Here is a 53,708-nt window from a genome sequence, read left to right as displayed (position 1 = left end):
GTGGAGGTCGGTGGCCCCTCCGGCCGGGGCCCGCCGCTGCTCGGGCGCCCGATATCCGGCGGGCCCCTCCCCGGCCTCGACCGCCGTCGTCGCCAGCCCCGCATCGCGCAGCCACATCCGGTCCCGCGACGCGAGCATCACTTCCGGCCGCAACGCGCGGTGCGCTCTGCCCGCTTCATGAAGACCCTCGAGGGTACGCCCGACAAGCGCCATTCCACGCAGGACGTCTGCGAGGACCGGCCCAGGCCACGGTGGGCGCCCGTGGAGTTCGGGCAGCGCCACTCCCGGAGGCATCCCGGTGGCGAAGGTGAACGCCTCCCGCTCGTCCACCCGGAAGACGACGCGGGGAAGCCCGGTGACGGCATCGTGCAGCCGCGCCTCGGCTTTCAGCTCGCTACGCCGCCGCTCGGCACAGTCCCCGGCCCGAACCACTTCGAGCCGGTTGAGCCGAACCTCCCGCGACCGCACACTCCCCTGCCGGGCATCGGCCCGCACCACCCGGAACGACCCGTCCGGCGCAACGGTCCCCTCAAGCCCCCGAACACGGAAGATCTCATTCCCGGCCCGGATCTCCCGCCGCCCCGAATACATATCGACACCAGTCGACAACACCCGGTCACCATAGGTTCCCGAATCCCATTCGGCAACACCCGGTAATGGCGCGATCACGATCCTGTCGCGAGAATCCAGGGACACCCATCGAGGCTCCGCTTACGGATAGTGAACAGGGAGGGCGTTCACCGAACCGATCAGACGTCCGACGGCGTACACGATGGACAGGAGCCACCGTCAACGGGGAGTGATCATCGTGGCCGAGCAGAGTCTCAACCTCACCGCCGACCTCGCCAATCTGCACGAAGCCGGCGCGATCTATCTGCCGCTGGTCGCCGACCAGTTCGCCGGCGCCCGGCAGCAGCTGGGAGTCAACGAGGCGCAGGACGACCGTTTCTGGCGGCCCGCGGAATTCATGGGTGGCGGCAACGGCCCGGTTCAGAAGGCCCTCGCGAACATGCGGGACACGATGGCCGCGGTCCTGCTGGACAGCGAGACGAACATGCGGGACACCGGCCGTGCGCTCGTCACGGCGGCGCAGATCTACGGGGACGAGGACGCACTGAACGCCGAACTGATCAGGCGTGGGCTCGAACCTCCCGCCGGCACACCGGGGCAGGGCTGACGATGGGCGCGTCCTTCACCTACGAGACGGTCTTCTACGCGGGGCTGGTGACACTGCAACAGAAGGCACGGGTGCTGAGCTATCGCGAGCTCGCCCTTCCCGACACCCTGGAGAACGCGACCCTCACGCCGCAGCAGCAGGAATGGGTCGCGATCGTCGAGGACCAGGTCTCGATCGTGCCGCGGGTGTTCGCCGCGTTCCGCGACATCCCCCGGCCCGAAGACTTCCAGGCTTCCGTGGACAGCCTGATGAACTGCGCCGACAAGGTCATGACGATCCAGAACGCGCCGAATCCCACCGAGGTCCCGCAGCCCAACCGTGGGCAGAACTTCTCGCTCGCCCAGACCGTCGGCGACTTCCTGTCCGAGTGGACCGGTGACGCGGCCCGCGAGTTCAAGCGTGATTACACCGATCGCCTGCCGTTCCAGCTGGCGGCACAGTTCAACATGTTGGTGCTGTGCGCCAAGCTGATCGAGCAGGAGCAGGTGATCTGGCGCGAGGCGGCCGGGAACGTGGCCGACATGATCAACACGGCCATCGACATGCTCGACTACCTCCTGGACAACTGTGACAAGGCGACGGCGACGGTCCTGCTGACAGCCGTCGCCGGGATCGCGACGATTGCGGCGGCGCCCGTCACCGGCCCCTCGCTGGCGATTCTGCTCGGCACCATCGACGCGGGAGCCTCGGTCGGCGCCACGCTGCTGAAGGACGATCCCCCGAAACCGGTCGGATTCGACGCCGCGACCGCGACGCAGGTGATCCTCGAGGTGACGCAGTGCGCGACCGACCTGATCACCCAGATCTACGAGCAGGAGTCGAAGATCGCGCAGGTCCTGTACCAGGCCGCGTCCCACGTGCTGTCGGACCGCACATCGTTCGTGCCGAAGAGCCCACAACTGGTGACCGGCCAGGGGCTGCCCGTCAACGACCCGGGTTACCTGGGTGCCAACGATTGAGGAGCGCGCGATGGGCCCCACGGAGGAGATCCACGTGTACGCGACCGCACCGGGCGGCGGCGTGCACGGCGAGATCCGGGGCCGGGACAGGGTGGACGTCTACTTCTCGACCGGCACCTACGACCGCTCGTCGGAGACCGAACTGGAACGCCGGCTCGAAGGCCTGGCCCGGCTCCTGTGGGCGGCTTCCGAACGGGCCCGGCGCAGCCGGCACCCGGAGGTCGCCGGTGGCGGCCGGGAAACCGACCGGGATCGCCTGTTCTTCGAGCAACGCGATGCCCTGACAGCCGAGGGCCGCTCCGACGACGACCGGATCACCATCACCGTCCAGGGTATGCGGCGGTGGCGGGTCCGGATCGCCGACGACACCCTTCGCGCCGTGCGTGAACGCGACTTCTGTGCCGCTGTCCAGGTCGCCGCGTCGCGGCTGATCGCGGACCAGTTGGCGCAGGTCATCCAATTAAGGGGACGGATCTACCGATGAGACGCTGGTATCTGGTGGCCGCGGCACTGCTCGCGGTGGTGGTGGCGGCCACGGGCACGTGGTTCGCGCTGCGCCCGGAGGACGCGAAGCCGGGCGCCGCATCCTGCGCGAACCCTGCCGCTCCGGGAACGGAGAAGAGCCCGGCGACCGGCGGCGGTATCCCGGCCCCCGGCGGCGGCGGGCTCACGATCGTCGAGGGCGGCTTCGCCCAGGTCCAGGACGGCGGCCAGGTCAGTGTGGGCGCGGTCATCGAGAACAACAGCCGGCAGGTCGCCTACCACACCCGCTTCACGCTGCGGGCGACGGCGGCCGGTGGGGCCACCGCACTCCGGCCGGGTCAGCAGCTACTCATCGAGATTCCCTTCATCCGGCCCGGTCAGCGGGCGATCGCCGGCAACGTCGCCGCGGTGAACGGCGCCCAGAAGGTGGCCGACGCACGCATCGATCTCGTCGAGACGCGGTGGGCGCCCGAGTCGGACACGGAGTCGTTCCCGAGCATCGTCACCGTGCTGGACACCGCGGAACCGCCCGCTCGTGACGCCCCGAACGTCCCGCTCCAGGTCACCTCGAACTCCTGCGGTGAACTCGCGCAGCGCGGCGCGATGCTGATCTACCGGAACGGGGGTGGGCGGCTCGTCGGCGGCGTCTACAACCGGGACAGGTACCCCGGCGAGCGGTGCTCGCCCGGCACCCAGGCCACCCGGATCCGGACGTTCTGGGAGGCGCCACCGGATGCGGATCCGAGCCGGAGCGAGGCGGCCGTCCTCTGCGATGTGGCGGGCTTCGTCCCGGATCCGCGGGAGAGTGACCAGCCCGTCAACTGAAGCGGCTGCCGCAGAATCTGACCAGCTCGTCGGAGGCGTTGGGGTCTATCCACTCGAAGGTGCCGCGTAACAGGTCGGCCCTCTGGTCGACGGTGTTCACGGCGGCTGTCAGTTCGCCCCAGGGCATCGTCACGTGGAGCAGGGTTCGCTCTATGCCGTACGGCAGGGAGGGGAGGTTGTCGTCGGTTGTCGCCCTCAGCAGCAGGCCCGTGGTGGAGATGTCCTCGACGCGGCCGGTGAGCGGGACCAGGCGGCGGCCGTCGACGTTCTCGATCTGGGCTGTTCCGACGGCGGGGTAGGTGCCCGGCCGGCGGGTGGAGGAACGCCTCTGGACCACGTCGGTGGGGGCGTCGCCGATGACGGTCAGCTGGTCGTTGCGGAGTTCGGCCTCCACCCAGGTGACGCCGGCGGAGGTGACCAGTTCGAGGATGCCGATCCGGCGGACACCGGGGCCGTCGAGGCTGAGTACCGGGATCGCGGGCAGGTCGGTGAGGAACGGTGCGGACACGTCGGCGAGGGAGACGAGGACGATGCCCTGCGTACCCGGGCAGCGCAGCGTGAGGCTGCTCCCCGCCGGCACGGTGATCATCATTCCCCCCGGTGAGACACCGCCGACGAGACCCCGCCGACAGACCGCACGTTACCGGCGCCGCGACACCACTTCCGGGAATATCCGAAATGTCGGATATGCGCCAAGGGTGGGCCTGGGCGGGGAGGCGACGCCGCAAGGACGCTGAATCCGACGCCGCGGCGTCAGTGCTCCGACAGCTGGATGTCGTCGACCTTGACGGTGCACTCGCTGACGTGGAGGCCGTATCGCTCGACGGCCTCGATCACCACGGTCCGGACCGCGGCGGTCACGTCGGCCACCACCTCGCCCGCGGAGATCACCAGGATGACGGTGATCTCGACGTCGGTGCCGTCCACCTTGGCCCACACGCCGCGCGTGGCGTCGCCGACCTTGTCCAGGCCGATCTTGTCGAGGACCGAGTTGAAGAACCGGGCCACGTCACCGCCGAGCTCGACGACGCCGGGCACCGACCGGGCCGCCGACGACGCAATCTTCTCGATCACCTCGCGCTCGAACTTGGTCTCGCCACGGTAGGCCGGGATCTCGATCACCTCGGCGCCGCCGTGCTGCGGCGGCACGGCCGGGACCACGGCCGACACGTAGAACTCCTGCGTCCGGTCAGCGTGGAACTCGGCCTCGTCACTCATATCCGTCCCTCTACCCAGCTCGATGCAGAACGGCCCCGAGCCTACTAGTGAAAGTTCCTCGATCCGATGCACACCACGGGCCGGATTCGGTACGGCACAAACGCGGCAACAATGACGTGCACGTTGCGATAGTGTGCGTCACACACTATGGTGAGTGACATGACAATGGATGCGACGCTCTCCAGTCACCTGCAGGAGCTGCGCCGCGGCACGGTCGTCGTCGCGAGTCTCACCGTGCTCCGCCAGCCGGGGTATGGGTATTCGCTGCTCGAAACGCTGAGCGCGGCCGGATTCGAGGTGGAGGCGAACACGCTCTACCCCCTGCTGCGGCGCCTGGAGTCCCAGGGCCTGCTGACCAGTGAGTGGAACACCGACGAGGCCCGGCCGCGGAAGTTCTACCGCACCACCGAGCAGGGCGACGCCATCACGGCGGCGCTGCGCGACGAGTGGGTGCGGCTGGACAAGGCGATCGGCGACCTGGACACCCCCGCCGGCACCGATTCAGGGAGCGACCTGTGACCACCCTCATCGACCGCTACGTCTTCACCGTGCTGCGCCGGGTCCCGGAGCAGCAGCGTTCCGACATCGAGCGCGAGCTGCGCACCTCCATCGACGACGCCGTCGACGCCCGGGTCGGTGGTGGCGAGTCCCCCGAGACCGCCGTCGAGCTGACCCTGCTGGAGCTCGGCGATCCGGACCGGCTGGCCGACGGCTACGCCGACCGGCCCCGTTACCTGATCGGCCCGGCCGTCTACCCGGCCTGGCGGCGGCTGCTGACGATGCTGCTGTCGGTGGTGCTCCCGGCCGTGGTGACGCTCGCCGTGGCGTTGCGGGCGCTGGGCGGCGCCACGTTCGGCGAGGTCGTCGGCACCGGGATCAGCACGCTGCTGAGCGTCGGCGCGCACATGACGTTCTGGTCGACGCTGACGTTCGCGCTGCTGGAGCGGGCCGGGGTGACCCGCGCCGGGCTGCCGCGCAAACCGTGGACGGTGGACGACCTGCCGCGGTACGAGCCGGGGTTCCTGACGCCGGCCCAGCTGTGGTCGGCGATCACCTGGCCGGTGCTGATGATCGCCGCCCTGATCCTGCAGCAGTTCGCGTTCACCGAGGAGCCCGTGCTGGATCCGGCGAATTGGGCTTTCTGGTGGCCGTACCTCATCGTGATCTTGATCTTGGAAGGTCTCTATGCGGTGTGGCTCTTCCGGCGCGGCGCCTGGTCGCACGCGGTGACCCTGGTCAACGCGGTCCTGGCGGTGCTCTTCACCGGCCCGATCGTGTGGCTGGCCGCGACCGGGCGATTCTTCAACCCGGCGTGGACCGCCACCCTGGACTGGACCGGCTCCGACCCGCTGACCTGGCTGACCGGCATCGTCATCGTCACGTTCGTGGCCGGTTCGGTCTACGACGTCGCCGAGACCGCCGTCCGCGCCGAGCGGGCCCGCCGCGGCCTGGCCACCGCGGTCCCCGGCACCGGCCGGGAGTATTCGAGCCCGCTCTCCTGACCGTTCCCGCAAAGCCTCATGTCGGAGGCCGGGGTGCCGATTCTCGCGGCACTACCGGAGAAGAACGGCCACGGACGGCCGGTCCTCGTAGTCCGGAAACCGCACACGGACGAGCGGGAAGGACTCGAATCCCCCATGACCCAGTTACCCGAACGCGCCTTTCCGGTGCGGGGCGACCGGTGGAAACCGTCGAACCCCCTACTGGAGAACGTGATCCGGAAGTACATCGACGAGGCCACACGTGAGGCGTGTGACACGACCGGCAACACCGGGACGATCACCGGCGGCGGCCTGGTTCTCGTCGGTTTCGGCATCATCCTGGCGATCGGCACCGGCAACCCGCTGGCGGCGATCTTCGCGATGATCGTGCTGGCCCTGGCCGGTCTCGCCTGGATGGGCGTCAAGGCGCCACCGCTCAATCTCGATCCCCTGCAGATCCTCGCGCCGATGGGTGGCCCCGGCAACCTGCCGGCCGGCTACCTGGTGCATCCGCTCGCCTGGAAGGCCGGCATGCCGGAGTACCTGAAGGGTGTCCCGGAGCGCCGCATGCGGATCGCCGTCGGCCTGTGCCGGGAGCACCCCGGCGCCGTCACCGACCTGCTGCGGATGGTGGAGCGGTCGGAGAGGTGGGTCGCCGAGTTCCAGCCCGGCAAGGACTTCAGCCCGCAGGGCCGCGACGCCGAGGTCGTGAAGTTCGCGAACCGCCTGATCGAGCACCAGAAGTTGAACGTCCCGGTGGCCGCCCGCTGACCACCGCGTACGCCCCCGGCATCACGCCGGGGGCGTTTCACGTTTCCCGCCCCGGCGGGCCCGGACGCGTTCGGTGGCCGCGCGCGCCTCGTTGCGGGCGTGCTCGGCCCGGCGCTGCAGGGCCGCCGCCAGGTTCGCGCGGCGGCCGGCACTTCGGCCCGCCTCGTCGGCGTACGCGGTGATCTCCGCGAGTCGCTCCTGCGAGTACATGGCTTCCATCGGGATGCCCCGAGGGGCCAGACTCAAGCAGGATGTGGCGGTCCGTGCGTTCGGCGCACCTCTGATGCGCGGCGGGCACTGTGCGGGAGGGGCTAGGCATGAGCGGCGCCACCGGGGGCGGGCCGGTCGCCCGGTCGGATGTGAGCACGACCGACATCGCCGCGGCTCACGAGTTCATGAGCAGTGTGTACGTAGATCACCTACCACGGCTGGCACTGCCCGGCGCGGATTTCGTGTTCCGGTCGCGGACCGTGGCGGCCGGCGAGGTGGCGATGAACCGGCTGAGTTACCGGGGCGCCGCCGAGACGGTGGCCGAGCCGTTCGACGCGGTGACGACGGCGGTGCTGTTCGACGGGTGGTACAGCGTCGGCACCGGCGGAGCGGTGCGCCGGTTCACGGCCGGTGACGCGCTGCTGGTGCCGCTGGGCGTGGAACTGGACGTGTCGTGGGCCGGTCTCGACCTGCAGACGGTCCGCCTCCCGCTGTCGGTGGTGGCCCGGGCGGCGCAGCGCCTGGGGGTGGAGCCGGTGGATTTCCGGTTCGACGGGCCGGCGCCGGTGTCGGAACGAATGAACCGGCACTGGATCGCGACGGTCGGTTTCGTCACGCGCGCGTTCGCCGGGCCGGACCCGGCGGTCACCCATCCGCTGGTGTACGCGGCCGCCCTGGACACGCTGGCCGCGGCGGCGGTGGCGGCGTTCCCGAACACCACCATGACGGCCGGTTACACGCCCGGGCCGGGCCGGGTCCCGCCGGCCGTGGTGCGGCGGGCGCTGGCGTACATCGACGCGCACGCCGCCGAGCCGATCACGGTGGAGGACATCGCCGAGGCGTCCGGGATCGGGGTCCGCGGGCTCCAGGCGGCGTTCGCGCGGCACGGCGACCGGACGCCGATGCAGTGCCTGCGGCAGGCCCGGATGGCCGGGGCCCACCGGGAGCTGCGGGCCGGCGACCCGTCCCGCGGTGACACGGTGGCCGTTATCGCACGACGGTGGGGGTTCGCCACGCCGGGCCGGTTCGCCGCCGGATATCGCGAGATCTACGGCCGGCTGCCGGGCCACACGCTGCGGACCTGACCCGCAAAGCATTCACAGTCGTCGATCCTCCTGTTAGCGTCACGGGACGTGGTTGCATGACCACCCACCGTCGGGAGGTTCTCTTGCACACAGCCGTACGCCGTAGCGCCGCCACCGCGGCCGCCGTCATCCTGTCCGTCCTCGGGCTGTCCACCGGCGCCCAGGCCGCCCCGCCGGAGGCCGACGTCCTCGCGGTTCCGGGCGCCGAAGTCGTCGAGGACAGCTACATCGTCGTCCTCAAGCAGGGCCGGACCGCCCGTGCCGTCGCCGCCGGCCACGAGGCGACGGTGCTGCACACGTACACCCGCGCCTTCAACGGTTTCGCCGCGACCATGACGTCGCGCACCGCGCGGCAGGTCGCCGCCGACCCGGATGTCGCGTTCGTGCAGCCCAACGTGATCCACCGGATCTCGGACACGCAGAACAACCCGCCGTCCTGGGGCCTGGACCGCATCGACCAGCGCAACCGCCCGGTCAACGCCGCCTACACCTACTCGACGACCGCGTCCAACGTGCACGCCTACGTCATCGACACCGGCATCCGCACCACCCACCAGGACTTCGGCGGCCGCGCCACCAGCGGGTTCGACGCCGTCGACGGCGGCACCGCCGACGACTGCAACGGTCACGGCACGCACGTCGCCGGAACCGTCGGCGGCACCTCCTACGGCGTCGCCAAGGGCGTGCGACTCGTCGCGGTCCGGGTCCTCAACTGCGAGGGCAGCGGCACGACCGCGCAGGTCGCGGCCGGCATCGAATGGGTCACCGCGAACGCCGTCAAACCGGCCGTGGCCAACATGAGCCTCGGCGGCAGCGCCGACACCGTCCTCGACAACGCCGTCAGCGCGTCGATCAACTCGGGTGTCAGCTACGCCATCGCCGCCGGCAACGGCTTCCTCGGCCTGTTCGCGCTGGACGCCTGCACCCAGTCACCGGCCCGGGTGCCAGCCGCCATCACCGTGTCGGCCACCAACAGCAGCGACGCGAAACCCTCCTGGGCCAACCGCGGCACCTGCGTCGACGTCTTCGCGCCCGGCATCAGCATCCCGTCGACGTGGAACACCAACGACACCGCCACCAACACCATCAGCGGTACGTCGATGGCCGCACCCCACGTGGCCGGGGCGGCCGCCCTGTATCTGGCCGGTCACCCCTCCGACACCCCGGCGCAGGTGCACGCGGCGATCGTCGGCAACGCCACCACCGGGGTCGTGACCAGCCCCGGAACCGGATCACCGAACCGGCTGCTCTACACCGCGGCCTTCTGAGCGATCTCCCGCTCCAGCAGCCAGGCCGTGGTCGTGGCGGCGTCCTGCGGGCGAGCGATCCCGTAACCCTGCGCCAGATCGCACCCGTACCCGCGGAGCCGCTCGAAGATGTCCGCGTCCTCCACTCCCTCGGCGACGATCCGCATGCCGAGGGAGTGGGCCAGCTGCACCGTGCTGTGCACGATCGCCGCGCTGCGCGGGTCGGTGCCGCAGCGGCTCACGAACGCCCGGTCCAGTTTCAGGTCGTCGACCGGCAGCACCTGCAGATAGCTGAGGCTGGAGTAGCCGGTGCCGTAGTCGTCGACGGCCAACCGGATACCCATCTCCCGCAACCGGCCGAGCAGCAGCAACGCGTTGTCGGCGTCGGTCATCAGCACACTCTCGGTGACCTCCAGCTCCAGCGCCTCCGGCGGCAGGCCGTACCGGCGCAGCAGCGCACCCACCCGGTCGGGGAAGGCCGGATCGCGCAGGTCGGAGACGGACAGATTCACCGCGACCGGCACAGCCAGACCCTGGTCGTACCAGGCACGGCTCTGCCGGCACGCCAGGTCGAGGACCACCGTGGTGATCCGGCCCATCAGGTCGGCGCTCTCCGCCGTGTAGAGGAACGCGTCCGGATAGACCGTCCCCCGCACCGGATGCTCCCAGCGGACCAGCGCCTCCACCCCGGCCACCCGGGCGCCCGCGTCGACGGTCACCTTCGGCTGGTAGTGCAGGACCAGCTCACCGCGGTCCAGCCCGGCCCGCAACTCCTCCAGCATGGTGAGCCGGGCCCGGGCGTGGTCGTCGAGACCGGTCGCGAACACCGGGCCGGCGCCGTGGCCGGTCTTCGCCGCATACATCGCCACGTCGGCCCGCCGCAGCAGCGTCGACCGGTCGGTGCCGTCGTCGGGACAGATGGCGATCCCGATGCTCGCGTCGACGTGCAGGTCCACCTCCGGCAGCACGAACGACTCCCGCAACGCCGACAGCACCCCGGCGACGATCCCGGCCGCCTCCGCCCGGCCGGTCCCCGGCATGATCATCCCGAACTCGTCACCGCCGAGCCGGGCCAGCAGCACATCGGTGCCCAGCGACTCCCGCATCCGGGTGCCCACCAGCCGCAGCAGCGTGTCGCCGACGTCGTGCCCGAAACTGTCGTTGACCTCCTTGAACCGGTCCAGGTCGAGGTAGGCGACGGCCAGCCGCGGATCGGGCCGCTCCAGCTCCCGCTCCAGCCGCTCGACGAAGAACCGACGGTTCGCCAGCCCGGTCAGCTCGTCGGTGCGGGCCAGGCGGCGGGCCGCACCGAGCGCCTCCGCGGTACGGACACTCGCCATCATCCGCACCAGGGCCGCCGTCACCGCGACCGCGGCGAGCAGGCTGCTGATCGGCTCGGAATGCTGCCCGGACAGCGCCGCCCACAGCAGCAGGCCCATGCAGCAGACCGCCAGACCGGCCGGAACCGCGGTGCTCAGCAGCACACTCGGCTGGGCCGCGCGTGACCGGCTGTCCGGCTGCCGGGCCGCCACCGCCAGCAGGACCATGCCCGCGATCCACATCATGTCGAAGGCCGCCGGGATCTCGACGCCCTCCCAGAGCAGCACCATGCTGACCGTGTCGGCCACCGCGAACAGGCCCATCCCGGCGATCAGCAGTCCCAGCACCCGGTCGGCGCGCCAGCCGCACAGCGCCCACGCGCCGAGCAGACAGCCGGTGACGGCGATGTCGGAGATCGGGTAGGCGGCGTTCACCAGCACGCCGACCACCGTCGAATGCGGGGCCGGCTCGACCGCCGCGAGCACCGGCACCGACACCAGCGACGCGACGGCGGTCGACGCGATCACCCCGTCCAGCCAGGCCGGGGCGCTGATCCGGGGCAGCCGGTGGCGCAGCATCAGCACCAGCGCGATCCCGAAACACGGGTAGAAGGCCAGCCACAGCGGGTCGGCCGGGCTGGCCAGCGGGTCCGGGTCGAGATCCCGGACGAACAGCCACCAGTAGAGGTTGCCGGAGGCGTAGGCGGTCAGGCCCGCCGCCAGGAAACCCCAGGCCCGCCGCAACGGGCCGGGGGTACGCCAGGCCACGACCGCGACCATCAGGCCGGGCATCAGGTAGAGGACGTTGTGCAGCAGGCCGGCGGCGGTTCCGTCAGAGACACCCAGGAGGTAGACCACCACCTGGGCCGTCACGAGGACGCCGAGACCCCACCACGCCAGCCGCTCCCTCCACACGCCGGCTCCTATCGGAACCCGGCGGGCGATCTTGAGGGTTAGCCGTGTCTCCCCGAGGCGCGGCAGGGCCGTCGCGCCACCCGCTGACGGGCGACGTCGAGCTGCTGGTGCTCGGGCAGACGGGTGCCGTGCGCCGCCAGGTGCACCGTGGTCACCACCTCGACGGTGTCACCGGCCGGCAGGGTGATCCGCGACCCGGGCGGCGCCACCGTGTCCGGCGGGCAGAGCACCGTGAACCCGTCCGGCCGGCGGGCGATCACACACGGCCCGACGGGCACCGAACGCCGTCCCGGTGCCTCGACCCGGACGGTGCAGGCCTTGTCGACGTGCAGCAGAGCGAATTCGAGCCAGTTCACCCTTCCAAGATTGCCCGACGCGGCCGGATTCAACCCATGCCCCCTCCCCCGACTTCCCCTGCTTCAGCGCCTTCAGCGGTACGCCGGACGCGTGGCAGGATCACCGGGTGCCGTACTACCGCTCCCACGACGGCCTGCGCCTCTTCTACGACGTGGCCGGTGACGGGCCGCCGCTGGTGGCGCTCCCCGGTGGTCCCGGCATGGACGTGCGCTACCTCGGCGACCTCGGCGGCCTGTCGGCGACCCGCCGGCTGGTGCTGGCCGACGCGCGGGGCGGCGGCCGTTCGGAGGTGCCCGAGGACCGTTCTACGGTGTCGTTCACAGCACAGGCGCACGACCTGGAGGCGCTGCGCGAGCACCTGGGCCTGGACCGGCTGGACGTGCTGGCCCACTCGGCGGGGACACTCACCGCCCAGGAGTACGCCGTCACCCACCCGCACCGGGTCCGCCGCCTGATCCTGGTCACCCCGATCGGCCGGGCCGGCCGTGACATCGACCCGGCCGAGGTGGCCACGATCCGGGCCTCCCGATCGGCGGAACCCTGGTACCCGCAGGCGGCGGCCGCCCGCGGCCCGTTCGCGCAGGCGTTCATGGTCCCGTTCCACTGGCACCGCTGGACCCCGGAGCGCCGCACCGAATACGTGGCCGGCCACGCCAACCGCCACCCGTGGCTACGCGACGAGTTCTACGCCGGCGACGCCCACCCGGGGCCGGTGCTCGCCCCGGTACTGGTCCTGGCCGGCGCCTCGGACGGCATGATCGGCACCGCCCCGGCCCGGGTGGTGGCGGCCGCCCATCCGGACAGCCGATTCGAGCTGATGACCGAATCCGGTCACCGCCCCTGGGTCGAGCAGCCCGACCTGTTCCGCAAACTGGTCGACGACTTCCTGTCCGCCTGAACCCGGCGCCCGGCCCGCTCTCAGCCCGGCCAGGTCAGGGTCGGAACCGCGAGGCGTCGTCCAGCACCGGAACGCGGCCCGTTCCGCGGGGCCTACCCCCTACGGCGTCCTAGGAGGCTGGCCTGATTGCCGGAGTCAGACCGTAGCGGCGAGTTCGCGGCGGGAGGTGACGCCGAGCTTGGCGAAGATCTTGCGCAGGTGCCACTCGACGGTGCGCGGGCTGAGGAACAGGATCGCCCCGATCTCCGGGTTGGTCCGGCCCGCCGCGGCCAGCCGGACGATCTGGCCTTCCTGGGCGGTGAGCTCCTCCCGTACCCCCGGAGCTCTTTTGCGCACCGTCTCCCCGGTGGCGAGAAGCTCCCGCGAGGCCCGCCCCGCGAAGCCCTCCGCACCCATCGCCGCGAAGGCCTCGTGCGCGGGCCGCAACTGGAGCCGGGCGTCGGCCCGGCGGTTCTCCCGGCGCAGCCATTCGCCGTAGAGCAGCCGGGCGCGGGCCGTCAGCAGGTCGAGCGGGGTCGCCGCGAGCCGCGCGATCGCCTCCTGATACGACGCTTCAACGCCCGCCCCGGCACGATCGCCGCCTCGGGCAGGACCGTCGCCTCCGGAGACGGAGGACGTACCGGACTCGGCCGGGTGATCGCTTTCGGACTTGGCGTGGGTTGCGGTGAGTGCGTCGGCCAGCGCCCGCGTCCCCCGCGCCCATCCGCTTCCGGCTGCGTCGGCGCGGTCGGCGAGGCGGTCCCGCGCCGCCTTCGCAAGATCATCCTCATGGGTACGCGCAGCCGCTTCCACCAGCTCGCCGAGCCCCCACTGGAGGACGGCCAGATCGTCGTGCCCGGTGGCCTGCCGGGCGGCCGCCAGCGCGGCCGGATAGTCGCCGTGCCCGTTGTGCAGCACCGCCCGCGCGTACTCGGCGACGCCGATCAGCCAGCCGGCCCCACCGGCCGTGGCTTCGGTCCGTAGCGACGCGATCGCCTCCAGGGCGGGCCCGGTCTGCCCGCGGTAGGCGGCGAGGATCGCGGCAGTGGCCGGATGCGGTGCGGGCCCGAGGGCACCGGCCTCGCCGATCAGGTCGGACGCCTCCGCGAACCGTCCGCAATAGATCAGCGCGGTGGCCCGGAAGGTGAGCGCGCCCGGCAGGACTGCGAGCATCCCCTCGCGGCGGGCGAACGTGACCGCCTGCCCGGTGCGGGCCAGGAACGACACGTCGTCGAAGATCTCGTGCTCGGCCATCCCGGCGAGCCAGTGCAGGTCGAGGTCGTTCTCCGGGGTGACCGACGCCAGTGCCCGGCGGAACAGGGGCACGGCCGTCGCGTGCCCGTGCAGGACCCACGTGGTGAAGGCGGTGAGCAGCCGGCCGGCCGCTTCGTCACCGGGTGTCACCGTGCGGGCGGCGAGGGCGGCGCGGCGCAGGTCGTCGCCTCCGAGCCGGCCGGCGTTCACCGCCGCGCCGATCGCCGACAGGTAGGTGGCCCGTGCCGCCGGCGGGTCCAGCGTCTCCAGGCGGACAGCGGCCTCCAGCAGCGGGGTGACGGCGGCACGGCCGGAGATGACGGCGAACGCGACGCGGGCCCGGAGCCGTTCGATCCCGGCCTGCCGCACCGGGTCGTAGGGCCCGATCTCGGCCGCGGCGAGCAGTTCGGGGACGACGGCGAGCGAGCCGGACGCGAAACGGGCGCGGGCGGCGGCGAGGGTACGCCCAGCGCGCGCCTCCGCGTCGAGGGTGAGCTCGGCCGCCCGTTCCAGGAACGACGCCGCCGCGGCCCGCCCGCCCCGGGCCAGGGCACGGCCGGCGGACTGTTCGAGTTCGGCGGCGACCTCCTCGTCCGGCCCGATCGCGGCGTGCGCCCGGTGCCAGGCCCGCCGGTCGGGGTCACGCTCACCGTCGGTGACCTCGGCGAGGGCGTGATGCACGGCGCGCAGGTCGGCGGGCCCGGCCGACCGGTGGCCGGCGGACCGGACCAGCGGGTGGCGGAACCGGACCCGGGCGCCGAACTCGACGAGGCCGGCCTCCTGCAGCGGGGCCGCCGCCTCGGGGCCGATGCCGAGCCGGGCGGCGGCCCGCCAGAGCAGCGGCACGTCACCGACCGGTTCGACGGCGGCGGCCAGCAGCAGGGTGCGCGAGCCGGCGGGCAGCGCGGCGATGCGGCGGGCGAAATTGTCCTCGACCCGGCCGGCGACCGTGGTGCTCTGCCCGCCGAACCCGAAGGCGATCTCGGCCGGGGTCAGGTCGCGGGGCAGTTCGAGGAGGGCGAGCGGGTTGCCGCGGGTCTCGGCGACGATCCGGTCGCGGATGCGGGCGTCGACCAGGCCGGGCAGCACGGTGTCGAGCAGGGCCCGGGCTTCGGGGTCCGGCAGTCCCTCCACGTTCAGGCCGGGCAGTCCGGGGAGCAGGTCGCCGCGTACCGCGAAGATCAGGGCGACCGACTCGGAGTCCAGACGGCGGGCCACGAACGTGAGGATGACCTCGGACATCCGGTCCAGCCACTGGGCGTCGTCGACCACGCAGATCAGCGGTTGCCCGGCGGCCGCCTCGGCGAGCAGGCCGAGCACCGCCAGCCCGATCACCAGGCCCTCCGGCGGGCGGCCGCTGCTCAGGCCGAACGCGGTGGACAGCGCGTCCCGCTGCGGTTCGGGAAGCCGGTCGAGGTGTTCCAGCAGCGGGGCGCACAGTTGCTGGAGGGCCGAGTAGGCGAGCTCGGTCTCCGGCTCCACCCCGGCCGAGCGGATCACGCGGCCGGCCGGGGCGTGCCCGGTCAGGTAGTCGATCAGCGCGGTCTTGCCGACGCCGGCCTCGCCACGCAGCACCAGGACACGGCTGTGACCGGCCCGGACGTCACGGAGCAGCCGGTCGAGCATCTCCCGCTCGCGGTGCCGGCCCCGCAGTTCGAGTCCCACGTCGTACCTCTCCCCGGCGTTGTCCGCCCGGCGTCGGACACTACCGGGCCAGGGTGTCGGCCAGGGTTCCACCCGGGTTCGACGGGGCCCGGATCCGGCGAGGCTCGTCACATGGCAACGATCCACTTCCACAAGACCATGTCGGTGACGCCGGAGCAGTTCGTCGCCGCGATCACCGACTTCGGCCCGGGCCGGTCGAAGATCTTCGGCAACAGCGCCGACGAGTTCCTGAAGGTGCACGACCTGGGCCCGGCGCACGCCGACGTGACCGAGGGGTCGGGCGGCGTCTGGGAGCGGCTGAGCTACGACTGGTCGGACCCGTACCGCGTGGTGATGCGGACCACCGACTCCAACGTGTGGGGCGGGGCGTCGGGACACACGTACCACCTGACCCGGCGACCGGACGGCACGACGGCGCTGGAGGCCGTCGTGGTGCGGGAGGGCCGGAATCTCAAGGGCCGGATCGTCGGGCTCCTGCTCGGCACGGTGGCGAAGCCGTTCCTCGGCAAGGCCCTCGACCAGACCATCAGGGCCGTCGAGGCCCGGTACTGACGTGGTGGTCCCACGGCCCGGATGATCCGGGCCGTGGGACCGGGTGCGGTCAGAACACGGCCGCGGCCAGGTGCCCGACCTGCTGCGGGAAGTCGCCCCAGCAGTAGAGGACCAGTTCGTCGGCGCCGAACTCGCGGTGGGCGGCGACCGTGTCGGCGATCTCCGCCGGGTCGCTGATCGGTGTGCCCCAGCCGGGCCGGCCGGTGAAGGCGTAGTAGCCGGCCACGTCGCTGCGGGCCTGTTCGATCGACGCGGCGCTGCCGGCGGCGACGTTGATCTGGGTCACCAGCCGGGGCCGCCCGGGACGTCCGGCCTCGGTCCACTGCTCGCGGACCGTGTCGACGAGCGGACCGGCCCAGTTCAGTGGGGCCGCGCAGAGGAATCCGTCGGCGTACCGGGCGACCCGGCGCAGCGCGGCCGGGGCGAAACCGCCGATGAGGATCGGCGGGCCGCCCGGGGTGGCCGGCCGGGGACCGATGATCGTCTCCCGGTACGGCTCCCCGTCCCAGATCCGCCGCAGCGCGGTCAGCCGCTCGTCGAGCAGGCGACCGCGCTGTCCGATCGGTGTCCCGGCGGCCCGGTGGTCGTCCTCCCGGCCGCCGACGCCGACGCCGAGCACGAACCGGCCACCGGACATCCGGTCGAGGGTGGCGACCTGTTTGGCCAGCAGAGCCGTCTCCCGCAGCGGCGCCAGCAGCACCTCCGTCTGGAGACGGATGGTGCGGGTGGCGCCGGCGAGGACGGCGAGCGCGGTCAGCGGCTCGGGGTTGTGATAGGTGAGACGGTCCAGCAGAGCGAGAGTGCTGAAGCCGTGCGCCTCGGCGGCGCGAGCCCAGTCGGGCAGTAGCTCGGGGGCGCCGACGGGCAGACCGAGACCGATTTCCATGACGAACCTTTCGAGAAGGTGGGCAGCAACAAGTGCGCCGCCGGCTCCTCCTCGGTTCGTCGAGGTCGCCGGTCCATCTGCGACATGTTTCTCGGACCGGCGATTCGGGCTCAGGCCATCCTAGCGAACCCGGCGGACCGGGCCATGTGCGCGGCGTACCAGGACGGCCAGTCCTCGTCGTGCCGGCCGTCGAGGACGGTGGCCTCGTACTGGCCGTGTGCGGTGGCCGCGTCCCGCAGGGCAGCCTCGACGGCGGCGACCGAGTCGTAGACGACGTGGCTGATCCGGCCGGGACGGCGTTCGGTGACCTCCTGGAGGAAGAACTCGTTGCCGTCCGGGTCGGTGAAGGACAGGAACGAGCCGTACGACTGGCGCCCGGGGTGCGGGCCGCCGACCCGGCCGGTGGTCCCGGCGTGGTGGAAGACCCCGCCGGCGTCGTGGAAGACCTCACTCACCGGTACGCCGTGGGCGGCCAGGTGATCGTGTGCGGCGACGATGTCGTCGACGATCAGGTGGACGCCCCGGGACGAGCCGGGTGCGGCCTCGGTCACGCCGGTGCCGATGATGATCGACGCGGCCGAGCCGGGCGGGGTGAGGTGCACGACCCGGAATCCGTCCGGGCCGGTGAAGTCGACGTCCTCGCGGAAGCCGATGCCCTTGTAGAAGTCACGGGACCGGTCCACGTCGGCGACCGGCAGCACCACGACCTCGATCTTGAAGTCCACCATCGTCAGCTCCCTCGGCTGGTTTGCCTACGGGAACGACTGTCACTCGCACACCCCCGGGTTCGCCCCAGGGTGAGTCCCTGGCCGATACCCGGGCCAGGGCAGGGGGATGAGGCGCGGAACCTCCATGGTCACGGATCCCCGGGCGGAAAGTTCGCTCTTCTACAAAAACCGCCAAAGCCGCCGTGAGCTGGGATAAAACGGGCTAGACGTAAGCCTTATTCTGGGATGAAACGGGGCGTTGATCATCGTGACGAGTTCAGTGAAGCCTGCGAAGACCCGTGAAGAGCAGGATCAGGAGTACCAGCAGAGCCTCAGCACCATCGCTGCGCGGAACCTGACCCACACCACCAAGTCCGTCCCGCAGATGCAGGAGATCACCTCCCGATGGCTGCAGCGCAAACTGCCCTGGGTCGAGGTGAAGGGCGGCGCCTACCGGGTCAACCGGCGGATGACCTACCGCCTCGGCGACGGCCGGCTGACCTTCACCAACACCGGGTCCTCGGTGCAGGTGGTGCCGGCCGAACTGCGCGAGATCGCCATCCTGGCCGGGATCGAGGACGAGGAACTGCTGCGCGCCATAGCCGATCGATTCGTCCAGCAGGAGTACCAGCCGGGCCAGGTGATCGTCGAGTTCGGCTCGGTCGCCGACAACCTCTACCTGATCGCGCACGGCAAGGTGGACAAGGTCGGCGTCGGGGCGTACGGCGACCCGGTCAGCCTGGGTGTGCTCGCCGACGGGGAGAAGTTCGGCGAGCAGGTCCTGGTCGCCGACGACCCGATCTGGGCGTACACCGCCAAGGCGATGACCGCGGTCACCATCCTGGCACTGCCCCGGTCGGCGTTCGCCGAGCTGACGTCACGCAGCGAATCCCTGCGCGCCATCGTCGACGGGTTCCGGGACAAGAGCCGCCGCCCGCAGAACAAACACGGGGAGGCGGAGATCGCCGTCGCGTCCGGCCACTCCGGCGAACCCACCCTGGCCGGTACGTACGTCGACTACGAGACGAACCCGCGCGAGTACGAACTGAGCGTCGCGCAGACCGTGCTCAAGATCCACACCCGGGTCGCGGACCTCTACAACGAGCCGATGAACCAGGTGGAGCAGCAGCTGCGGCTCACCGTCGAGGCACTGCGCGAGCGCCAGGAGTACGAACTGGTCAACAACCGCGAGTTCGGCCTGCTGCACAACGCCGACCTGCGGCAGCGCATCCACACCCGCAGCGGCCCGCCCACCCCGGACGACCTCGACGAACTGCTCAGCATGCGGCGCAGCACCCGGTTCTTCCTGGCACACCCGCAGGCGATCGCCGCGTTCGGGCGCGAATGCACGAAGCGGGGCATCTACCCGCCGCCGGTGGACATGGACGGGCACACCGTACCGTCGTGGCGGGGTGTCCCGATCCTGCCGTGCGGCAAGATCCCGATCAGTCACACGCACACGACGTCGATCATGGCGATGCGGGTCGGGGAGTCCGACCAGGGCGTGATCGGCCTGCACCAGACCGGGCTGCCGGACGAGTACCAGCCGGGGCTCAACGTGCGGTTCATGGGCATCAACGATCAGGCGATCATGTCGTACCTGGTCAGTGCCTATTACTCGGCGGCGGTGCTGGTGCCGGACGCGCTCGGCATCCTCGACCACGTCGAGCTCTCACACTGACATGTCTGTCATTTCCGACATGCGCGGCGCGCCGCCGCGCGATCTGCGCGCTCTCCTGTCCGGCCTGGGCTCGTCCAGCCTGGGGACGTCCGGGCTGGGGACGTCCGGGCTGGGGACGTCCGGGCTGGGGACGTCCGGGCTGGGGACGTCCGGGCTGGGGACGTCCGGGCTGGGGACGTCCGGGCTGGGGACGTCCAGGCCGGGACCGGGTTCCGCCGGGCTGGGGATGTCCGCCGCCCGGGCCTTTCTCGGTCCGCTGATCGAGCCTCCCCGCGACGACCAGCTGTTCTGCCCCGACGCGATCAGGGACGACCCGGTCCTGGGCGATCGGGTCGACGACCAGCTGGTCGCCTGGGCCAAAAAAGTCGGGATTTATCCGGGACGGCACGACAAACTGCGATCCTATGGATTCGGCAGGTTCATGATGCTCGCCCATCCCGCAGTCAACGATCCCGACCGCCTGCTCATGGCCACGAAATGCCTGGTCGCCGAGTGGGCGGCGGACGACTACTACGTCGACGAGGTCGAACTGGGCGCCGACCCGGCGGTCGTCGGCTCCCGGCTGGCCCGCCTGATCTCGGTCGTCGACCCCGCCCAGATGGTCCCGCGATACGCCACCGACATGGACGAATACCACCGCCTCCAACCGATCTCGGAGGCGTTCCGCACCGCCATGGAGCACTTGGCCGCCTACGCCTCGACGGCACAGCTGGGCCGTTTCCAGCACCAGATGGCGATCCTCTTCCTGGCCTGGACACAGGAGGCGGACTGGCACGTCAACCGGCGCACCCCGCCGGTCTGGGAGTACCTCGTCCAGCGACACCTCAACAGCTACCTGCCACCGATGATCCTCGTCGACGTGCTGGCCGGCTACGAACTGTCGGCCCACGAGTTCTACCACCCGGACGTACGGCGCGCGCTCACCACTGCCGGCAACGCCGCGGTGCTGGTCAACGACCTGCACTCCGGCCCCGCCGAATCGGACACCGACTTCAACCTGCCACGAGTCCTGGCAGTCAACGAGAACCTGAGCCACCGGGAGGCGATGGCCCGCACCGTAGAGATCCACAACGAGCTGATGCACACCTTCGTCGGGCTGGCCACCCAGCTCAGCACCGCCGGATCGCCGAACATGCGGCGGTTCCTCGCGGACATCTGGGCCTGGCTCGGCGGCAGCCGCCGGTGGCACGCCACCACCGGCCGATACAACCACAGGAGCTGACGTTGACATCTCCCCGCCCTGAAAGGGGCGGGGACTCCACCGGGTCGCCCCAGAGTGTTTCCTGTTTCATCGCCGACTGCCCGCTCGGGAGGAGGTTCCCCGTTGAGGTCTGACATCAGCTCCACAGGCCGTCACCGCCAGCCCGGCGGCCAGAATGTTACGGGCCGCGTTCACGTCCCGGTCGTGCCTCGTCCCACAGCCGGTGCAGGTCCACTCCCGCACCGACAGCGACATCTTCTCCGCCCGGATCCCGCATACCGAACACAGGCGGGTCGACGGATACCACCGCGGCACCGGAATCAGCGTCCGCCCGGCTTCCTCGGCCTTGTATTCCAGCAGGGTGCGGAACATACGCCAGGACGCGTCGCTGATCGCCCGCGCCAGACGATGATTGCGGACCCGCGCCTTCTCCCGATTCCGGGAACCCTTCTCCTTCCGCGCCAACTCCCGCTGCGCCCGCGCCAGAGCGGCACGTTCGCGGCGTTCCTGCCGCGGGTTGCCGACCGGCTCGCCGTCCGACAGCGTCAACAGCCGGTTCAACCCGGCATCGATCCCGACCATCTTCGCGGTGGCCGGGGCGGTGGCAGCGGGCCTGGTGACCTTCAGAGAGACGAACCAGCGGCCGGCCGGGTCCTGCGACACCGTGACCGTCTTCGGCACCGCACCGTCGGGCAACGGCCGCGACCACACCACATCCAAAGGTGCGTCCATCAGCTTGGCCAGCCGCAACTCGCCGTCGCGGTAGGTGAAGGCACTGCCGGTGAACTCCGCCGACCGTCGCGACTTCTTCTTCGACTTGAACCGCGGATAGCGGGCCTCGCCGGTGAAGAACCTGGTGTAGGCGGTATCGAGATGTCGCAGCGCCTGCTGCAACGGCACACACGACACCTCATTCAGGAACGCGAACTCAGCGGCCTGCTTCCACCCGGTCAGCAACGACGACGTCGCACCGTACCCAAGCGTCTCCTGCCGCTGCTGCCACGCATCCCGCCGGGCCTGCAACCCCAGGTTGTAGACCAACCGCACACACCCGAACGTCCGTACCAACAGGTCAGTCTGAGCCGGGGTCGGATAGAAGCGGTACCGGTAACCGCGCTCCACACCCTCGACCATCCACAGAGGATAGAACACCCGTACGAAAGCTCATCCGCCGGGTCGGCCGTCCTGACGCCGATCCGTCTCGGCGGCGGATCGGTTACCCGTGCCCTGCTCCGCAGGGCATTCCGTTTCCTCCCCGGCCCGAAGGCCGGAATATCCACGAAGGGAATCTGATGACCAGCACGATCCTCCGCACCGACTTCGAGAAGTCCGTCGCCGCGTACTGGAACACCAACCGGGACGACCCGGTGAATCTGCGCCTCGGCGAGGTCGACGACCTCTACCACCACCACTACGGGATCGGGCCCTACGACCCGTCGATCCTCGACGGCCCGGCCGACACCCGTGAGCAGCGGATCATCGCCGAGTTGCATCGCCTGGAGAGCGCGCAGGCCGACCTGCTGCTCGACCATCTCGGCCCGATCGGCCCGGAGCAGCTGATCCTGGACGGTGGCTCCGGTCGGGGCGGCACCAGCATCATGGCGCACCAGCGGTTCGGCTGCGAGGTCGACGGCGTGTCCATCTCTGAATACCAGGTCGGCTTCGCCAACGAGCAGGCCGCGCGGCGCGGCATAGCCGACAAGGTCCGCTTCCACTTCCGCAACATGCTGGAGACGCAGTTGCCCGGCAACACCCGGCAGGCGATCTGGACCAACGAGACCACGATGTACGTCGATCTCTTCGACCTGTTCGCCGAGTTCGCGCGGCTGCTGCGCTTCGGTGGCCGCTACGTGTGCATCACCGGCTGCGCCAACGACGTGACCGGCCTGCGCTCCAAGGCGGTGAGCCGGATCAACGAGCACTACACGTGCGACATCCACCCGCGCAGCCAGTACTTCAAGGCCCTGGCGGCCAACGGCCTCGTCCCGATCAACGTCGTCGACCTGACCGCCGCGACCATCCCCTACTGGGAACTGCGCGCGAGGTCCGAGGTCGCCACCGGCATCGAGGAGCCGTTCCTGACCGCCTACCGGGAGAACAGCTTCCACTACCTGCTGATCGCCGCCGACCGGATCTGACCGACCGTTGATCTTGCCCGGCCGGCTGCCACCGCCGCCTCGAACAAGCGGAGGCGATGGTGACAACCAGCCGGGCCGTCACTCGATCAGGGCCGCGGCCAGACCCCGGGCGTGCTCGGTCCACGGGGCCGGGCGCATCGTCGCCGGGTCGAGGCGGATGTTGACCCGGCGGCCCTCGGCGTAGACGGCGGAGCCGTCGAGTGAGGTCACCCGGAACCGGTAGTCGGCGCTCGTCGTGCCGAGTTTGGCGAGCCAGAAGTGCACGGCGATGTCGCCGACCGAGGTCACCGGGCGGTGGAAGGTGATCGCATACTCGCGGACGGCGTTGAACGCGTCGGGTGACGTGGGGCGGCCGTCGGCGAACGAGACACCCCGCTCGGCCCACCACTGGGAGACGGCCCGCTCGACGAGGACGGCGTAGCGGGAGTTGTGCAGGATGCCCATGGCGTCCAGGTCGTCGAAGTGCACCGGTGTGCGCTCGACGGCGCCGTGGGAGACGGTCAGGGTGGTCACATCGGCTCCGGAAGGATCGTGGGGTCGGTGGCGACGGCGCGCAGGTGCTCCAGCAGGGAGCGGCGGGCCTGGCGGCAGGTGGTCTCGGTGCCGAGGACGGGGGACTGCATGACGGCGCAGACCCCGAGCGCCTCGATCTGGTAGGCGAGCTGCCCCGGGTCGACGCCGGCCGGCAGGTCGCCGATCGTGACGGCCTCGGCGGCGAGCCCGGTCAGGAACGTCATCCAGTCGGTCAGCTCGGCGGCGAGCCGGTCCCGGACGACGCCGGGCCGGGCGTTGAACTCGAAATGGGCGTTGGCGAAGAAGCAGCCGCCGGGCAGCACCCCGGCCTCGTAGAAGGCGAGCCGGCTGTCGTGCACGGCCCACAGCCGGCGCACCCCGGGTGGGGCGGTCATGGCCGGGCGGATGACCTGCTCGGTCCACTGGGCCCGGGCCTGGTCGACGACGGCGAGCTGCAGTGCCTCCTTGGACCGCCAGTGTGCGAACAGCCCGGATTTGCTGACCCCGAGCGCGTCGGCGACCTGGCTGAGGGACAGCCCGTCGAGCCCGGACACGGTCGCGAGGAGCAGCGCCTGCTCGAGCACCGCGCTGCGGGTTCGCTCGCCTCGCACCAGCCTGCCGTCGGTCATGCCCCCGAACCTACAAAACGACCGACCGTTCGTAAATATAAACCGGGTCACACCGGAGGGTTGACGCATGGATTGTGATCGTTAACATCTTGGCAATGTCCGTGAATCCGCGGCTCGTCCGCCGCACTGCCCTGGTCGCTGCCGTAGTGGTTGCCGCCCTGGTAGCGGGCATCGTGGTGCTGCGGGCGCTCCACGGGGGTGCGCCCGCAGCCGGACCCGCCGCCCCGGCTCGGCCGAGTGCCTACCCGGAGCCGGCATTCGTGCTCGGTGACGACGGCGTGCACGACCCGACGATGGTCCGCAAGCCGGACGGCGGTTACCTGCTGGCGCACACCGGTGACAATCTGCGCCTGAAGACCTCGACGGACCTGAGCACCTTCACCGACGCGGGCGCGGTCTTCCCGGACGGCGCGGCGTGGACCACCACGTTCACCAAGGGCAGCACCGCACTGTGGGCGCCGGACATCTCGTTCCACGGCGGGCGCTACTACCTCTACTACTCGGCGTCCACCTTCGGGTCGAACCGGTCGGCGATCTTCCTGGCCACCAGCGCCACCGGCGAGTCCGGGAGCTGGACCCACGAGGGCCTGGTGATCGAGAGCGGACCCGGGTCGGACTACAACGCCATCGACCCCAACCTGTACGTCGACGACACCGGCCGCTGGTGGCTGACGTTCGGATCGTTCTGGACCGGGATCAAGCAGATGTCCCTGGACCCGGCGACCGGCCGCCCGTCACGTGCACCGGCGAGCCTGACCGCCCTGGCCACCCGGGGTGACACCGCGATCGAGGCGCCGTACCTGGTCAAGCACGGCGACCACTACTACCTGTGGGTGTCGTTCGACGCCTGCTGCAAGGGCGCGGCCAGCACCTACCGGACCATGGTGGGGCGGTCCACCAGCCCGGAGGGCCCGTTCACCGACCGCGACGGCACCCCGATGACGGCGGGCGGGGGCACCGAGGTCCTGTCCGGTCACGGGGCCGTGCACGGCCCCGGGCATCCGGCGGTCCTCGACGACCTGCTGATCTACCACTACTACCCGGACAGCGGCTCCTCGCTGCTGGGCCTCAACCACATCGGTTACGACGCCGACGGATGGCCGTTCGCCTACTGAGGCAGCCAGGTGGTGAAGGTCTGCGGGGCCACCCACCAGTAGTAGGCGAGCTGACCGGCGAGGACGACACCCATCGCCGCCTGGACGCCGCCGTTGCGGGCCAGTTCGTGCCGGCGGCGGCTGTCGCCGGCACGCCGGGAGCGGGCCGTGTTGACGACGGCCTGGACGAACAGGATGGCCGGGAGCACCAGGTAGGCGGCGCCGAGCGGGTTCATCGTCGCCCGGCCGGTGGCCACGGCGACGGCCAGCGCCGCCGCGCCGAGCAGATAGACGGCGAGCAGGGCCCGCGAGACATGCGCGGCGATCTGCTGCCACAGCGGTACGGTCCGCACCTCATCCATCGGGTGTCCCTTCTCACGGGTTCCGGCGATGCGGTGTACCCCGGGACGGACGGGAGGGTTCAGGGCGCCAGAAGCGGGGCGAGGACCTCGTGGACGTACGTGTTCGGGTGCTTGCCGGTGAACCGGTCGGCGAGCGGCCCGTAGGCGGAGACCGGGACGTCCTGTGCGGTGTGCCCGGTGGTGGTCCACTCCATGACGAACGTCAGTTTCGTGCCCTTGACCGGGAACGGCCCGTCCTCGCCGGGGTTGCCGGCCGGGTCCTCGACGGCCAGGCCGCCGGTCTCGTGGTCGCCGGTGACGATCACGAGGGTCCCCGGGTGGGCCGCGGCGAACGACTGCGCGACGGCGACGGTCCGGTCCAGCTCCCCCATCGCCTGGAGGACGCGGCGACCGTTGTTGGCGTGCGCGAACTCGTCGATCGCCTCCTCCTCGACGAACAGGAAGAAGCCGTCGGGGTCGGTGGACAGGGTGCCGAGCGCCTTCTGTGTCATGGTGGCGAGGCTGACCGGCGGTTCGTAGACGTCGCCGTCCTGCTGGAACATCTCCTCGTTGGCGAACAGCCCGAGCAGCTTGCCGGGTCCGGCCGCGGCCAGCTGGCCGGCGGTGGAGACGTACTGGTAGCCGGCCCGACCGGCGGCGGCGATCAGGTCGCCCTCGGTGCCGAGGCTGGCCTCGGTGGGGTCGGCCGCCGGGTGGTCGGGGTGGGCGCCCGCCCTGCCCGCGGGCAGCCACCAGTCCTCGCCGCCGCCGAGGATGACGTCCGGCTGGGACACCTCCAGGTATTGGCGGGCGATGTCGTCCTCGGCGTTGCGGTCGGTGGAGTTGGCGAAGAAGGCGGCCGGGCTGGCGTCGGTGACCTGCGAGGTGGTGACCAGTCCGGTGGCCCGGCCGGCCCGCTTGGCCTCGATGCCCAGGGTGGGCAGCGCCTTGCCGTGGGTGTCGACACTGATCGCGCCGTTGTAGGTGCGCTGCCCGGTGGCCCAGGCGCTGGCCCCGGCGGCCGAGTCGGTGACCGCCGAGGCCGGGTCGGCGGGGCTGGTGGTGAGTTGGCCGGTGCAGAGGAACCGGTCCATCGCGAGGCTGCCGTCCGGTCCGGCCAGGAAGAGGCGGCCGGCTTCGCGGTGGGCGGCCGCCATGCCGTCCCCGTTGATGAAGATGACGTTGCGGACCGCCGGGGCGACTCCCTCGGAGGCCGCGGCCGGCGGCTTCTTCAGCAGGTACAGACCGGTGAGGGCGAGGAGACCGGCGATCACCGGTACAACCAGTTTGCGCACGATACGCACGGTACGCGGCCGACCTGTGCGCCACGGCCGGCCCGCCGCGGGGGTACCTCCTAGGAGGCGAGCCCGGCCGGTGCCCCGAGCACCGCGGTGAACAGCGCGGTACGGCCGGCCGGCCGCCGGGCCCGGAGCAGATCGGGCAGCGCGGGGTCGTCCTCGTCCAGCAGGACGGCCAGGGCCGCGAACACGCGCAGGTCGTCCGGCTCGATCGTGGTGACGGTCCCGCCGAGGTCGAGGAACTCCTGCCGCACCCGGTCGCTGACCGGGCCGGCCGGCCACTCGCCGTTGCGGAGCAGGATCGCCCGGCGCCGGCTGACCGCGGGGTCGAGGCCGGCCAGGCCGCGCAGCCGGGACAGACGGGCCTGGACGGCCCGTGCTCCGGGATGCGCGAGTCCGCGGAAATACCAGTGGGTCTCGTCCCGCGACTCCGCGTCCAGGGTCTCGCAGAGCCAGGCGTGCGCGGACGGGCTGCCCTGCTCGGGCGGCCGGACCGTGAACCGGCCGTCGCCCCGCTCGATCGCCCAGGCCCGCAGCCCGGCCGTCAGCAGCCCGGGCATAGCCGCGTCCTCGGTGCGCGGGTCCAGCGCGGCCGTCACGTCGGCCTCGGCGGCCAGCCGGTCGAGGCGCCCGGCGAGCCGGGACAGGTGCTCGCCGGCGGCCGGGAGCGGCGCCGGCGCCCCGCTCTCCCGGTGTGCGGCGAGGTCGGTGAGCCCGATGACCTCGTCGCGGGCCAGGCAGTACCGGACGTGTTCGTCGGCACGTTCGATCAGCTCCCGCGGCGTACGGTCGAGGGCGCCGTCGAACGCCTCCGGCCGGATCGGCCAGGTCGGATAGGGCGGCGTGAACGCGGCCGCCTCGAAGAGCGGCGCGAACCGGGCGGCGATCAGCCGCTCGGCGAGCTCCCGGGACGGCAGCCGACGCAGGTGCGTCTCCTGCCGGAGACGGCCGCCGGGGGTGCCCGGCCGGACCCGCTCCCACGAGGCGGGGAGACAGACGATCACGGTCACCGTCCGGAACAGCTTCTCCCGCAGGTCCAGCAATCCGCGGCCCAGGTCGGAGACGATCACGGGGGTACGGCCGGAGTCGCTCTGGGCCAGGACGACGTCGATCTGGTCGGCCGCCACCATGCTCGGGCCGGTCAGGGCGAGCAGCCGGGAGATCTCCACGGCGATGTCCTGCTCGGACTTGCCGACCCGGGGCAGCCCCCACTGCTCGGCGTCGGCGGGTGCCGGGTCGGCCAGCGACAGCAGCCAGGTCTCCCCCAGGTCGGCGACGTCGGTGTCGGCCGCCGCCAGCAGGACCAGCGCCCGCAGGGTGAACCGGCAGTCCCGCCCGGCCTCCGGGTCGGCGGTCCGGACCCCGGTCACGAACGCGTCGAGCGCCTCCGGGGTGAGCGGCGCCTGCCCGCGGATCTGCCGGCGCAGCGTGGTGGGGAGCTCGGCGCGCTCACCGAGCCGCTCCAGGAACATGGCGAGCTGGGTGTGCCGGTAGTGGCCGGAGCGCCGCAGCCCGCGCAGCAGGGTGTGCACGATGCCGGGCCAGAAGGCTCGGCCGTCGGCGACGCCCATCAGGAAGAAGTAGCCCTCGCGCTGCTGGACCTGCTCGCGGGCCCAGCGCAGCAGGTGCGTCCGGCCGGAGCCGCGCCGGCCCTCGACGACCAGGCCCAGCGGGCTGCCGGTCCGGCGCGCCTCGGCCTCCTCGAACGCGGTCAGCACCGCCGTCCCGGCGGTCTCGTTGAGCTCGCCGAGGTGCACGTCGACGTCGGTCCACACATCCTCGGGGGTCGGCGCCCGGTCCAGGCGCCGCAGCTCGGTCAGCGCCCGTCGCTGGTCGTGCTCGATCACGCGCGGCCGATCACCGGCGGGTCGGCGATCACAAACATGTCGACGATCATGAATGCGACCTCCGAATGATCGATCAACGAATCGCACCTGGCATGAATCATTACCGGATTCGATGAAATCGCCATCATTCATCGGATGTCCGCTATCCGATTCACACGCACGCCGGTAAGTCCATTGACACTCGACGAACGAGCGGGCGCCCCCGTGGATCGGGGACGCCCGCGCCGTTGACCACCGCATTCAGCCCGGCGGTCGCGCCGGGGCCCGGTGTCCCCGACACCTCGCGTGGTGGCTCACGGTTCGTCCTTCCGGCCGTACGAAATGAATGTTCTTGATCAGCACCAGGTCAGCGTGGAGTTCGTCCGGGTGACGTTGCTGACGGTGTTGTTGCTGCCGGTGCAGGGGCTCCAGCGGATGTTGGTGTTGCTGACCGTGAGGTTCTGGAAGCGGATGCCGGACGACGGCGCGAACTCGGTGCGGGCCGCGATGCGGATCTCGCCGCCGCCGCTGACCGTTCCGGAGACACCGGCGACGACGACGTTGTAGCAGTTCTCGACCAGGATCGAGTTGTTGCCGGTGTTGGCGATGTCGACCCGGTCGATGGTCGCGCCGCCGCTCTCCGAGACGCAGAAGACACCGCGGCCGCCGCCACGGGCCTTGACCGTGCCGACCTTGATGTTGTTGGGGTAGGAGCTGCCGACCCGGCCGTTGCGGTTGGCCATCCGGAACGCGGCGTAACCGGTGCCGGCGCCCGCGTTGTCGGCGTCGACAGTGCCGACGGTCGCGTTGATCGTCTGGTTGAGCAGAAGGCCGGACTCGCCGACGCTACGGGCGGTGACGGTGCCGATGGTGATGCCGTCGACGCCGTAGGTCTCCATCGCGTGCGAGCTCGCGCCCTGGACGTAGACGCTGTCGACCCGGACGTTGCGGGTCCACTGGCTGGTGTCGCCGCGGTTGTCGATGCGGACGCCCAGGCCGGCGCCGAGCCGCATGTCGATCTGGCCCAGCCACACGTTGGTGACGTTGCGCATGAAGATGCCGTAGATCGGGCTGCCGGTGACGTTGAGGTACGGCACCTCGATGTTGCTGACGCCGCGGGCGTAGACCGGGGCGTAGTCGCCGCTGCCGGAGCCGGTCACGTTGATCGTGCCGCACACCGACAGTGACGTGTAGCTCGCGAGGGAGATGCGGCTGCCGGCCGACATGGTGCCGTTGCCGCGGACGACGACCCGCTGGATCGAGGTACGGCCCGCGGTGAGGCTGCCGATGCCGGCCTGGACCGCGGCGCGGAAGTCGGTGCCGGTGTAGACGGCGGAGCCGGCCGCGTTGCGGGCGGTCCAGGTGCTGCCGCTGACGGTCACCTGGGACTGGAAGGTGCCGTCGCCGCAGGCCGCGGCCGACGCCTGCTGGAGGCCCAGCGCGGCACCGGCTCCGGCGAGGACGGTGGTGAGGATCGCGGTGAGAGCGACCCGGAGGGAACGGGATCTCATGGGGGATTCCTTACGGTGAAAAGTGCTCACATCGGGGCATGTGGGCACTCACGGGGATTCCCAGGAGTTTCCGTACCTTCCTTAAGACTGTCAAGTTTGTCGATGCATTAGGGCAGATAGATCTGATCGGCCGCACTGATCACGTCGCCGTCGATCTCCAAACGCAGGAGCATGTCCGGCTCGACCTTGCCCAGGGTGGCCTTCGTCAGTTCACCCAGGTCGACCACGCGGATCTCGGCGCCGGACGCGACGGTGGCGGTGCGCACCTTGGTGTTCTTGTTACGGATGTAGTAGCCGACACACCAGTCGTTCTCGGCCGGCTTCTCGCCGTCGTCGGCGCACGCCTTGACGGCCGCCTTGCCCTCGAACCACTCGACCAGGTCGTAGGTGAGCTTGCGGGTGGCGGGGTCGACCGACTTGACGAAGGCGTACTGCGGACCGGAAACGGCCGTCAGGCCCGGAGCCGGGGTGGCGGGCTTCGTCGTCGCGGCGGGCGTCGTCCCGGCAGGCCCGGGCGAGGTGGTCGCCGGTGCCGTGGCGGGCGCGGATCCGGCGCCTTGGGCCTGGCCCTGCTCGCCTCGGCTCTGGTCGCCCTGGCTCTGGTCGCCTTGGCTCTGGTTGCTCTGGCTCTGGTTGCCGCAAGCGGCCAGCAGGAGGAGGAGTGGGACGAGGGCGAGGTGCCGGCGCATGCCGGTAACGTAACGGACCGCGACGGCGCGGTACCTCACCCGTCCAGGCCACTCTTCCCGGTGATCGACGATGCTCCCGCCAGCCGGGCCGTCTCGTCGTGATCGCGGCGGCACTCGGACGTCAACTGGACCTCGGCCAGTGTGTCGAGCAGCGCCAGCGCCCGCCGGTGGTGCTCGAGCGCGGCCGGGAGATCGCCGGACTCCCGCAGCGTGACGCCGATCTGGTTGTGGCACCAGGCCTGCTGGTGCGGGAGCCGGTTCGCGCCGGCCAGTCGCAGCGCCTCCTCCATCTCCGGCAGCGAACCCGTCGCACGGCCGAGAGTGATCAGCCCGGTGATCCTCGCCGGCCCCTCGGCCAGGTCGAGGGCCGCCCGCGCCAGGCTGGCGGCGTCGTCACGGTCACCGAGATGCAGCGACACCCACCCGTGGAAGGCGAGCGCCTGCGACTCCCCGGCCCGGTTCCCACTCGCCGCGAACAACGCCCGCGCCCGCTCGAACCTCTCCCGCGCCTCGGCGAATCGTCCGAGGTCACGAAGCACGAATCCGGTCCGCAGGGCGAGCGTGGCGGCAAGCTCCCCCGCCTGGTCCGCCGGGCCGCCGCGCGCTTCCGGACCGGCCTTCTCCGCCGGACCGGCCTTCTCCGCCGGCCCCGCCACCGCCGCTGATGCTTCGTAGGCGGCGAGCGCCTCGGTCAGCCGGCCGGCGGCGGCGTGGGCGAACCCGAGGTCGGCGAGCAGCGACGCCCGCTGCCGGTCACGGCCGAGACGCCCCGCGGCGTCCGCGGCCTTCTCCAGCAGGCGTACGTGATCAGCCGTCCCCCGATGCCGGAAGAACCAGACCCGCATCGCCGGGGCGAGTCCGGCCACCACCTCGTCGTCCCCCACCCGCACCGCGACGTCGAAGGCGGCCACCAGGTTGGGATGCTCCAGGTCGAACCAGGCCGGATCCGCCCCGGCCGCCACGGCGAGATAGTGCCGCAGCACCCGCCGCACCGCGGCCCCCGCCCCGGCCTCGTCCTCGGTGGCGAGGTCGGCCGCGTACTGCCGGATCAGATCGTGCATCCGGAACCGGCCCGGCGACGTCTCCTGCACCAGGTGCGCGTCGACCAGTTCGTCGAGCGTCTCGGCGCACCGCCCGGCCGGCAGTCCGGTGAGCGCCGCCGCCGCGTCCGTGCCGAAATCGTCGCCCGGCAGCACCCCGAGCAGCCGGAACACCCGCCGCTGCCCGTCGTCGAGCTGCCGCAGCGACATCCCGAACACCGCGTCGAACCGCTGCGCACCGTCCCGCAGCCGTTCGGCCAGCACCGCGACCGTCCAGCCGGGACGATGCCGCAGCCGTGCACCGGCCATCCGCAGTGCCAGCGGCAGTCCACCGCACTGCGCGAGCACCAGCTCCAGCCCGTCACCGTCGTCTTTGATGAGCCCCGGGCTGCCCGCGCTCCCGGTGAGCCCTGCGGCCCGGCCGAACAGGCGGGCCGCGGCCTCGCCGTCGAGTGGTGACAGGGACACCGGCGGCACGGCGTCCAGGGTGACCAGGCGGTTACGGCTGGTCAGCAGCACCGCGGACCGGCCCGCGCCGGGCAGCAGCGGCCGCACCTGCTCGGCATCGGCCGCGTTGTCGAGCAGCACGAGCACCCGGCGGCGGGACAGTTCCGACCGCCACAGCGCCGACCGGTCGTCGATCGCGGCCGGAACAGCGGTGACGTCGAGGGCGCCGAGCAACCGTTCCAGTGCCACCGCCGGCGCCAGCGGTTCGTGACCGGGCGTGAAGCCGTGCAGGTCGAGGTAGAGGCCACCGTCCGGGTAGGCGCCGGCGACCCGGTGTGCGACGTGCACGGCGAGGCTGGTCTTGCCGACACCCGCCATCCCGTCGACGGCGGCTGCCCCCACGGTGCGCAGTAGTTCCTCGGCCCGCGCGACCTCGGCCTCGCGACCGGTGAAGTCGAACAGGCCGGCCGGCAGGTCGTTACGGCGTGGCGGCGGAGCGGCGCCCGCCTTGTCGGCTTCGGCCCAGATCGGGCGCAGTGGCCGCGGATCCCGGCCGACGGCCCGGCACAGGGCGACGACGGCGTCCCACGGCGGGACCAGGCGACCGGTCAGGTAGCGGGACAGCGACGAACTGCTCAGGCCGGAGCGGGTGGCGAGAGCACGCAGGCTGAGGCCGCTCACGTCCTTGATCTGGGCGAGCTGGGACACCAGTCGCTCGTGCGGGCCGGCCACTGGCACACCGTACCGTCCCGTCCCACGGCGCTCGTTCGGCCGTACATCCGCGCTGGTCATGGTCTTTTGATCTGTCCCACGGTGTCCCACGGAGGGCGCGGCCGGGGTGCGGGCGGTGGTCCGATGGATCCAGCGAAGGGACAACGATGCCGATCGAACGGATGCCGGGCCCGGCCGGCCTGGTGCCCGGCGCGGAGAGGAAACACCATGACCAGGACGTACGACGGATTCACCGCAGCCGAGCGCAGTGCGATGAAGGAGCGCGCCAAGGAGCTGAAGAACGGTGCGAAGGAGACCGAGGTGCTCGCGAAGATCGCCGAGATGTCCGGTTCTGATCGGGAGGTGGGCGAACGGTTGCACGACCTGATCCGGTCCGCGGCTCCCGGCCTCACCCCGAAGCTCTGGTACGGGATGCCGGCGTACGCCCGCGACGGCAAGGTGGTCTGCTTCTTCCAGCCGGCCGCCAAGTTCAAGTCCCGGTACGCGATGCTCGGCTTCAGCGACGAGGCCCACCTCGACGACGGTGAGATGTGGCCGACGTACTTCGCGATCACCGAGTTCAGTGCGGACGTGGCATCGAGGATCAGCGCCCTCGTCAGCAGGGCCGCCTGATCCGGTAGCGGACGCCGCTGGTTCGATGGCGCCATGACATGGTTCACGGACGCGGACCTGCGGCGGCTCGCCGGCCCGAAGTCCTACGAGCGCGGCGTCGCCTACGTCGACGCGGTCGGCGTCGTCGACGAACTGCCGGACGGGGTGGTCGCCACCGTCGAAGGCAGCGAGTCCTACGTGGTCAGGCTGTCCGGGAAGCGGTCGCTGCGCGGCGAGTGCACCTGCCCGTGGGGTGACGACGGGAACTTCTGCAAACACTGCGTCGCTGTCGGGTTGTCGCTGCTGGCCGCTCAGCCGGTCCGGCGGCGACGCCCGGCTTCGCCGCCGGATCTGCGCACCTACCTGGAGTCCGTGGACCGTGCGGCCCTGGTGGACCTGGTCGTGGAGCTGGCCTCCGACGACCCGGCCCTCTCCCGGCGACTGTCGTTGCGTGCCGCCACACACGGCAAGCCGGATGTGAAGGAACTACGCCGTCTCGTCGGCGGCCTGCGCGCCCGGGGTTTCCTGCCCTACGGCCGCGGATTCGACTATGCCCGCAAGGCATCCGAGGTGCTCGACGCCCTCGACTCGGTGGCGGCGTCACATCCGGCCGACGCCGGCCCGCTCTATCTGACGGCGATCCAGAACATCACCAGAACCCTGGAACAGGCCGACGACTCGTCCGGCAGCATCGGCGACACCCTGCGCCGGGCCGTGTCCGGATATGCGGTCGCGTGCCGGGCGGCGCCACCCGATCCGATGAAACTCGCCGCATGGATGATCGACATCCAGGTGACCGGGCCGGGCTGGCCCGACATCCCGATCGCCGATTTCGCCGACGCGCTCGGCCCCGATGGCCTGAAGGCCTACCGGGACCGTCTGGCGGCGGCCGACCCCGGTGGCTGGGCCGTCCGCCACCTGCGCGAGCAGTACCTCAAGGTGATCGCGAAGGACACCGACGCGCTGGTCGCCCTCTACGCCGAGGAACTCCCACAGTCGTATCGGTATGTGCAGATCGGCACGACCCTGCGTTCGGCCGGCCGCCCCGCCGAGGCGATCAACTGGCTCCGGCGTGGCCGGACCGAAGCCGACCGTCCCGACGGCCGGATCGACGAACTGCTCGCCGAACTGCTCACCGAGACCGGCGCCCACACCGAGGCGGCCGACCTCCGATGGCACATGTTCATCCGGCAGCCCGGTCCGCAGAGCCACCGCGCACTGCTGGACGCCGCCGAACGAACCGGAACCCTCCCCGAGACCGCCGAACGAGCCGACTCCCACCTGCGCGAACTTGCCAGAGCCGGCGGGTACGCGGCCGACCCGCTGGTCGAGATCCTGCGCACCTCCGGCGACATCGACGGCGCCTGGGCCGCCGCCGTCGAACACCGCTGCGGTCCCGGCCTCTTCTGGCAGCTGACGGTGGCCCGCGCGGAAACCCACCCGGCGGAGGCGATCCCGGGATTCGAGCGCCAGACCGAGGCGGCCGTCGACCAGAAGAACAAGAAGGGGTACGCCGAAGCCGCCCGCCTGTTGACCGAACTGAGGTCCCTGCACGAGAGAGCGGGAAGTAGCGCCTTCCCCGCTTATCTGGCCGCCGTGCGCCAGACCCACCGCAACAAGCCGACGTTGATGGCCACCCTCACCAAGGCCGGCCTGTGACGGGCTTCCACCCGAGCCGAGCCGAGCCGAGCCGGGGTCGGGCCGGGCCGGGGTCGGGCCGGGGTCGGGCCGGGGTCGGGGTCGGGCCGGGGTCGGGGTCGGGCCGGGCCGGGCCGGGCCGGGCCGGGCCGGGGTCGGGGTCGGGCCGGGCCGGGGTCGGGCCGGGGTCGGGGCCGGGCCGGGCCGGGCGTGGTCCGGGGCCGGGCCGGGCGTGGTCCGGGGCCGGCTTCCAGATTGCTGATGTGCCGGGGCATGCCGCCTGATCTTGTTGACGAGCGGGGCTACGGTTTCGCCATGGCTTCTGTCTCCTACAAGCGCGCCGTCGCGGTCGCCGCCATGCAGGCCGCGCTCAGCAGCGCCTGGATCGCCGCCCGCGAACTCTCTCCGGCCCGCCGCCGCCTGGCCCGCCTCGGGACGGTCGCCGCCGTGGCCGCGGCCGGCTACGTGACGGCCCCGAAGAAGCCCGACCCGGAACCCGACGAACTCGTCGTCGCCGCACATCCGTTCCCGGTGTCCGACCCGCAGCCGATCGCCGGGGACGAGCCCGAGTTCACGTTCGACAAGCGCAAGGCAGCGGTGGGCATCGCGCTGCTGGGCCTGTCCGCGGCAGCGATCGTGGGCCGCCGCAAGCTGGAGAACCGCTGGCTGGCCCGCCTCACCCGCAACGGTCACCCCCACCCGACGCGGGCACTCGCGGTCCGGATGGCCGCCGTCGAGTTCGCGGGACAGTTCGCCCTCCAGGTGGCCGAAGCCCACCGCACCGCCGCCACAACCCGGGACCGCACCGTTACCCCGAGCTAACACGGCCGCTCCGCCCTGAGCACCCAAGCCGCACCTGACCCGCCAATGACCGGCCAAGATGTGGCTGTTTACCCGCCCGGAGGGGAACTCGGCGGATAGGCACCAGGCTGCGGCCCGGTTGGGTAAGCGGCAGGCGGCGAACCTGGCGGATAAGCACCCGACGGCGCACCAGACGGGTAAGCACCCGAAGGAGAACCAGGCGGATAAGCACCCGGAGCCGCGCCAGGCGGATAGGCGCCGGAAGGCGCACCAGGTGGGTAAGCGCCCGAAGGGGAGGAGCCAGGCGGATAGGCGCCCGAAGGGGAGCCAGGCGGATAGGAGCCAGGGGGCGGGCCGGGTGGGTAAGCGCCCGAAGGAGAGGAGCCAGGCGGATAGGCGCCAGGGGTCGGGCCGGGTGGGTAAGCGCCCGAAGGAGAGGAGCCAGGTGGATAGGCGCCGGGGATCGGGCCGGGTGGGTAGGTGCCCGGCGGATAGCCCGGCGGCGGTTGGTGGCCAGGCGGCCAGGGCTGGCCGGGATGTGGCGGTGCCGGGCGGGCGCGGCGCCGTGAGGCGCGTGTGATCAGGACGATGAAGCCCACGAACAGCAACAAGCCGACCACGCCGACGCCCGCGACCAGGGCGAAGCGGGCCGCCGGGGAGCCCAGTGGGCCGCCGTCGCCGGTCTCGCCGTCGGAAGCGCCGGTGTCTGTGGAGCCTGCGGGGGTCAGCGGGTTGGCCTCGACGCCGGAGACCTTCGCGGTGACGGCCTTCTGCGCGTCAGCGACTCCGAAACCGTAACGGTTGTCGCGGCCGGGGTCGCCCTTGTCGGTCGCGGTCCGGACCAGGCGGTTGATCACGTTCGCCGCGTCGAGTTTCGGATATTTCGAGCGGACCAGGGCGGCGATCCCGCTGACGATGGCGCCGGCCTCACTGGTGGCGCCGCCGGTGGAGTACCCGCTGGCGTGGCGGTTGCGGCTGCCGATGGTCACGATCTCGTCGGCTGGGGCGGCGAGGACGACCTCGGGGCCGAAGGAGGAGCCCCTCCAGAAGTCGCCGGAGCGGCTCACGCCGGAGACCGTGATCACGCCGGGGATGTTGGACGGTGAGCCGATGGCCTCGCCCTGCTGCTCGACGTTGCCGGCGCTGGAGACGACGACCACGTTCTTCGACAGCGCGTAGGCGATGGCCGCGACCTCGTCGGCAGGGGTGTCGTAGGTGGCGGCGCGGCCGATCGACAGGTTGATGACGCCGGCGCCGTGGTCGACCGCCCAGCGGATCGGCTCGGCGAGCGTGGTGGCGCTGTCGGCGTCGACCGCGATCGGGAGGATCTTGGAGCCGGGGGCGACGCCGAGGGCGTGGTTGCCGGAGCCGCCGCGGGCCGCGATGATGCCGGCCATGCGGGTGCCGTGCCCGTCGGGGTCGGTGCGCCCGCCCTTGCTGGTGGACCGGCCGAACGTGACTCCGGGCAGCACCGCACCGGCGAGATCGGGATGGCCGGCGTCGACGCCGCTGTCGATGACGGCGACGACGACCCCGTTGCCCTTGCTGGTCTTCTGTGCCTGTCGCGCGTTGACCGCGTCGAGGAACCACTGTGCCTGGCTGACCGGCACGGGCTCGGCCGCCGCGGCGGGCAGCGCGGGTGTGAGCGCGACGGCCACCGCCGCACACACGGCCAGAATCGTTCGCCGTCGTCTGATCATCTGCGGGGTCCTAGGATCCGAGCACCGGCGGGGCGACGTCGTCGGGGTCGGAACCCCACGGATCCTCGTCCTCGTTGAGCCAGGTGCTGTGCTCGTCGTCGCCACCGGCGCCATGACCGCCGGGGCCACCGCCGCCCATCATGCCGCCGAGGCCGCCCAGGCCGGCACGGCCCGCGCCCGCTCCGGCACCCATGCCGCGGAGCCCGTTGGCGAGACCGCCCGCTCCGGCCCCGGCTCCGACGCCGGGCAGGCCGGAACCGACACCGCCGAGACCGCTGCCGGCGCCCGGCAGGCCGCCACCCGCGCCCAGACCGCCACCGGCGCCCAGGCCGCCGGCGCCGAGACCGCCACCGCCGGCACCGGACAAACCGCCGCCACCCGCGCCGGCGAGACCGCTGCCGAGGTCGGGGCTGCTGCCGGAACCCGGATAGCTGCCGTCACCCGCACCGGGATAGTCGGTGCCGGGGTAGTCGCCGGTGCCGCTGCCCGGGCCGCCGATGTCGCTGCCGGGGATGCTGCCGTCGGGATTGCTGGTGTCGGGCATCGTCGTGTTCGGTGTGAAGCCCTTGGTGTTCATGTCGGGCGTGCTCGTGTCGGGCACACCGCCCGGCACCTTCGGCGTGGAACCCGACGGGACGGTCGGGTAGTCCGAGGCGGACGGCGCCTTGTAGTCGAGCTGCGACCCCTCGGGCATGCCGTCCATCGTGCCGACGTGGTCACCGGCCAGCTTCTTGTAGGCCTCCTTGGCCTGGTCGTCCTGGTTGCTGATCCAGTCGCGCAGGTTCTTCTGCGCCCAGTCCCAGCTGAACGCCTCACGCAGCTCGTCGACCCACTTGTTGCCGTACAGCGGGAGGAGCGTCTGGTAGATGCCGTCCGGGCCGATGCCGGCGACCTTGCCGGAGACGTCGAAGTTCTTCTTCGCCGCCTCGACCTCGTGGGCCATGTCGTCCGGGATCGGGATCGCGTTGATCGCGTTCTCGAGGTTGTCGGCGGCGGTCTTCAGGCTCACCACGACGGTACGGTGCTTGTCGATCAGCTCACCGAGGGATTTCGACACGTCGCTGAGGTGGTTGCGGTACGCCGTGCCCGCGTCACCCTTCCACGACTTGAGGTCGCCGATGCCGTCGTCGAGCAGCGTCTTGGCCTGCTCGATCCGGTCGAAGAGGACCTCCCAGACACCGGCCGCGCCCCTGATCTTCCCGGGCTCGCCGGGGATCACCACCATGGTGATGACGTCTTCCCAGGAGGGGTCTCCCTCGTCGACGTACCGGTCGCCGCCGAACAGGTTGGTGACCGGGCTGATGCCCTTCCACCAGGCATAACCCTGGCTCTTACCCATCGCGTCGGTGGGTTTCGTGTACTGGTCGTACGTGCCCGGCACGCCGCTCGGAACATCCCCGCTCATGCCGTCTCCCCTACGTCGCCACCGGTGGTCTGCCGCCACCGCCGCCCGACGCCTCGGGCCGGCCGTGTGTCGGGTCCGTGCCCTGACCGGCGACGGCCTTCTCGTCCTTGGGGGTGTAGCGGCCGGCCTCGAGAACGCGCTCGATGTCCGCCGCGGCGGCCCGGTTGCGTTCCTCGGCCGTGTCGTAGTTCTTGATGATCGTCTTGGTGGCGTCCGCCGACTTGCCGAGGTGCTCGGCGGCACCCTTCAGACTCTCGCGCACCGCCTTGAACGTGGCGTCGTGCTTGGCCTGGATGCCGTAGGCGCTGTAGAAGCCGCCGAAGACGGTGGCCTGCTTGAGCAGCTGGTAGTCCACGTCCGACATGTCGATGTTCGTCGCGTAGCCGAGCTCTTTGCTGATCTCCGGCATCGCGCCGAGACAGTACGTCTCGATGAACTTCTGGATCTCCTCAAGCCAGGTCACCGCCTGGTCGAGCTGGGTGAGGTCCACGCTGGTGGGCAACGATGGGTTGTCAGTCACGAGGCGCCTCCCCTGCTCGTGGTAGTGCCGCCGCTCGGTGAGCGGGTCACCAGATCTTGGCGTTGCTCATCTCGGTGGAGACGTAGTTCTCGCGGGCGATGCCGACGGCGCCGCCGATCTCGTTGAGGATCGCGTTGATGTCCTTGACGGCGGCGTCCCAGGCGGCCTGGTGGGCCTCGTAGGCCTCGCGGTCCTGACCATCCCACTCGATCTTCTTCAGCATCGAGCGGAGCGTGTCGAGCTTCGAGTCGATCTCGCGGGAGATCTGCAGCATCTGGCCGTTGGCCGATTCCATCGCCGCGTGGTTGACCTGAATTCTGGACATGACGGTTACCTTCGTCCTTTCCCGATGCCGATCAGGGGTTGAGCGCCTGGTGGAACTTGTTCAGCATCTGCTCCTGCTCCTCGTCGTTGACCTGGTGCGAGGTCCCCGTCTTGTCGAGCAGGTCGGCGATGTTGTCCATCGCGGTCAGAAGCTTCTTGGTGTCCTCGGACCATCGGCTCATCAGGGTCTGGAACCCGGACGACGCCTTGCCCTGCCAGGCGATGGCGAGGTCGTCGACGACTCCCCAGAGTTTCTTCAGGTCGCCTTCGATGTCCTGTCGCACCTCCCGCGTGTCTTTCGCCGCGGTGTGCAGGCTCGCGTGGTCGATCTGGAACTCGGACATGTTTCTCACCCCTTCGCGTCTATGGAGGGACACGCCGGGTAACCCCGTGAATCAGCGCGGCCCCCGTCGTCCGTGGCAGCAACGGTAGCGGACAGGTACGACAACCTGTACCTCACGGACTCATCTGATCAGATCATGCGTAACGATCCCGCTCACTATATCCATTGTCAGCCACCCATTTCTGCCCGGACGGTTGCTGTATGGTCGTCTGCGCTGGACAACGGGGAGGTGTTCGATGGTTGCGGGGACCGGGGAGAAGAAGGTCGACTGGCAGCTCATCGCCGATGTGGCCAAAGACCTCGGCAGCGGTACGAAGTACGGGCTGATCGAGCAGTGGGACGACATCCTCAAGGGATTCGACGAGCTGAAGGTCGAGCACAGCGCCTGGTCACGGATCGGCCAGATGATGATGAGCGGCCCTTACGACGCGGTCGTCGACGAGACGAGGATCAACCTCACCAAGGGTCGGGAGATGCTGTCCCTCATCGCCAAGGGCCTGGAGCAGACGGCCAAGGTGTGGGAGGCGTGTGAGGGTCAGAACATCGACAATCTGACACCCACCTACTCCGCGCCGTACAACAACTCCGCCGGCAAGATCGACTAGGAGGCTCCCGTGGCCACCCGGACCACCCCCGACCAGCGCGCCGCGGCGGCAGCCGACATCGAAGCCGGCCGGAAGACGGTGCAGGAGGTCGCCGACGAGTTCGGCGTCACACCGAACACGGTCAAGCGCTGGCAGCGCACCGCTACGCAGACCGCGCAGACCGCCGAGCGGTCGGTGCCGCTGATCCGCCGGATCGCCGACTCCTACTCCGGGGCTCCCGGTCCGGCCGCCTCGGTCGCCACCCGGATCGGTGTGCTCCTCAACATCAAGCACAAGATCGTGCTCGGCATCCTGGCCGCGACCAGCCGCCTGGCGATCGCCGCGCTGATCGCCGTCGCGTTGTGGTATCTGCTCGAGGTCGACGGCGACGAGCTGGACCGAGCCCGCGAGAAGTGGGTCAACACCAGCGACAAGCTGGCCTTCCTCGCCGACGACATCGAGGGCGCGGTCGAGGGGCTGACCAAGGACGACGCCGAGTGGAACACCGACGACCAGAAGGCGTTCGCCAACCACATCAAGGCGTACATCGAGGAGCTCCGGCAGACCTCGCGCAGTGCGGCCACCAACGCGGACACGCTGAAGACGATCATCGACGCGGTCACGATCATCTTCGGCAGCGTCCTGGTGGTGACGCTGGCCATCATGGTCTTCGTCTACGCGATCGCCCCGCTGCTGGCGACCCCGGCCGCGCCGGCCGCCAAGGCGGAGCAGGAAGTGGCCGGCGCCGGCGCCACGATGACCATCACCGGCTCGATCAACGCCGTCGTCGGCGTCCTCGGCACCGTGCTGCCGCTGATCGTCATGGTGCAGCAGTCGACCCGCTTCGAGGGCAACATGAAGAACGTGGTCGGCGGCGGCACCCAGTTCAAGGACATCCACATCAACTGGAACGTCACGGCGGTCAACTGACCGGCGTCGGAGAGGAACACCGATGGGCATCGAGGATGCGATCGCCGGCGACGCGTTCGCCCGCATCGCCGCGCTGGCCGAGCGGGCCAAGGGCATGCAGGACGCCCTGAGCCGGACCGGCGCCACCGCGGAGGGGCCGGCCGGGCTGGCCACCGTCCGGGTCGGATTCAACGGGGAACTGGAAGAGCTCACCATCGACCCGCGCGCGATGCGCCTCGACTCGGAGAGCCTGGCCCAGGAGATCATCGGGGCGTACGAGGAGGCCCTGGGCGAGTCGCGGGAGCGCATGAGCGGCCTGCTCGGTGAGCTGATGGGCGACGACGACCTGGGGCTGCTGATGACCCCGGGCAATCACGACGCCCTCGCGTCGGTGACCGAGCGCAGCATCAACGAGGCGGTGGCCGACGTGAGATCGGCTACCGAAAAACTCCGCGGCAAATTCTGAACCCCCCGATCTTGTGGAGTTCCGCCGGGCAAGGGCGAAATTCCACAAGATCACGCGGGGGTACGGAGCAGGCGTCCCGTGACACACCTGAGGCAGGCGGGCCGCAACAGAACCCGGACGAAACGCAACGAACGAGCAAGCCCGCGAAGCGAACAAGCCCCGCGAAGCGAACAAGCCCCGCGAAGCGAACAAGCCCCGCGAAGCGAACAAGCCCCGAAACGAGCATGCCTCGCCAAGCGAACAAGCCCCGAAACGAGCACGCCTCGCCAAGCGAACAAGCCCCGAAGCGAGCGAGCGCGACGGTGGCGAATCGCGAATCGACGAGACGCGAACCGAAGAGGCGCTCAGCCGGCGGACGGCCGGAGCTCAGCTGACGGCGGCCCTGTTGAGGCTTGCGGAGACGGCGACGCCGGCCGCGAGTGACCAGACCAGCAGCACGATGCTCGCGACCCCCGTACCCATGCCGATCGCGATGGCCAGGATCAGCGCGGTGATGCCGGCACCGACCAGGGTCAGTGTCCGTGCCTGTCGCAACAGTGCCCCGGTCGCGGTCGACCGCCGCTCACGGAGCACTGCCACCAGCACGAACCGCCCCGCTGTGCCGATCACGCCGGCGGCCAGGAGGCTGGGGATCCACACGAGGACCATCACGGTCGGCTCGTAGGACGTGGAGACCAGCGGCACCGCCAGACCCAGGGTGAGACAGACAACGATCAGCGTCACCCCGCTGACCAACAGCCACGACGTCCGGCTCACCGCATCCTCCACATGATCGTCATTCGCCGGGACGATACCAATCCTCCTGAAACGTCAGTCGGGGTCGCTCCAGGCGGTCTGGATCAGGTTCGCCCCGTCGCTGCGGCGCACCAGCGTGCCCCGGCCGGCCGGCTGCGGGCTGGGCCGCAGGTTGCCGAACAACTGCCCCTCCTCACGGCTGCCCGACATGACCAGGCCGGGACTGTCCAGCTCCTTGAGCCGCTGGAGGATCGGCTCGTAGAGCGCCCGGGCGGCACCACCGGCACGACGCGCGATGATCAGGTGCAGGCCCACATCGCGGGCCTGCGGGATGAGCTCCAGCAGGCCGGACAGCGGGTTGTTGCCGCCGGTGACCACCAGGTCGTAGTCGTCGACCAGGATGTACAGCTCGGGGCCGCGCCACCAGCTGCGGTTGCGCAGCTGGTCGGTGGTCACGTCCGGGCCGGGCAACCGGTTCATCAGGGCGCCCTTGATCGACCCGATCGCCTCGGACAGCACCTTGCTGGACGTCGCGTACTCCAGCAGGTGGTCGCTTCCGACCGCGCCGAGCAGACTGCGCCGGTAGTCGACGATCACCAGGCGGGCCTCGGCCGGGGTGTACTCGGCCTCGATGGACCGGGCGATCAGGCGCAGCAGATTGGACTTGCCGCACTGGGCGTCACCGAAGACCACCAGATGTGGTTCGGCGGCCAGGTCCAGCCGTACCGGCGAAAGGGTTGTCTCGTCGAGGCCGATCGGAACGCCCGGCAGTGACCGGCCGGACATCGCGGCGAGCTCGCTCGCCGGAAGCATCCGCGGCAGGAGCCGCACCTTCGGCGCCGGAGCGTACGGCCACGCCGCGCTGACCTTGGCGACGAGATCTGCGGTGCCCTCGGCGACGTCCTCCACCGCGTTCGACCCGTCGATCCGTGGCACCGCGGCCAGGAAGTGCAGTTTCTCGCGGGTGAGACCGCGGCCCGGCGACTTCTCCGGGACGTTCTGTGCGGCCCGGCGGTCGATCTCGGACTCGGACGGATCACCGAGGCGCAGCTCGAGCTTGGAACCGAGGAGGTCCCGCATGCCGATCCGGATCTCGGCCCACCGGGTGGCGGTGATCACCACGTGGACACCGAAGCCGAGACCCCGGTTGGCCAGATTGGTGATGCTCTGTTCCAGCTCCTCGTACTCCTGGCGCAGGGTCATCCAGCCGTCGATGACCAGGAACACGTCACCGAACGGATCGCCGGTCACCTCACCGGAGGCACGGCGGCGCCGGTACGCGGCGATCGAGTCGATCCGCTGCTCGGTGAAACGCACCTCACGCTCGTCGATGATCGCGTTGACCTCCGCCACGGTACGGCGGACGGCCTCCACGTCACGGCGGCCGGCCACACCGGACAGGTGGGGCAGCCCGTCGAGACCACGCAGCGCGCCACCACCGAAGTCGAGGCAGAAGAACTGCACCTCGAAGGGCGTGTGGGTGAGGGCGAGCGAGGCCAGCATCGAGCGCAGCATGGTGCTCTTGCCGGACTGCGGACCGCCGACGATCACCACGTTGCCGGACGCGCCGTCGAGCTCGACCACGAACGGGTCGCGACGCTGCTCGTACGGCCGGTCGACGACGCCGACCGGGACGGCGAGGCGCCCGGTGCCCGGCCAGGCCGTCGCGGTGAGCCCGCGGGCCTCGGTGGCCTGGAGCCCGCCGACCAGGTCGGTCAGGCTCGGCGGGGCGCCGAGCGGCTGGAGCCACACCGGGTGGGCGTCGGGGCCCTGGCCGACCAGGCGCTGGGCGATGACGTCGAGCATCGAGGTGAGCTTGCCCACCTCGGCGGGCTGCTCCTCCACGGCCTGCGGCTGGGCCGGCAGCTCCGGGATCGGCAGGTGATCGATGCCATAGGGGACGATCTGCCGCTGCACGGCCGCCTGCGAACGTGCGCCGACACCGGTGCGGCGATAGGGCCCGGAGACGTACGCCGCCCGGAACCGCAGCAACGTCGCGGTGTCCGCCTTGAGGTAACCGTGACCGGGAGCGGTGGGCAGCTCATAGGCGTCCGGCACACCCAGGACGATGCGGCTCTCCACCGCGGAGAAGGTGCGCAGACCGATCCGGTACGACAGGTGCGTGTCGAGGCCGCGCAGCCGGCCCTCCTCGAGCCGCTGACTGGCCAGCATCAGGTGCACGCCGAGGGACCGCCCGAGCCGGCCGATCATCACGAACAGGTCGATGAAGTCGGGTTTCGCCGCGAGCAGCTCGCTGAACTCGTCACAGATGATCAGCAGGCTGGGCAGTGGTGCGAGGGGCTCGCCGTTGGCGCGTGCCTTCTCGTACTCGAAGCGGGACACGTAGTTGCCGGCGGCACGCAGCAGCTCCTGGCGGCGCACCATCTCACCGGCGAGGGCGTCCTGCATGCGGTCGACCATGGAGAGCTCGTCGGCCAGGTTGGTGATGACGGCACTGGTGTGCGGCAGCACGTCGAGCGAGGCGAACGTGGCGCCACCCTTGAAGTCGACCAGGACGAAGTTGAGTTCCTCGGACGAGTGCGTGATGGCGAGGGAGGCGACGATCGTACGCAACAGCTCGCTCTTGCCGGAGCCGGTGGCGCCGATGATCAGGCCGTGCGGGCCCATGCCCTCCTGCGCGGACTCCTTGATGTCCAGCTCGATGATGGAGCCGTCCGGGCTCATGCCGAGCGGGATGCGCAGTTTCTCCCGGTTGGGGCGGGGCCGCCAATCGGACTGCGGGTCGACCGCCGCGGCATCGCCGATACCGAGCAGGTCGGGCAGCTCCATGCTGGTGGCCAGCGGCTCCTCGGTCTTGGCCTGCTGGGACAGCCGGAACGGCGCGAGCTGCCGGGCGATGCCCTCGACCTGCTCCGCCGTGAGAGTGTCGGGCTCACCGAGGGAGGTCGTCTTCTTACCACGGTCGACCGAGACGGAACTCTCCGTCACATCCAGGCAGAGCAGCCAGCGGCCCGCCTCGCGCGGCACCCGGCCGGACAGATCGATCACGGTGGTGGCCTGTGGGCCGACACCGGCGAGCTGGCAGGTGGGCGCGACCTCACCGCCGTCCAGGACGACGACCAGGTGGTACGCCGAGGTGAGCGGTTTCGCCTCGGGGGCGTGCCGGGGGCGCTCGGTCAGGTCGGTGCCGAGCGCCTGCTCCAGCTCGGTCATCGTGTCGAAGACGAGACGGCCGGCACCGGCCGCGTCCGGAAGGCGGTCGGCCTGCGCATGCGGCAGCCATTTCACCCAGTCCCACCGGGCACGGCGTTCGGGCGCGGCGACGACGGCGATCCGCAGATCGTCCGGCGAATGCAGGACGGCCAGCTGGGCGAGGACCGCGCGGGTCAGGCCGCCGACCGGCTCGCGCTCGCCGCGCAGCACGACCCGGGTGAAGGCGCGCAGCTGAAGGGCGAGCGGCAGCTTGGGAACGGCCGAGTGGGCGCGGACGAAACGGCGCAGCGCGATCGCGGTGAGCGGCTCCAGGTCCTCGACCGGCTTCGTCTCGGGAGTGATGATCCCGACAGCGAGTTTCTGATTGCCGACGGCGATGCGGATCTCGGCGAAGTCGTCGTCGGTGCTGCGCCGCTCCCACAGGCGACGCGAGGAGGCCACCGACCAGAGGGCGCCCGGCTCCGGGTGGCGCCACAGCAGGGCGGCCCGCTGCTGGGCCGCGGCACGGCGGGCCTGCCGGCGGACCTGCGCCAGGTAGCGCATGTAGTCGCGGCGCTCGGCGTCGAGCTCCGCCTTCTTGTTGCCGCCGCCCTGGCCGAGGGTGCTGACCGCCATCCCGAGCATGCTGATGCCGAACAGCCCCCCGGCCACATAGGTCATGGTGCTGCCGCCGCGGCCCGCGTAGAGGAACGCCATCGCGCCCGCGCCGCAGAGCATCGGCAGGATCATCAGGATCTGGCCCATGCCACGAGGCAGCTGCTCGGGCAGCTCGGGCGGCGACTCCAGGAGCAGCTCACCCCGGGGCAGTTGCGGCCCGGCCTGGCGTGGGGGCCGGCGGAACACCACCGTACTCAAGCTGTGTCCTTCCCCTGCTGCGCCCGGACCCTGCTGCACCCGGATTCACGTTCATCTTATGTACTCTCCCCATGTCGCTGGGGGCCGGTGCCGCCGGACCCCGGTCGCGGATCGAGAGGAGTCGTCGCCGTGGCCAGCACTACCGGTACGGGGCTCAGCCGGGTCACGATCGTAGCCCCGCACACCCGGGTGGATCTCGCGCTGCCCGCCGATGTCCCGTTCGCCGACCTCCTGCCGACCTTGTTGCGGTATGCGGGGGAACGTCTGGCCGACGACCCGGCCGCACTCCAGGGGTGGTCACTGTCGCGTCTGGGCGGTCTCGCGCTCGACGCCTCACGGACCCCGGCCCAGCTGGACGTCCGCGACGGTGAGCTGCTCTATCTGCGGCCACGGGGCGCCGACGACCCGGAGCTGGTCTTCGACGACGTGGTGGACGCGGTCGCCACCGCGACGCAGGAACGCGCCGGGCGGTGGCAGCCGGCGACCACGCGGCTGTTCGGCATGGCGCTCGGCCTGGCCGCGCTGGCCGGCGGACTCGCGGCGATCCTCTGGGCGGGCCCGCCGCAGCTGGCGTCCGGCCTGGTCGCCCTGGGCATCGCGATCGCGCTGCTGGTGATGGCGGTGGTGCAGTCCCGGGCCATCGGCGACAGCCGCAGCGCGGTGGCGTTCGCCCTGGTCTCGGCGGCGTACGGGGCGGTCGGCGGCCTGCTCGTGTTCGGCGGCGACCGGCGTCTCACCGAGCTGGCCTCACCGCACGTGCTGATGGCCGCGACGGTGGTCCTGCTGATCGCGGCGATCGGCGGCGTGGGTGTCGCCGACGCGAGCCCGGTCTTCATGGGGACGGCGCTGTGCGGCGGGGCGCTGGCCATCGGCGCGATGATCGCCCTGCTCACCGGATCGGGCGGGGCGGGCGCCGCGGCCGTGGTGGCGGCGGTGGCACTGGGCGCGTTGCCGGCGCTGCCGATGCTCGCCTACCGGATGGGCCGGGTGCCGATCCCGTCGGTGCCGGCCGGCCCCGAGGAGCTGAAAGCCGACACCGAGACCGTCGACGGGGCACAGGTGCTGGCCGCGAGCCGGCGGGCCGACGGATTCCTGACCGGCATGCTGGCCACCGTCGCGACGATCTGCGCGGTCGCCGCGATCATCGTCGCCACCGACGGTTTCGCCGGGGTGGCGCTGGCCGCCGTGATCGGTGTGGTGCTGCTGGCCCGGGCCCGCTGGTTCCGCAGCCGCGACCAGCGGATCCCCCTGCTGCTGGCCGGCGCCGTAGGGCTCGGCGCGGCCGCGGTCGGCGGCTACCAGCCCAGCCCGCCGGCGATCCGGCTGAGCGTGGTGCTGGTGGTCCTGCTGCTGATCGGGATGATCAGCATCGGGTACGGACTGACCCGGGCCGGGCGCAAGGCCTCCCCCGTCGGTGGCCGGGTGCTGGACATCGTCGAGGTCCTGCTGATCCTCGCGGTCATCCCGCTGGCCGTGTGGGTGAGTGGCCTCTACGACTGGATCCGAGCGGTCCGCGGCTGACCGCCCGGCCGTCCCGCGGTAGCCGGTCCGACTCCCCATCGGCCTGCTCTCGTCTCCAAGCTGTGCCGCCCGGTCAAGGCCAGTTCGTGAGCCGTCGTTCAGACATCTCAAGGTCGTCCCTTGAGGTGTCTGAACGACGGCTCACGATGGCCGGTGAACCTCGATTTGATCACCCGGAGCCCGCCGCCGTTGACGAAGATCGAACAACGCGACTCAGCCTGATCTGATCTTGGCGACGTTTCGCCCAGCCGTGCGGGCACCATCTGCGAGAACAGCCAGGATGCACCGCGATCTGGACAGCCCAGCCGGCCTCCCGGACTTACCCCAGTTCCTGTTCCCGCTGAAGCGGCCTGTCGTTTCGGCGATTCGGCTTTTCACCATCAGGTGCGATCGACGCTGTGCGCAGGTCGGTCATGATCACCGGCGGCGGGTCGGTTCAGTCCATCCTTCTCGGGACAGGCTCGGGTTTCGATCGTGGCCGACGGCGGCGGGACACACCATCGGCGTTCGCGATCGCCGGTCCCGCTGCCACGACGACGGGTGCACCCGGCGCAGGTTGTAGGTGCACCCGGTGGATGTTGCGGGTGCACCCGGTGGATGTTGCGGGTGCACCCAACCGCCCCATAGGGGCGGCCAGCGATCCCGGACGCCTTTCCGGGCGCTCTCGGTCGCGATCGAGGGCGTCAGGCGCACCCGATCGACTTCCGTGACTGCTGGTCGCCACAGCCACGACGACGGGGAATCTGACGGCGAGGTGGCCACGGCGAGGTGGCCAGAGCACGGTAGCCACGGCGAGGTGGCCAGAGCACGGTAGCCACGGCGAGGTGGCCAGAGCACGGTAGCCACGGCGAGGTGGCCAGAGCACGCTGGCCACGGCGAGGTGGCCAGAGCACGCTGGCCACGGCGAAGTGGCCAGGGCACGGTGGCCAGAGAAACTCGACCGCCCGGGACCATCGGACTAACTAGCCATCGAGCCCGATAGGCGGCCTGACCGCGTCCCTCCTCGATGGCACGGCCCGACAGGCCCGGCCCCGAGGAGAACTCACCGGGGAGCGATCGAGCGTGCGGCCTGGGGATCACCTGGTCCGGGGCATCGTGATGGTCGGTGGCGTCAGCGTCGGCATGGTCAGCGACGGCGGCGTCAACCGGGCATGGCCGCCCGGGCCGCCCGGGCCCAGGACCGGCGGCTGCCACGACGGCGCCTGCACGAGGGCCGGCGGGCGGGCCCGCGGCGCGGTGATCTGGGGCGCCCAGGCGGCCGGCGCCGGAACGGCGACCGCCCACGCGCTCGGCGTCGGCCCGGCCGGGGTCCAGGCGGTGGGTGCGGTGGCGTAGACGCCCGTCCCGTGGTCGCCGTCGGCGCGGACCAGCCGGACGCCGAGACGCTGGGCGTGCTCGCGCAACAGCTTGGCACTCTCGGCGATGGCGCCCGGCGAACCGGAGATCCGGATCAGCGCCCGGACGGCGAACCCACCGCCGCCCGGGGTGACCAGAACGGCCGTGTCGACCGCGGCGGCCGGTGTGGCGGCCAGCTGCTCCAGCAGGTCGGGACCGGGCTGCGCGGGCCAGGAGCGGATCGCGAAGCAGACGTGTGCGAGACCGCCGGCCGTCCACTGCCGCCAGCTCTCCTCGGCGTCGGCCGGAGCGTCGGCCGGGCCGTACCCCCCGGGCCGGTAGAGGCCGTTGGAGACGGTGAGGGCGTGGTGCAGGGCGCTCGCGTCGAGGGCCTCGCTCGGCACGTCGGCGCCGTTGAGGATGGTGCCGGTCCGGCCGACCGCGGCGGCCAGCGCCCGGTCGACCCCCTCGACGCCACCGCCCCGGCTGGCCGCGGCGTCGACGGCGTCGCGGGTGTCGAGCCGCATCGCCAGCCAGACCAGGTCGTTGGCGGCGGTGCCGGTCTGCGGGACGGCCGCTGTGTGATGGGTCACCACCTGCAGGGCGGAGATCGTCGTCACCGGGTCGGCGAGCAGCCGGGCGACCCGGTCGAGGGCCAGTGACGGCGGCCGCTCGAAGGCCGGGCCGATCCACGTCAGCACCCCGAGGGCGGCGAACCAGCCGTCCGGGTCCTGGCCGACACCGAAGCTCACACCGCGGTCGGTGACCGTACGGATCCGCAGGCCGGGCGCGGCGGCCTGGGCCGGGTCGGCCGAGGCGTGCAGGGCGGCCCGGGTGTGCGCGCGCCGGGAACCGAGCCGCGCCCGGGCGCCGATCGCCTGGTAGAGCCACCGGCCACCGGCACGGACCAGAGTGAACAGAGCCAGCAGCCCGGCGAGGACCCCGGCGACGATCGTGGCCTCCTCGTTGCTCCCGAACACAGCCGTCGCGACGGCGAGCAGCAGCGCCTCCACCGCGATCAACTGGACCAGACCGAATCGGCCCGGCCGCGGGACGGCGCGGTGTCGCAGAGGCGGGTTCGGTGAGGACGCGTCGGGCTGCACGCGGTCAGCGTACGACGCGGGTCTGACCTTCCGCCCGCCCAGCGGCTACCCTCGGGCCGTGCGGCTCCTGCCATCCATCGCCGTCGTCGCCGTCGCGGCGACGACCCTCGTGCTGCCCGCGGCCGGGCCGGCGTCGGCGGCGGCCGTCTGCGGCCCGCGGATCACCGACCAGCTCGTCGACCAGCCGTGGCCGCTGCGCCGGCTGCGCCCCGATCTGGTCTGGCCACTGACCCGTGGCCAGGGTGTGCTGGTCGCGGTCATCGACTCGGGCGTCTCGGTGAACCATCCGGCGCTGGCCGGTCAGGTCCGTCCCGGCCAAGACATGATCAAATCCGGCACCAACGGCTGGTGCGACGAGTCCGGCCACGGCACCATCATCGCCGGCATCATCGCCGGCAAAGCGACCCCGACGTCCGCGTTCACCGGCATCGCTCCGGGCGCCCGGATCCTGCCGATCCGGGTCTTGAGAGATCAGAAGCGGTCGTACGATCCGGACGATCCGCATCGCATCGCGACCGCCATCCGTTCCGCCGTCGACCAGGGCGCCAGAGTGATCAACCTGTCGGTGGTCACGCCGGACACCCCCCAGCTGCGGTCGGCGGTGGAGTTCGCGCTCGCCAGCGACGTGGTGCTGGTCGCCGCGGCCGGTAACGAGGGCAGCACCCAGCTGCGTGACCAGCCGGCCTACCCGGCGGCGTATCCGGGTGTGCTGGCGGTCGCCGGTGTGGACGAGGCCGGCGCGCACGTGGACACGTCGACGCCGGGCGACTACGTGGATGTGGCCGCGCCGGGCAAGGGCATCGCCGGCCCGGCGCCGAACGGTGGCGGTTACGGCGAGTTCGCCGAGGGTGGCACGAGTTTCGCCGCGGCGTACGTGTCGGGTCTGGCGGCGCTGGCCCGGTCGTACCGTCCGCGGGAGAAGGCGAGCGACGTGGTGCTGCGGATCCAGCGGTCCGCGGAGCATCCGGCCGGCGGCCGGGACCCGCTCGTCGGCTTCGGGGTGATCAATCCGTACTGGGCGATGACGGCGATCGGCGGCGCCGGCGCGGAGGCGGGTTCCGGTGGTGAGGTGACGGTGCCCGCGCCTGTCGCCGATCCGCTGGCCTCGACCCGGGTGGCCGCGATGTGGATCGCGTTCGCCGGTGTGGTGATCGCGCTGCTGGTGGTGGCCGGGGCCGCGGTGGTCCGGCGTGGACGGCGCCGCGGCTGGCGGCCGGGCCGGGCGGCGGATCTGCCCGAGGTGGCGGCGACCGGCCGGCGGCCCGGTTTCACGCCGGTGTTCGGCCGCAACATGGTGGTGACGGCGCCGAGCATGCAGCGGCCACCGGTGGCGGTGCCGGGCGCCGGCCGTGGTGCCGCGGCACCGGCGGTGCGCGGTGGTCAGGCGCCCAAGGTCAGCATGCCGACCACCAAGGGGCCACCCCGGCGGTAGCGCGTGCGGCGGGAGGGTGCCGGCCGGGCCGGGCCGCGCCGCAGCCCTACCCGCTGCGGCGGCAGGCGCTAGGGTGTGGGGCCGACGGGGATCGATGGTGAGACGAGGATCAGGCGATGCGGACCAGGCAAGAACAGGTGCAGGCGTACCGGTTCCTGACCCGACGTATCGTCTCCGGTCTGCTGTGGGGTGAGCCGGAGACGTCGGAGCGGCCGATGCGCCGGTTCGGACTGTCGATCTTCGGTAGTGCGATGATCGCCACCATCGTGTTCGCGATCATCGGGGTGATCGGGTTCGTGTCGCCGTCCGGCGGCAAGCTGAGCGACAACGTGATCGCGATCGAGCGGGAGACCGGTGCCCGGTTCGTCTATCTGGGCGGCACGCTCTATCCGGTGGTCAACTTCACCTCCGCGCGGCTGATCGCCGGCTCGCCGACCCCGACGGTGCAGACCGTCTCCCGGGAGTCGCTGCGGGACCTGCCACGCGGCGCGCCGGTCGGCATCCCGAACGCGCCGGATGCTCTCCCCGACCCGAAATCGCTGATCGGCCTGCCGTGGAGCACGTGCTCCATGCGGCGTACGCCGGGCTCGACCGCTCTGGTGACGCACCTGCTGGTGGGCAGCGTGCCGGCCGGCGGCAAGGACCTGGCCGCCGAGTCCCTGCTGGTCTCGGCGGGCAGCGGCCCGGAGGCCACGCTCTTCCTGCTGTGGAACGGTCAGCGGCTGAAGGTGCCGGACCGGGCGATGCTGGCGGCGCTGGGCCTGTCCTCGACGACGCCGATCCCGGTCGGGCTGCCGCTGCTCAACAGCATCAGCGCCGGCCCGGACCTGCAGGTGCCCGCCATCCCGGGCGCCGGTCAGCCGGGCAGTCAGGTGGACGGCCGGCCCGGTGTGATCGGCCAGGTCTACGGTTACGGCAACCAGTTCTTCACGCTGTTGCAGGGCGGGCTGACGCCGATCAGCGAGGTGCTCGCCCGGATGATGCAGGCCGACGGCGGCACGGTGGTGACCATCTCGGCGAGCACGGCCGGTACGGCGAAGCGGGCGGAGAACTTCGAGCAGGCGGGTCTGCCGCCGACACTCCCCCGGATCCACCGGGGCGGCGCCGAGCCGTCGATGATCTGCGGCACCTATCGCAGCGGGCC

At 71.2% G+C, this 53,708-nt stretch carries 49 protein-coding genes and 1 pseudogene; 24 read left to right on the top strand and 26 right to left on the bottom strand.

Annotated features, from left to right (window positions below; all coding sequences use genetic code 11):
* Positions 1 to 696 (bottom strand): annotated as a pseudogene (locus ACFO0C_RS09700) (hypothetical protein); the annotation flags it as partial.
* A gap of 112 nt (positions 697 to 808) precedes the next feature.
* On the opposite strand from ACFO0C_RS09700, the gene ACFO0C_RS09695 reads away from it, so the two are divergent.
* Genes ACFO0C_RS09695 through ACFO0C_RS09680 form a run of 4 tightly spaced genes read left to right on the top strand, consistent with a single transcriptional unit; the run spans position 809 to position 3,444 of the window.
* The gene (locus tag ACFO0C_RS09695; RefSeq protein ID WP_378066240.1) at positions 809 to 1,177 is read left to right on the top strand and encodes a hypothetical protein; all 369 of its coding nucleotides are present in this window, start codon (positions 809 to 811) and stop codon (positions 1,175 to 1,177) included.
* Between the two features lie 2 nt (positions 1,178 to 1,179).
* A complete protein-coding gene (locus tag ACFO0C_RS09690) occupies positions 1,180 to 2,136 on the top strand; it encodes a hypothetical protein (protein ID WP_378066239.1) in 957 nt (318 codons plus the stop codon).
* 10 nt (positions 2,137 to 2,146) lie between these two features.
* On the top strand, positions 2,147 to 2,620 hold the full coding sequence (locus ACFO0C_RS09685; RefSeq protein ID WP_378066238.1) for a hypothetical protein: 474 nt from the start codon (positions 2,147 to 2,149) through the stop codon (positions 2,618 to 2,620).
* The gene (locus ACFO0C_RS09680; protein WP_378066237.1) at positions 2,617 to 3,444 is read left to right on the top strand and encodes a hypothetical protein; all 828 of its coding nucleotides are present in this window, start codon (positions 2,617 to 2,619) and stop codon (positions 3,442 to 3,444) included. The genes ACFO0C_RS09685 and ACFO0C_RS09680 overlap by 4 nt, the downstream gene beginning before the upstream one ends.
* On the opposite strand, the gene ACFO0C_RS09675 is transcribed toward ACFO0C_RS09680, so the two are convergent.
* Positions 3,437 to 4,033, bottom strand: coding sequence for a hypothetical protein (locus ACFO0C_RS09675; protein WP_378066236.1), 597 nt, complete (start codon positions 4,031 to 4,033; stop codon positions 3,437 to 3,439). The genes ACFO0C_RS09680 and ACFO0C_RS09675 overlap by 8 nt on opposite strands.
* Before the next feature lie 164 nt (positions 4,034 to 4,197).
* Positions 4,198 to 4,662: an Asp23/Gls24 family envelope stress response protein gene (locus ACFO0C_RS09670; protein ID WP_378066235.1), complete on the bottom strand. Its 465-nt coding sequence runs from the start codon at positions 4,660 to 4,662 to the stop codon at positions 4,198 to 4,200.
* A gap of 159 nt (positions 4,663 to 4,821) precedes the next feature.
* Here ACFO0C_RS09670 and ACFO0C_RS09665 point away from each other — a divergent pair, with 159 nt between their 5' ends.
* The 3 genes from ACFO0C_RS09665 to ACFO0C_RS09655 all read left to right on the top strand — a co-directional run bounded on the left by ACFO0C_RS09665 (position 4,822) and on the right by ACFO0C_RS09655 (position 6,914).
* A complete protein-coding gene (locus ACFO0C_RS09665; protein WP_378066234.1) occupies positions 4,822 to 5,181 on the top strand; it encodes a PadR family transcriptional regulator in 360 nt (119 codons plus the stop codon).
* The gene (locus ACFO0C_RS09660) at positions 5,178 to 6,164 is read left to right on the top strand and encodes a permease prefix domain 1-containing protein (protein ID WP_378066233.1); all 987 of its coding nucleotides are present in this window, start codon (positions 5,178 to 5,180) and stop codon (positions 6,162 to 6,164) included. Before ACFO0C_RS09665 ends, ACFO0C_RS09660 begins: the two co-directional genes overlap by 4 nt.
* 135 nt (positions 6,165 to 6,299) lie before the next feature.
* Positions 6,300 to 6,914: a hypothetical protein gene (locus tag ACFO0C_RS09655; protein ID WP_378066232.1), complete on the top strand. Its 615-nt coding sequence runs from the start codon at positions 6,300 to 6,302 to the stop codon at positions 6,912 to 6,914.
* A 21-nt stretch (positions 6,915 to 6,935) separates the two neighbouring features.
* Here the strand turns inward: ACFO0C_RS09655 and ACFO0C_RS09650 are convergent, their stop codons facing one another.
* The gene (locus ACFO0C_RS09650; protein WP_378066231.1) at positions 6,936 to 7,133 is read right to left on the bottom strand and encodes a hypothetical protein; all 198 of its coding nucleotides are present in this window, start codon (positions 7,131 to 7,133) and stop codon (positions 6,936 to 6,938) included.
* 98 nt (positions 7,134 to 7,231) lie between these two features.
* Here ACFO0C_RS09650 and ACFO0C_RS09645 point away from each other — a divergent pair, with 98 nt between their 5' ends.
* Entirely contained in the window at positions 7,232 to 8,209 is a 978-nt protein-coding gene (locus tag ACFO0C_RS09645) for an AraC family transcriptional regulator (protein ID WP_378066230.1), read from the top strand.
* 56 nt (positions 8,210 to 8,265) lie between these two features.
* The gene (locus tag ACFO0C_RS09640) at positions 8,266 to 9,477 is read left to right on the top strand and encodes a S8 family peptidase (RefSeq protein ID WP_378066229.1); all 1,212 of its coding nucleotides are present in this window, start codon (positions 8,266 to 8,268) and stop codon (positions 9,475 to 9,477) included.
* On the opposite strand, the gene ACFO0C_RS09635 is transcribed toward ACFO0C_RS09640, so the two are convergent.
* Both ACFO0C_RS09635 and ACFO0C_RS09630 read right to left on the bottom strand, forming a co-directional pair.
* Entirely contained in the window at positions 9,459 to 11,690 is a 2,232-nt protein-coding gene (locus ACFO0C_RS09635) for a putative bifunctional diguanylate cyclase/phosphodiesterase (protein ID WP_378066228.1), read from the bottom strand. The two genes, ACFO0C_RS09640 and ACFO0C_RS09635, sit on opposite strands and share 19 nt — an antisense overlap.
* A gap of 38 nt (positions 11,691 to 11,728) precedes the next feature.
* The gene (locus tag ACFO0C_RS09630; protein WP_378066227.1) at positions 11,729 to 12,046 is read right to left on the bottom strand and encodes a hypothetical protein; all 318 of its coding nucleotides are present in this window, start codon (positions 12,044 to 12,046) and stop codon (positions 11,729 to 11,731) included.
* A gap of 107 nt (positions 12,047 to 12,153) precedes the next feature.
* Between ACFO0C_RS09630 and ACFO0C_RS09625 the strand changes: the two genes are divergently transcribed.
* Positions 12,154 to 12,945 (top strand): alpha/beta fold hydrolase, encoded by a 792-nt coding sequence (locus ACFO0C_RS09625; protein WP_378066226.1) that lies wholly within the window; start codon positions 12,154 to 12,156, stop codon positions 12,943 to 12,945.
* A 135-nt stretch (positions 12,946 to 13,080) separates the two neighbouring features.
* Here ACFO0C_RS09625 and ACFO0C_RS09620 read toward each other — a convergent pair whose 3' ends face one another.
* Positions 13,081 to 15,843: a helix-turn-helix transcriptional regulator gene (locus tag ACFO0C_RS09620; protein ID WP_378066225.1), complete on the bottom strand. Its 2,763-nt coding sequence runs from the start codon at positions 15,841 to 15,843 to the stop codon at positions 13,081 to 13,083.
* 111 nt (positions 15,844 to 15,954) lie between these two features.
* On the opposite strand from ACFO0C_RS09620, the gene ACFO0C_RS09615 reads away from it, so the two are divergent.
* The gene (locus ACFO0C_RS09615) at positions 15,955 to 16,395 is read left to right on the top strand and encodes a hypothetical protein (RefSeq protein WP_378066224.1); all 441 of its coding nucleotides are present in this window, start codon (positions 15,955 to 15,957) and stop codon (positions 16,393 to 16,395) included.
* 49 nt (positions 16,396 to 16,444) lie between these two features.
* Here ACFO0C_RS09615 and ACFO0C_RS09610 read toward each other — a convergent pair whose 3' ends face one another.
* Positions 16,445 to 17,281, bottom strand: a complete 837-nt coding sequence (locus ACFO0C_RS09610) for an LLM class flavin-dependent oxidoreductase (protein ID WP_378066223.1) — start codon at positions 17,279 to 17,281, stop codon at positions 16,445 to 16,447.
* A 110-nt stretch (positions 17,282 to 17,391) separates the two neighbouring features.
* Positions 17,392 to 18,009 (bottom strand): VOC family protein, encoded by a 618-nt coding sequence (locus ACFO0C_RS09605; protein ID WP_378066222.1) that lies wholly within the window; start codon positions 18,007 to 18,009, stop codon positions 17,392 to 17,394.
* 259 nt (positions 18,010 to 18,268) lie between these two features.
* Here ACFO0C_RS09605 and ACFO0C_RS09600 point away from each other — a divergent pair, with 259 nt between their 5' ends.
* Complete coding sequence (locus ACFO0C_RS09600; RefSeq protein WP_378066221.1) at positions 18,269 to 19,669, top strand: family 2B encapsulin nanocompartment shell protein; 1,401 nt, start codon at positions 18,269 to 18,271, stop codon at positions 19,667 to 19,669.
* 1 nt (position 19,670) lies between these two features.
* On the top strand, positions 19,671 to 20,891 hold the full coding sequence (locus ACFO0C_RS09595; RefSeq protein ID WP_378066220.1) for a family 2 encapsulin nanocompartment cargo protein terpene cyclase: 1,221 nt from the start codon (positions 19,671 to 19,673) through the stop codon (positions 20,889 to 20,891).
* Between the two features lie 66 nt (positions 20,892 to 20,957).
* On the opposite strand, the gene ACFO0C_RS09590 is transcribed toward ACFO0C_RS09595, so the two are convergent.
* A complete protein-coding gene (locus ACFO0C_RS09590; RefSeq protein ID WP_378066219.1) occupies positions 20,958 to 22,004 on the bottom strand; it encodes an RNA-guided endonuclease InsQ/TnpB family protein in 1,047 nt (348 codons plus the stop codon).
* A gap of 158 nt (positions 22,005 to 22,162) precedes the next feature.
* Here ACFO0C_RS09590 and ACFO0C_RS09585 point away from each other — a divergent pair, with 158 nt between their 5' ends.
* Positions 22,163 to 23,008, top strand: coding sequence for a geranyl diphosphate 2-C-methyltransferase (locus tag ACFO0C_RS09585; protein ID WP_378066218.1), 846 nt, complete (start codon positions 22,163 to 22,165; stop codon positions 23,006 to 23,008).
* 78 nt (positions 23,009 to 23,086) lie between these two features.
* Here the strand turns inward: ACFO0C_RS09585 and ACFO0C_RS09580 are convergent, their stop codons facing one another.
* Both ACFO0C_RS09580 and ACFO0C_RS09575 read right to left on the bottom strand, forming a co-directional pair.
* A complete protein-coding gene (locus ACFO0C_RS09580; protein ID WP_378066217.1) occupies positions 23,087 to 23,521 on the bottom strand; it encodes an acyl-CoA thioesterase in 435 nt (144 codons plus the stop codon).
* Complete coding sequence (locus tag ACFO0C_RS09575; RefSeq protein WP_378066216.1) at positions 23,518 to 24,150, bottom strand: TetR/AcrR family transcriptional regulator; 633 nt, start codon at positions 24,148 to 24,150, stop codon at positions 23,518 to 23,520. Before ACFO0C_RS09575 ends, ACFO0C_RS09580 begins: the two co-directional genes overlap by 4 nt.
* Positions 24,151 to 24,245: 95 nt before the next feature.
* Between ACFO0C_RS09575 and ACFO0C_RS09570 the strand changes: the two genes are divergently transcribed.
* Positions 24,246 to 25,265, top strand: coding sequence for an arabinan endo-1,5-alpha-L-arabinosidase (locus tag ACFO0C_RS09570; protein ID WP_378066215.1), 1,020 nt, complete (start codon positions 24,246 to 24,248; stop codon positions 25,263 to 25,265).
* Here ACFO0C_RS09570 and ACFO0C_RS09565 read toward each other — a convergent pair.
* The 6 genes from ACFO0C_RS09565 to ACFO0C_RS09540 all read right to left on the bottom strand — a co-directional run bounded on the left by ACFO0C_RS09565 (position 25,259) and on the right by ACFO0C_RS09540 (position 33,128).
* Positions 25,259 to 25,606 carry a hypothetical protein gene (locus ACFO0C_RS09565; RefSeq protein ID WP_378066214.1) on the bottom strand — a complete coding sequence of 116 codons (348 nt, stop codon included), beginning with the start codon at positions 25,604 to 25,606 and terminating at the stop codon, positions 25,259 to 25,261. The two genes, ACFO0C_RS09570 and ACFO0C_RS09565, sit on opposite strands and share 7 nt — an antisense overlap.
* 59 nt (positions 25,607 to 25,665) lie before the next feature.
* Entirely contained in the window at positions 25,666 to 26,880 is a 1,215-nt protein-coding gene (locus ACFO0C_RS09560; protein WP_378066213.1) for an alkaline phosphatase, read from the bottom strand.
* 59 nt (positions 26,881 to 26,939) lie between these two features.
* Complete coding sequence (locus ACFO0C_RS09555; protein ID WP_378066212.1) at positions 26,940 to 28,730, bottom strand: hypothetical protein; 1,791 nt, start codon at positions 28,728 to 28,730, stop codon at positions 26,940 to 26,942.
* A gap of 335 nt (positions 28,731 to 29,065) precedes the next feature.
* Positions 29,066 to 30,220, bottom strand: a complete 1,155-nt coding sequence (locus ACFO0C_RS09550; protein ID WP_378066211.1) for a hypothetical protein — start codon at positions 30,218 to 30,220, stop codon at positions 29,066 to 29,068.
* A 107-nt stretch (positions 30,221 to 30,327) separates the two neighbouring features.
* The gene (locus ACFO0C_RS09545; protein WP_378066210.1) at positions 30,328 to 30,909 is read right to left on the bottom strand and encodes a hypothetical protein; all 582 of its coding nucleotides are present in this window, start codon (positions 30,907 to 30,909) and stop codon (positions 30,328 to 30,330) included.
* Between the two features lie 35 nt (positions 30,910 to 30,944).
* The gene (locus ACFO0C_RS09540) at positions 30,945 to 33,128 is read right to left on the bottom strand and encodes an ATP-binding protein (RefSeq protein WP_378066209.1); all 2,184 of its coding nucleotides are present in this window, start codon (positions 33,126 to 33,128) and stop codon (positions 30,945 to 30,947) included.
* A 207-nt stretch (positions 33,129 to 33,335) separates the two neighbouring features.
* Between ACFO0C_RS09540 and ACFO0C_RS09535 the strand changes: the two genes are divergently transcribed.
* The 3 genes from ACFO0C_RS09535 (at position 33,336) to ACFO0C_RS09525 (ending at position 36,179) form a co-directional block, all read left to right on the top strand.
* Positions 33,336 to 33,740, top strand: coding sequence for an iron chaperone (locus ACFO0C_RS09535; RefSeq protein ID WP_378066208.1), 405 nt, complete (start codon positions 33,336 to 33,338; stop codon positions 33,738 to 33,740).
* A gap of 33 nt (positions 33,741 to 33,773) precedes the next feature.
* On the top strand, positions 33,774 to 35,378 hold the full coding sequence (locus ACFO0C_RS09530) for an SWIM zinc finger family protein (RefSeq protein ID WP_378066207.1): 1,605 nt from the start codon (positions 33,774 to 33,776) through the stop codon (positions 35,376 to 35,378).
* A 294-nt stretch (positions 35,379 to 35,672) separates the two neighbouring features.
* Positions 35,673 to 36,179, top strand: coding sequence for a hypothetical protein (locus ACFO0C_RS09525; protein WP_378066206.1), 507 nt, complete (start codon positions 35,673 to 35,675; stop codon positions 36,177 to 36,179).
* A 68-nt stretch (positions 36,180 to 36,247) separates the two neighbouring features.
* Here ACFO0C_RS09525 and ACFO0C_RS09520 read toward each other — a convergent pair whose 3' ends face one another.
* The 5 genes from ACFO0C_RS09520 to ACFO0C_RS09500 are packed head-to-tail and all read right to left on the bottom strand — an operon-like array spanning position 36,248 to position 40,451.
* A complete protein-coding gene (locus ACFO0C_RS09520) occupies positions 36,248 to 37,858 on the bottom strand; it encodes a S8 family serine peptidase (RefSeq protein ID WP_378066205.1) in 1,611 nt (536 codons plus the stop codon).
* A 10-nt stretch (positions 37,859 to 37,868) separates the two neighbouring features.
* Complete coding sequence (locus ACFO0C_RS09515) at positions 37,869 to 39,263, bottom strand: WXG100 family type VII secretion target (RefSeq protein ID WP_378066204.1); 1,395 nt, start codon at positions 39,261 to 39,263, stop codon at positions 37,869 to 37,871.
* A 10-nt stretch (positions 39,264 to 39,273) separates the two neighbouring features.
* Positions 39,274 to 39,783, bottom strand: coding sequence for a hypothetical protein (locus ACFO0C_RS09510; RefSeq protein ID WP_378066203.1), 510 nt, complete (start codon positions 39,781 to 39,783; stop codon positions 39,274 to 39,276).
* Between the two features lie 46 nt (positions 39,784 to 39,829).
* Entirely contained in the window at positions 39,830 to 40,108 is a 279-nt protein-coding gene (locus ACFO0C_RS09505; protein WP_378066202.1) for a WXG100 family type VII secretion target, read from the bottom strand.
* 31 nt (positions 40,109 to 40,139) lie between these two features.
* Positions 40,140 to 40,451 (bottom strand): WXG100 family type VII secretion target, encoded by a 312-nt coding sequence (locus tag ACFO0C_RS09500; protein WP_378066201.1) that lies wholly within the window; start codon positions 40,449 to 40,451, stop codon positions 40,140 to 40,142.
* A gap of 235 nt (positions 40,452 to 40,686) precedes the next feature.
* Between ACFO0C_RS09500 and ACFO0C_RS09495 the strand changes: the two genes are divergently transcribed.
* Genes ACFO0C_RS09495 through ACFO0C_RS09485 form a run of 3 tightly spaced genes read left to right on the top strand, consistent with a single transcriptional unit; the run spans position 40,687 to position 42,409 of the window.
* Positions 40,687 to 41,055: a hypothetical protein gene (locus ACFO0C_RS09495; protein ID WP_378066200.1), complete on the top strand. Its 369-nt coding sequence runs from the start codon at positions 40,687 to 40,689 to the stop codon at positions 41,053 to 41,055.
* A gap of 9 nt (positions 41,056 to 41,064) precedes the next feature.
* Positions 41,065 to 41,964, top strand: coding sequence for a helix-turn-helix domain-containing protein (locus ACFO0C_RS09490; protein ID WP_378066199.1), 900 nt, complete (start codon positions 41,065 to 41,067; stop codon positions 41,962 to 41,964).
* A 22-nt stretch (positions 41,965 to 41,986) separates the two neighbouring features.
* Complete coding sequence (locus tag ACFO0C_RS09485; RefSeq protein WP_378066198.1) at positions 41,987 to 42,409, top strand: YbaB/EbfC family nucleoid-associated protein; 423 nt, start codon at positions 41,987 to 41,989, stop codon at positions 42,407 to 42,409.
* Between the two features lie 366 nt (positions 42,410 to 42,775).
* Here the strand turns inward: ACFO0C_RS09485 and ACFO0C_RS09480 are convergent, their stop codons facing one another.
* Positions 42,776 to 43,165 (bottom strand): hypothetical protein, encoded by a 390-nt coding sequence (locus tag ACFO0C_RS09480; RefSeq protein WP_378066197.1) that lies wholly within the window; start codon positions 43,163 to 43,165, stop codon positions 42,776 to 42,778.
* 54 nt (positions 43,166 to 43,219) lie between these two features.
* Positions 43,220 to 47,173 (bottom strand): type VII secretion protein EccCa, encoded by a 3,954-nt coding sequence (eccCa, locus tag ACFO0C_RS09475; RefSeq protein WP_378066196.1) that lies wholly within the window; start codon positions 47,171 to 47,173, stop codon positions 43,220 to 43,222.
* A 129-nt stretch (positions 47,174 to 47,302) separates the two neighbouring features.
* Between eccCa and eccD the strand changes: the two genes are divergently transcribed.
* Positions 47,303 to 48,694: a type VII secretion integral membrane protein EccD gene (eccD, locus tag ACFO0C_RS09470; protein WP_378066195.1), complete on the top strand. Its 1,392-nt coding sequence runs from the start codon at positions 47,303 to 47,305 to the stop codon at positions 48,692 to 48,694.
* A 1,076-nt stretch (positions 48,695 to 49,770) separates the two neighbouring features.
* Here eccD and ACFO0C_RS09465 read toward each other — a convergent pair.
* The gene (locus tag ACFO0C_RS09465) at positions 49,771 to 51,132 is read right to left on the bottom strand and encodes a type VII secretion protein EccE (protein WP_378066194.1); all 1,362 of its coding nucleotides are present in this window, start codon (positions 51,130 to 51,132) and stop codon (positions 49,771 to 49,773) included.
* A 58-nt stretch (positions 51,133 to 51,190) separates the two neighbouring features.
* On the opposite strand from ACFO0C_RS09465, the gene mycP reads away from it, so the two are divergent.
* Positions 51,191 to 52,564 carry a type VII secretion-associated serine protease mycosin gene (gene mycP / locus ACFO0C_RS09460; RefSeq protein ID WP_378066193.1) on the top strand — a complete coding sequence of 458 codons (1,374 nt, stop codon included), beginning with the start codon at positions 51,191 to 51,193 and terminating at the stop codon, positions 52,562 to 52,564.
* 116 nt (positions 52,565 to 52,680) lie between these two features.
* A partial coding sequence (gene eccB / locus ACFO0C_RS09455; protein WP_378066192.1) for a type VII secretion protein EccB occupies positions 52,681 to 53,708 on the top strand: 1,028 nt, incomplete at its 3' end.

It is taken from the genome of Actinoplanes subglobosus (genome assembly GCF_042650585.1).
Taxonomy (GTDB): Bacteria; Actinomycetota; Actinomycetes; order Mycobacteriales; family Micromonosporaceae; genus Actinoplanes; species Actinoplanes subglobosus.
Note: the sequence above shows the minus strand (reverse complement) of the source record. Positions and strands in the feature narration are given on the sequence as shown.

Bases quoted from the DNA above. Each gene is read 5' to 3' on its own strand.
- ACFO0C_RS09690 (WP_378066239.1), top strand. From the start codon at position 1,180: ATGGGCGCGTCCTTCACCTACGAGACGGTCTTCTACGCGGGGCTGGTG.
- ACFO0C_RS09685 (WP_378066238.1), top strand. From the start codon at position 2,147: ATGGGCCCCACGGAGGAGATCCACGTGTACGCGACCGCACCGGGCGGC.
- ACFO0C_RS09680 (WP_378066237.1), top strand. From the start codon at position 2,617: ATGAGACGCTGGTATCTGGTGGCCGCGGCACTGCTCGCGGTGGTGGTG.
- ACFO0C_RS09675 (WP_378066236.1), bottom strand. From the start codon at position 4,033: ATGATCACCGTGCCGGCGGGGAGCAGCCTCACGCTGCGCTGCCCGGGT.
- ACFO0C_RS09670 (WP_378066235.1), bottom strand. From the start codon at position 4,662: ATGAGTGACGAGGCCGAGTTCCACGCTGACCGGACGCAGGAGTTCTAC.
- ACFO0C_RS09665 (WP_378066234.1), top strand. From the start codon at position 4,822: ATGACAATGGATGCGACGCTCTCCAGTCACCTGCAGGAGCTGCGCCGC.
- ACFO0C_RS09655 (WP_378066232.1), top strand. From the start codon at position 6,300: ATGACCCAGTTACCCGAACGCGCCTTTCCGGTGCGGGGCGACCGGTGG.
- ACFO0C_RS09650 (WP_378066231.1), bottom strand. From the start codon at position 7,133: ATGGAAGCCATGTACTCGCAGGAGCGACTCGCGGAGATCACCGCGTAC.
- ACFO0C_RS09645 (WP_378066230.1), top strand. From the start codon at position 7,232: ATGAGCGGCGCCACCGGGGGCGGGCCGGTCGCCCGGTCGGATGTGAGC.
- ACFO0C_RS09640 (WP_378066229.1), top strand. From the start codon at position 8,266: ATGACCACCCACCGTCGGGAGGTTCTCTTGCACACAGCCGTACGCCGT.
- ACFO0C_RS09615 (WP_378066224.1), top strand. From the start codon at position 15,955: ATGGCAACGATCCACTTCCACAAGACCATGTCGGTGACGCCGGAGCAG.
- ACFO0C_RS09610 (WP_378066223.1), bottom strand. From the start codon at position 17,281: ATGGAAATCGGTCTCGGTCTGCCCGTCGGCGCCCCCGAGCTACTGCCC.
- ACFO0C_RS09605 (WP_378066222.1), bottom strand. From the start codon at position 18,009: ATGGTGGACTTCAAGATCGAGGTCGTGGTGCTGCCGGTCGCCGACGTG.
- ACFO0C_RS09595 (WP_378066220.1), top strand. From the start codon at position 19,671: ATGTCTGTCATTTCCGACATGCGCGGCGCGCCGCCGCGCGATCTGCGC.
- ACFO0C_RS09590 (WP_378066219.1), bottom strand. From the start codon at position 22,004: ATGGTCGAGGGTGTGGAGCGCGGTTACCGGTACCGCTTCTATCCGACC.
- ACFO0C_RS09585 (WP_378066218.1), top strand. From the start codon at position 22,163: ATGACCAGCACGATCCTCCGCACCGACTTCGAGAAGTCCGTCGCCGCG.
- ACFO0C_RS09575 (WP_378066216.1), bottom strand. From the start codon at position 24,150: ATGACCGACGGCAGGCTGGTGCGAGGCGAGCGAACCCGCAGCGCGGTG.
- ACFO0C_RS09570 (WP_378066215.1), top strand. From the start codon at position 24,246: ATGTCCGTGAATCCGCGGCTCGTCCGCCGCACTGCCCTGGTCGCTGCC.
- ACFO0C_RS09565 (WP_378066214.1), bottom strand. From the start codon at position 25,606: ATGGATGAGGTGCGGACCGTACCGCTGTGGCAGCAGATCGCCGCGCAT.
- ACFO0C_RS09550 (WP_378066211.1), bottom strand. From the start codon at position 30,220: ATGAGATCCCGTTCCCTCCGGGTCGCTCTCACCGCGATCCTCACCACC.
- ACFO0C_RS09545 (WP_378066210.1), bottom strand. From the start codon at position 30,909: ATGCGCCGGCACCTCGCCCTCGTCCCACTCCTCCTCCTGCTGGCCGCT.
- ACFO0C_RS09535 (WP_378066208.1), top strand. From the start codon at position 33,336: ATGACCAGGACGTACGACGGATTCACCGCAGCCGAGCGCAGTGCGATG.
- ACFO0C_RS09530 (WP_378066207.1), top strand. From the start codon at position 33,774: ATGACATGGTTCACGGACGCGGACCTGCGGCGGCTCGCCGGCCCGAAG.
- ACFO0C_RS09525 (WP_378066206.1), top strand. From the start codon at position 35,673: ATGGCTTCTGTCTCCTACAAGCGCGCCGTCGCGGTCGCCGCCATGCAG.
- ACFO0C_RS09520 (WP_378066205.1), bottom strand. From the start codon at position 37,858: ATGATCAGACGACGGCGAACGATTCTGGCCGTGTGTGCGGCGGTGGCC.
- ACFO0C_RS09515 (WP_378066204.1), bottom strand. From the start codon at position 39,263: ATGAGCGGGGATGTTCCGAGCGGCGTGCCGGGCACGTACGACCAGTAC.
- ACFO0C_RS09505 (WP_378066202.1), bottom strand. From the start codon at position 40,108: ATGTCCAGAATTCAGGTCAACCACGCGGCGATGGAATCGGCCAACGGC.
- ACFO0C_RS09500 (WP_378066201.1), bottom strand. From the start codon at position 40,451: ATGTCCGAGTTCCAGATCGACCACGCGAGCCTGCACACCGCGGCGAAA.
- ACFO0C_RS09495 (WP_378066200.1), top strand. From the start codon at position 40,687: ATGGTTGCGGGGACCGGGGAGAAGAAGGTCGACTGGCAGCTCATCGCC.
- ACFO0C_RS09485 (WP_378066198.1), top strand. From the start codon at position 41,987: ATGGGCATCGAGGATGCGATCGCCGGCGACGCGTTCGCCCGCATCGCC.